We start from the raw sequence: 57,461 nt of genomic DNA, 5'->3' as shown, positions 1-57,461 counted from the left end.
AGTTGCTCGCCTGGGAATACAGCGCCACCGACATCGGCTGGCCCGCCGAGGGCGACGTGGCCGCAAGCGACCTTGACGTGTTCACGGCCGGCGGCCTCACCACCACCATCCTGGGCGGTGCGAACGCCTCGGGGGCCGCCAGCGACTTCACCCCCGACTCCGCCGTGGATCTCGGCACCGGCAATGGTCAGGGCCTGGTGATCGACGACGACATCGCCGACGCACTGCGCGCCGCAGCGATGGCGACCACGGATGACGCGTGGCGCAAGGCCATGGCGGAGGTCAGCTCGCAGCTGGCGGTGGTCTCCGCAGAGCGGCCCGGAACGGCCCGCACCCTCCTGGCCACCTTCGATCGTGGCTGGCCGCCGAACGCCAACCGACTCGACCAGACCATCGATGCTCTGTCCACCCTCCTCTGGTACGCGCCGTCCACCCTGCCGCAGGTGCGGGCATCCGCCCCCGCCGACGAGGTCACCTTCGACAGCCTGGCCGAACCCGCAAACCGTGTGGACCAGGCCACCCGACTCCTCGAGCGGGAGGCCGACGTTCTCGCCTTCTCCGCGGCGCTGTCCAACCCGGTGTTCGTCACCGGGGCCCAGCGCCTCGACCTGATGGCCCTCCTGTCCAACGCCTGGGCCGCGCACGACAAGACCTGGTCGGATGCCGTCGGCACCAGTCTCGCGGCGTCCTCGGAGCTCCTGGGCTCCATCACGGTGGCGACCAAGGGGCCGATCAACGTGGTGGGCAGCCAGGTGGACATCCCGGTGACCCTGGACAATGCCCTGAACCAGGCCGTGACCGTCATGGTGCAGGTCGTTCCGTCGAACGGACGACTACTGGTCGGCGACGCCGTCGAATCCACCATCGAAGCGCAGTCCGCGCGCACCGTGACCATCCCCGTGACGGCGGCCGTGGGCAACGGCGCCGTCACCCTGCGCGTGACTCTGCTGACGCCGACGGGATCAGTCATCCAGGACGCATCCCTGATTCCGATCAACGTTCGCGCGGATTGGGAGGGTCTCGGAGCCCTGCTGTTCGCGGCATTCGTGGTCTTGTTCTTCGGCTTCGGCGTGTGGCGCAACATTCTGCGACGACGCCGGGAACTCGCCAACCTCGAGCCCACCGACACTGCATCACCGACGGAGTCCCGTGCCTAAGACCGACAGCATCGGCCGGGCGAGCGCGTTCCTCGCCTCCGGAACGATCGTTTCCCGCATCCTCGGCTTTGTGAAACTGATCGTGCTGGCCGGGGTGATCGGCCAGGTCGGCCAGAGCACCAACGCCTTCGCCGTCGCGAACCAGCTCCCCAACACCATCTATGTCATCGTGGCCGGCGGGGTCCTGACGGCCGTCCTGGTGCCCCAGATCGTGCGTGCCAGCCTGCACGACGACGGCGGCACGGCCTATATCAACAAACTCCTCACGCTGGCCCTGGTCATCCTCGCCGCGACGACCATCGCAGCCACCGCCCTCGCTCCCGTGCTGACGCTGCTCTACGGGTCGAACATGAAGCCGGAATCGTTGGCTCTGGCAACGGCGTTCGCCTTCTGGTGCCTGCCGCAGATCTTCTTCTACGGCCTTTACACGGTCCTGGGTGAGGTGCTCAACGCTCGCAAGTCATTCGGCCCGTTCACCTGGGTTCCCGTGCTCAACAACGTCGTGGCCATCGCCGGTCTGGTCATCTTCTCCGCGCTCTACGGGGCCGACCCGAACGGTGCCCGACTGGCCACCGAGTTCACGCCCGCCATGATCGCGGTCCTGGCCGGGAGTGCCACACTCGGGGTCGTGCTCCAGGCGGTCGTGCTGTTCTACTTCTGGCACCGCATCGGCCTGCGCTTCCGGCTCGACTTCCGATTCCGCGGCGTCGGTCTCGGCGTGGCCGGCCGCATGGCGAGCTGGACCTTCGGGATGCTTCTTCTGACCACCCTGGCCGGGATCGTTGAGACCCGGGTGGTGACTCTCGCCGGCGACTCCGACGCTTCGGTCGCGGCGCTCAACACCGCCTGGCTCATCTTCATGCTCCCGCATTCGGTGATCACGGTCTCGGTCGCCACCGCCTACTTCACCCGCATGAGCGAGCACGCCTCGGTGGGCAAGGTGGACCTGGTGAGAACGGATGCCTCCTCCGCCATCCGGGGAACCACCCTGATCATCATGCTAGCCTCCGCCGTCATCGCCGTCTGCGCCTATCCGTTCGCACGGGTCTTCGTCTCCCCGTACGACCAGGTGCAGAGCATCGGAAACGTCATCATCGCCTATGTCCTCGGCCTGGTCGCGTTCTGCATCCTGTTCGTCGTGCAGCGCACCTTCTACGCTCTCGGCGATACCCGGACGCCGTTCTTCTTCACCCTGTTCCAGGTGACCCTGGTCATCATCGGCGTGCTCGCCTGTGCGCTCCTGCCCAGCGCCTGGATCGCCGCCGGCGTCGCCCTCACGGTCACCGTCTCCGGCGTGGCCCAGGCTGTGCTGGCCGCCTGGCTGCTCCGCGGGCGTCTGGGCGGCCTCGACGGGCGGCGCATCCTGCGCAGCCTCGTCAAGTACGCGGTGGCCGCCGTGCCCGCAATCCTGGCCGGTCTCCTGCTCCTGCTCCTGCTCGGCGGCACCGAGGAAGCCGGGTTCGCCCTGTCCGGGAAGCTCGCGGCCGTCGTGTCCATGATCGTGATCGGACTGGTCATGTCCGCCGTCTACTTCGGGCTGCTGCTGCTCATGCGCACCAGCGAGCTTCGGGGCTTCGTCGACCCGCTGGTCGACCGCATCCGTCGCCGCTGATCCGCTGCACGACCGATCGGTCGACGGCCGGCCGGGTGACCGGCGCTCAGGAGCCTCGGAATAGCATCCGATTAGGATGTGTTGTATCCGGCAGCGAGGCAATTGAGATCGCTTCCCCCTACAACTCGAAGGAGTCTACGCGTGCGTCAGATCATCATCATCGGCTCCGGACCGGCCGGTTTCACGGCCGCGATCTACGCCGCCCGCGCGAACCTGAAGCCGCTTCTGATCGCCAGTTCGGTCGAAGCCGGCGGCGAATTGATGAACACGACCGAGGTGGAGAACTACCCGGGCTTCGCCGAGGGTATCCAGGGCCCCGAGTTGATGGCCAAGATGCAGGAGCAGGCCGAGCGGTTCGGCACTGAGGTTCTCTACGACGACGTCACCGAGCTCGACCTCACCGGCGACACGAAGACCGTCACCCTCGGCAGCGGCGAGACGCACGAAGCCCTTGCCGTGATCTTCGCCACCGGTTCCGCCTACCGCAAGCTCGGCCTCGAGGACGAAGAGCGCCTGTCCGGCCGCGGCGTGTCCTGGTGTGCCACCTGCGACGGCTTCTTCTTCAAGGAGAAGACCATTGCCGTGATCGGTGGCGGCGACTCCGCCATGGAGGAGGCCACGTTCCTCACCCGCTTCGCGAGCAAGGTCTACATCGTGCACCGCAAGGACACCCTGCGGGCCTCCAAGATCATGCAGGAGCGCGCCTTCGCCAACCCGAAGATCGAATTCGTCTGGAACTCCGAGGTGGTCGGCATCACGGGCACGGATGCCGTGGACGGCCTGGTCCTGCGCCACACCGTCACCGGCGCCGAGACCTCGCTCCCCCTCGGCGGTATCTTCGTGGCGATCGGCAACGACCCACGCACGCACCTCGTGCACAACCAGCTCGACCTCACCCCCGAGGGCACCATCGCCGTCGCCGGTCGCAGTTCCAAGACCAGCCAGACCGGTGTGTTCGCGGCAGGCGACGTGATCGACCCGACGTACCGTCAGGCCGTGACCGCCGCGGCATCCGGAACCGTCGCCGCCCTCGACGCGGAGCACTACCTGGCCTCGCTGCCCGAGGAACTGCTGGCCAGCGCTGGCGAACCCGCACTCGCGTAAACCTCACCGAACTCGCCCATCACACAATCAAGGAGCAACCACATGTCTGCACGCGCTGTCACCGACGCCACCTTCGACCAGGAAGTCATCAACAACGAGAAGACTGTTCTGGTGGACTTCTGGGCGGAGTGGTGTGGCCCGTGCCGCGCCGTCAGCCCGATCCTCGATCAGATCGCCACCGAGAACGCTGACAAGCTCGACATCGTCAAGCTGAACGTCGATGACTTCCCGGCGTTGGCCGCCAAGTACCAGATCACCTCCATCCCCGCGATGAAGGTGTTCCAGAAGGGCGAGGTCGTCAAGACCGTCATCGGCGCCAAGCCCAAGGTTGCGCTCGAGAAGGATCTGGCCGCCTACCTGGCCTGACCACCTCTCTCCGCAGAGACCCTGACCCGCCCGGCACTCGCCGGGCGGGTCTTTTGGGATTCGGGCCGAGTGGTGGCAACCCCATACGATTGAAGCCTCACCAGATCGGAAGTGACGTGACCGCACAGCGCTCTCCCCAGACCGGCAACAACCTCGACCCCTGGTACCACCACTACGCCGAGCGAGCCGCGGGGTTGCGCGCCTCCGAGGTCAGGGCCCTCTTCGCGGTGGCTTCCCGCCCCGAAGTCGTTTCCCTGGCCGGCGGCATGCCGTTCGTCGCTGCTCTGCCGCCCGACCTGGTCATCAGCGCCATGGACCGTGTCATGCGCCAGCAGGGCCCCGTCGCCCTGCAGTACGGCTCCGGCCAGGGGGTCCCCGTCTTGAGAGAGCAGATTCTCGAGGTAATGGCGCTGGAGGGCATCCGTGCGCACGCCGATGACGTTGTCGTGACGACCGGGTCGCAGCATGCGCTGGAACTGGTCAGCAAGCTCTTTCTCGATCCCGGTGACGTGGTGCTCTCGGAGGGCCCCAGCTATGTGACCGCCATGGTCATCTTCAAGTCGTACCAGGCCGAGGTGGACCACGTGCCCATGGACGAGCACGGTCTGATCCCCGAGGCGCTTCGGCAGCACATCCAGCGCCTGAAAACCGCCGGCAAGACCATCAAGTTCCTCTACACGATCCCCAACTTCCACAACCCGGCGGGCGTGACGCTCAGCTGGGCCCGGCGCCTCGAAATCCTTGAGATCGCCCGGGCCAACGACATTCTGGTGCTGGAGGACAACCCGTACGGGCTGCTCTATTTCGACCAGCCGGCACCGGATGCGATGCGTTCGGTCGAAGAGGACGGCGTCGTCTACCTCGGCACGTTCTCCAAGACCCTCGCTCCCGGTTTCCGGGTGGGGTGGGCGTTGGCCCCGCACGCCATTCGGGAGAAGCTGGTGCTGGCCAACGAGGCCGCAGTGCTCTCCCCCAGCTCGTTCAGCCAACTGGTCATTTCGGAGTACCTCGCGACAGCCGACTGGAAGGGGCAGATCAACACGTTCCGCGGCGTGTACCACGAGCGCAAGACCGCACTGTTGGATGCCCTCGAGGAGTACCTGCCCGATCTCACCTGGACCAACCCCAACGGCGGGTTCTACGTCTGGGTGACCCTGCCCGATGGGCTCGACTCGAAGGCCATGCTGCCGCGGGCGGTCAAGGAGCTCGTGGCATACACGCCGGGCACGGCGTTCTTCGCCAACGGGGACGGGCGGCGCAACATGCGCCTCTCCTTCTGCTACCCGACGCCGGATCACATCCGTCTCGGCGTGCGCCGCCTTGCGACCGTTCTCCGCGATGAGCTTGACCTGCTTGAGACCTTCGCCGGCACCGGTTCCCTGAACCCGCCGTACGAAGACGGCCGCTTCACGTCACCTCCGCCGGACATCTCCTAGTTCACCTCCCCCGGTCCCATTTCAGCCTGAGCAAGGAAAACCCTGATCATGAGCAATTTTTTACCCCTTGATATCGTTGTTCTCGCCGGTGGGATCTCGCATGAGCGAGACGTGTCGCTTCGATCGGGACGACGGGTCGCGGATGCCTTGACGGGCCTCGGTCACACCGTCACCCTGCTCGATCCCCAGGCCGGTCTGCTCGCCGACCTGACCAGGCGCAAGCCTGACGTGGTCTGGCCGGTCGTGCACGGGGCGACCGGCGAGGACGGAGCCCTCCTGGCCCTCCTCGAGACCACGGGGATCCCCCACGTAGGTTCACGCGGCGGCCCCGCACGTCTGGCCTGGTCCAAGCCCATCGCCAAGGAGCTCGTGCGCCGGGCCGGGTATTCGACCCCGGACTCGATCGCCCTGTCCACCGAGACATTCCGCGATCTCGGTGCCGCGAGTGTTCTGGAGCACCTGCTCACCGCACTACCCACGCCGCTTGTGGTGAAGCCCGCCGAAGGCGGCTCGGCCCAGGGAGTCAGTATCATCGACACCGCCGCCGGGCTGCCCCGGGCCATGGTCGATGCCTATACCTACGCCACCGTCGCGCTCGTTGAAGAGAAGGTCGAGGGCACTGAGCTCGCTGTGACCGTGATTGACATCGGCGACGGCCCCGTCGCCCTCCCCGCCGTGGAAATCGTCCCCATCGACGGTGTGTACAGCTTCGAGGCTCGGTACAACGCAGGAGAGACCTTGTTCTACACTCCGGCTCGTATTCACGACCAGATCGCCGACCTGGTGGCGGAGACCGCGATCGCCATTCACACCCTGCTCGGGCTCCGGCACATCTCCCGCATCGACCTGATCGTGGACGCGGACGGAGTGCCGTGGTTCCTGGAGGCGAATGTCCTCCCCGGTTTGACTGAGACATCCCTGGTCCCCCAGTGCATCGAAGCCTCCGGGCAGTCCCTCGGCGCCGTCTACGACGCGCTCGCCCGCGCGGCCATCGCCGACGCTTAAAACTCCCCCAATCCGCCGTGTTTCACGTGAAACACGCACCCCGTTGCCCCGGTGGTCGAGCCTGTCGAGACCCGTCCCCCAGTCGCCCCCACGGTGGTCTCGCACCCACGGTGGTCTCGCACCCACGGTGGTCTCGCACCCACGGTGGTCTCGTACCCACGGTGGTCGAGCTTGTCGAGACCCCCTCCCTCTGACGCCGGCCACGCCACCCCCACGCCGGTCGAGTACCCACGCAGGTCGTGCACCCACGGTGGTCGAGCTTGTCGAGACCCACCCACCAGACCGCACGCCACGGTGGTCGAGCTTGTCGAGACCCCTCCCCGCTCGCCCCAGTCGCGCTTGTCGAAGCCTCACCTCACACAACCGCTCACCTCTGAGTCGGCTCCACGGGTGGGACCATTGGGACCATCACGCTTCGACAGCTGCTCCACATCTCCTCCCCCACGCCAACACTCCGCCATGTTGCCCCACACCCGCAGCCCGCCCGAATCTTCCCCACCGTCGCAGCCAAGATGGTCCCCATGCCATATATGTACATCCTCGAGTGCTCAGACGGCTCCTACTACGTCGGTAGCACGTGGAACATCGAACGTCGATTATCACAGCACAACGCTGGCGAGGGCGCGGAATACACCCGTACGCGCTGCCCGGTGGAGCTCCGATATCTTGAGGAGTACTACATGATCAAGGATGCGTTCGCGCGCGAGAAGCAGGTTCAGGGATGGAGCCGTCGAAAGCGCAGGGCCCTCATCGAAGGTCGCGCTGATGAACTCCCCACACTGAGCCGCACGGCACGGCTGGGCAGCAGCGGCGTTGAGGCTGTCGACTGAACTCCTGACCGGTATTAACGCATCCCACACGACCCTTGAGCCGGATCAATCGATAATTCACGTGAACAGGCGCAGCTACTCCCCCGACGCAGTGTCCGTCAAGCCGACCTACAACCGCACACTCGACCGTTTCACGTGAAACACTCGGCGCACCGCACTCCGCACCGTTCCACCCACTGTGGTCATGTTGCTCGGTATCGCGTCACAGCCATTGTGTTGACACTCACCACCTGACTCACCCTCGAGATCATGATCCGCGTGGGCATTCACCTGCCTATCGCCACCATGACGGATGGCCGTTGGGCTCCAGCAGGGCTCCCCGATCGCGGACGGCATCGGAGACCAGACGTCCGTAGAGATCTACGGATCCGCCGGCCTACCACCCGACACCGTTTGACCGCAGGAACTACGCACGATCTGCGCACTGTGAGCAGTAGAGAACGGGCTTCAGGTCTGAAATCGACCGACCTGACCTGCTCCCGCCCGCCCGCCACGCATCCAGGATCCACCCCGGTTGACATTCAACACACTGCGCGTCACAAGGAGACAGGGCAGAATTAGCGACGTCCGGAAGCATTGCAATCATCGGTTTGAAACGAAACGAGCACTCAGTGGGTCCGCTTTGGAAGACAATTCCGACTCCTCGGCCCCTTGAACTCTCATGTTTCACGTGAAACACACCCACGTCGCCCCAGGTCGCCAGTCGTCCCCGTCGATTCCAGTCATTGCCCGCTAGCGAGCAGAACTACCTGTCCACTTGAGACAGCTACTAGATCGCGGCCGGATCCTCACTTCCGGAGAGTCCGGGTACCTACCTCACGCGACGCGTGCACTACCTCTCTCCACGAGCGCGGGCATAAGGGCCACGAACGACAACCCACCCTTATGAGACTCGACCGAATGCACCCGGGGGCTGGTCCAAGTCGTCTTCGCTCGGTGAGCGGACGGGAATCCTTCTCCCGCGATGAGCAGCACTGGGTGAGTGGATGCTCTTGAAGCAGCATGCACCGACGCGACAAGGTTTCACGTGAAACATGCACTGAACTCGTGCGTCTCGGTTGCGCAGGGACAGTGGCCAATTGCGGGTCGGAGGCCACGTCGCGGTCTGACACCGCAACTGGTGCGACAGCTTCGGTCTCGACAGGCTCGACCACCGCGGGATCACCGCACGACGTGCCTTGCACGGTCTCGACAGGCTCGACCACCGCCGGGATCACCGCACGACGTACCTTGCACGGTCTCGACAGGCTCGACCACCGGTTTTTTGGAAGTCATTGCGTTTCGGGGGTCGAGCTTGTCGAGACCTCGTCACCGACAAATCTGCCTCCAAGCCACACCACACTGAACAATCGATGTGGACAGTCGTGCCCTCGTGAACCCGAAATGGATTAAATTTGAGCCTCGCAGAGGTGATTTCCGAAAATTCGAAGTGCTTCAAAGATGCTTAGGATGCTTCCTGGTGACGCGAAATGTTCCGTTTTGCATGCATTTCTGGCGTCACATTGAAAGGCTGCTGAATCGACGCCGCTGTGAATACTCGAAGAATCACACCGGGAGACCCTGGCGGTTCACTCCGCGGGTCTCGACAGGCTCGACCACCGAGCGGTGCGACCGATCTCGCGAGGACACAGAATTGATGTTTCACGTGAAACAAGCGAACGAGTCTTGACCGGCTCGACCTCCGACGGGGTAGACCACACACGGGACAGAGGGTCTCGACAGGCTCGACCACCGAGGGACAGAGGGTCTCGACAAGCTCGACCACCGAGGGACTCAGGGTCTCGACAGGCTCGACCACCGAGGGACTCAGGGTCTCGACAGGCTCGACCACCGACAGGGTCGAGCACCGACGGGCCTCCCCCGGTCCGAGGACACGGGTGTGGCGGAGTCGGGCTAGCTGGCTCCGAAGCCGGGCTCGCCGATCACGCCGAGAATCCGATTGAGGTCGCCAATGGTGGCGAAATCAACCGTGATCTGGCCTTTTCGTGCACCCAGGTGAATCTTGACGCGAGTGTCGAGGCGATCCCCGAGGTGCTCGGCGATCTCATCGAGGTGACCCTGTCGGCGCCCGCCGATCGGTTTGACCGGCGCAATCCGCGGTGTGGTCGCCGCAGCGGCCTCCGCTGCCCGCACGGACAGGTCTTCGTTGACGATCTTGTCCGCGAGCTTCAACATGCCGACCGGGTCGACGACCGACAGGATGGCGCGCGCGTGACCTGCCGAGAGAACGCCGGCGGCGACACGAAGCTGAACGGACTCCGGAAGCTTGAGCAGACGAATGGTATTCGTGATCTGCGGACGCGAGCGGCCGATTTTGAGCGCCAACTCCTCCTGGGTGATACCGAAGTCCGCGAGAAGCTGCTGATATGCCGAGGCCTCTTCCAAAGGGTTCAACTGTGCTCGGTGCAGGTTCTCCAGCAGCGCATCCCGCAACATGTCGACATCCGCCGTCTCGCGGATGATGGCGGGAATGGTGGCGAGACCCGCCTCCTTGGTGGCGCGCAGGCGCCGCTCCCCCATGACGAGTTCGTACTTGCCCGGTTGCTCAACGATGGACCGCACCACGATCGGCTGCAGGACGCCGACTTCCCTGATGCTGCGCACCAGCTCGGCCAGATCTGTTTCGTCGAAGACATTTCGCGGTTGCACGTGGTTCGGAACGATATCGTTCGGATTCAGATGCGCCAGGCGGGCCCCGGGAACGGGCAGCAGGCCGACGTTCTCATTCGGCTTGACCGCGTCGGAATAGGGGAAGAAGACGTCGACCGGGCGCGCCTGTGTCGGGTCATCCTGGATGGGGATCAGTGCGCCGATCCCACGGCCGAGCCCAGTCCGTTTTGCCATTAGAGTACGACTCCTGTCTGAGGGGCGCCCCGACGGGCGATTTCTGCCGCTGCTTCGAGGTAGGAGAGCGATCCTGCGGAGTTGAGGTCGTAGCTGATCACGCTCTGACCATAGCTCGGCGCCTCAGAAACGCGCACAGACCGGGGAATCAAGGTATTCAGGACCTGCTTCGGGAAGTGCTCGCGCACATCCTGAGCCACATGATTGGCGAGGTTGGTGCGGCTGTCGTACATCGTGAGCAGGATCGTGGAAACGGCGAGTTCCGGGTTCAGGTGCTTCTCGATCAACTCGATATTCTTGAGCAGTTGACTCAAACCCTCGAGGGCGTAGTACTCACACTGGATCGGAATCAGCACCTCGCGCGCCGCGACGAACGCGTTGATCGTGAGAAGGCCGAGAGACGGTGGGCAGTCGATGAATACGTAGTCGTACGGATCGTCCATCGTCTTCAGGTGCAATTCGAGGGCGCGATTCAGCCTCTGTTCGCGCGCCACGAGCGACACCAGCTCGATCTCAGCACCCGCGAGGTGAATGGTCGCCGGCACGCAGAACAGCGACCCGAATTCGGGGCTGTTCTGTACAACCGTGGCCATCTCAAGATCGTTGACGATCACGTCGTAGACGCTCGGCGTCTCCGCACGATGCTCGACACCCAACGCCGTGGAGGCGTTGCCTTGCGGGTCGAGGTCGATCACCAGGACGCGGGCGCCCTGGCGGGCCAGCGCCGCGGCGAGGTTGACCGCCGTGGTGGTCTTACCGACACCACCCTTCTGGTTCGAGATGGTGATGACACGCGTCTTCTCCGGCTTCGGCAGCTGATCCGCCGCGATCCGCTGCCGGCGCCGGGTCAGGTCCGAAATCTCCCGGGCGAGCGGAGTCGTATCGTCAAACCCCGTTGCCGTCTTGCTCAATTGCTGGTCTTCGCCAGGTTGTTTCACGTGAAACCTTCGCGTTCGACGATTGATGAGCCATCCCGCAGGGGCTCCGGTTGTGTCTCACCACTGACAGAAAGCCGACACCGGGGACTAATCCACTGTAGCCCTTATGACCCGGGTCACGTCCTGCAGCACACCGTCACCGAGCGTGATCACCTCGACATTGCTCAGACGGAACTTACGGATGGCCTTCGCGGCGGCTTCAATCTCTGCCGGTGCCCCCGCGCCCTTCATCAACACCAGTTGGCCCCCGGGTTTCACAAGGGGGGCGGTCAGTGGGATCAGGGTGCGGAAGGCGCTCACGGCCCGTGCAGTGACCTGGTCGAGGCGCTGCGGCAGACGCACGTCTTCCGCGCGGGCCCGCAGCACGGTGGCATTGGTCAGACCCAGTGCGGTGACCTGACTCGTGAGCCAGGCAACCCGGCGTTCCATCGGCTCGATCAGCACAAAAGTCACATCTGGGCGGGCGATCGCAAGGACCAGGCCCGGCAGACCGGCCCCGGAACCCACGTCTCCGACCAGGCCGGGACGCAGGAGTGGAGCGACGATCGCACAATTGAGGATATGTCGACTCCATAGCCGGGGTAACTCAAGTGGCCCGATCAGACCGAGTTCCTCACCCTGTGCGGCCAGATTGCGCACGAATGCGCGCGCCACCTCGATTCGGTCTCCGAAAAGAGCCACAGCCGCGGCAGGTTCAACCTCAAGAATGTCAGTCACGGCGCGAGAGCTACACCGGGGAGATAACCGTGTGGCGGTCTCGGCCCTCACCCTTGGATTCCGATACGAAACCGGCTTCGGAGACCAGGTCGTGCACAAGCTTGCGCTCGTAGGACGACATGGCCGGCAGGGAAGCCTCGGCGGCGCCGGCCTGGATACGCTCAACGGCCCGTGCAACCAGAGAGGCCAGCTCAGACTGCCGGGCGTCTCGGGATCCGCCGATATCGAGGATCAGCCGGGAGAAGGATCCGGTCTTGTTCTGCACGGCCAGGCGAGTCAGCTCCTGCAGGGCGTTGACCGTCTCTGGCTTGGAAAGCAACCGGAGGTTCGCGACGTCCGAGGAGTTGACCGACAGGTACGCCCGACCGTTGCGGGCATCAATGTCGATGTCCCCATCGAGATCGCAGATGTCGAGGAACTCCTCGATGTAGTCTGCGGCGATATCCCCCTCCTGCTCGAGCTGGTCGAGAGTGGGAGATTCGTCCGCCGGTCCAGGCGCGGCGATCACATCAGTGTTCTCAGTCACGTTGGGTCTCTTCTTATTTTTTGGGGCCGGTTTGCTTCTTGGCACGATTCTTGGCGATCGGCTGCTGACGCTGGGGTTTCTTGGGCTCTTCAACCACAATCACGTCACCATCCGTGGCGATGAGCTTACCCTTGCGGGCCAACCGCTCTTCGCGGGCCTTGGCGGCCTCACTGCCGGGCGTGGGCATGTTCCGGATGACCAGGAACTGCTGGATCATCGTCCAGATGTTGGAGGTCAGCCAGTAGAACATGACGCCGAGGGGGAAGGCCACGCCGGAGAAGGCGAAAACGAGAGGCAGCAGGTACAACATGATGCGCTGCTGCTTGAACATGGGGCTGGCCTTGGTCTCCGGCGACATGTTCTTGGAGACGATCTGCAGCTGGGTGATGAACTGCGAGGCGGTCATCAAAACCACCATGATGGCTGCGATCCACATGACCACGGCATTGAAGTCCTGACCAGCGAGCATTTTAGTCCACTGGGAGGCAAACGAGTCGTGCAGTGGCGCGTCGCCGAAGAGGGTGGCGTTGCCGAAGCTCTTGGCGAGATCGTCGTTGAGTGGGCCGACTCCAGCCTGGCTGCGCTGCGCATCGTTCAAGACGGAGAACAACGCGAAGAAGATCGGCATCTGCAGCAGCAGGGGCAGGCAGGAGCTCAGTGGGTTGGTGCCCGTGCGCTTGTAGAGATCCATCGTCTCGCGGGACATGGCCTCACGCGAGAATTGGTCTTTCTTGCCCTTGTACTTGTCCTGGATCTTCTTCAGCTGCGGGGCGACCTCGAGCATCTTGCGCTGGCTTTTGATCTGCCGAACGAAGATGGGGATCAGGGCGGCCCGCACCACGATCACGAGGCCGACGATCGAGAGCACCCAGGTCAGACCGCCGTTGTAGTCCATCCCCAGGGCGGAGAAGAGTGAGTGGAATGCTACGAGCAGAAGCTCGACGACCCATTTCAGCGGCCAGAGAATCGTACCTAGGAGGTCCATCTTTGCGTCAGCCCTTTCCGTGGCTCGCTGCGATAACAAAACCAAACGACGTCACGGTGTAGCGACGCTTCCGCTTGAGGGGAACGTCATCAATCCCGCCTGCGGCCCACGGATGGCATCGGCCCAGCCGGAGCGCGGCTCGGGCTGATCCCACGATGAGTCCGTATTCCTGAACAGCGCCGAGTGCATACGCCGAACAGGAGGGGTAGTACCGGCAAACATCGCCGTAGAGCGGGGAAATTACGGCTCTGTACGCACGCAGGACGAGAACCCCCGCGTTCCGCGGGAGGAGTATGAGCGTGGTCAGAAACCAGTTCATCAGTCAGCGAGCCGATCGGATCGATGACTGGGTCTTGCCGGCCGGGGAGGAACCCGAGGTGCGCTGGAATTTCTCCAGCGCCTCGGCCAGTTCCGTATGCAGGGTCGACCAGGGTGCATTCGTTGCCGAGGGCAAAGCCCGGATGACGACATCCGTGCCGGGCCGGGTTGAGGCCAGCAAATCGAAGCTTGCCGCCTTCAACCGGCGCCGAACACGGTTGCGCCGCACGGCGTCGCCCACGTTTTTCGCAACGATGAAGCCGAACCGCACCGAAACTCCATCGGAATTCCGGCGCAGATAGGTCACCAGATGCGGGCCCACAACTCGCACACCCCGGCGGACGACCAGCTTGTAGTCGTCACCGGTGGTGATGCGATGGGCCCCCGCGAGCACGAGAGTGCTTAGGCGGAGAGTTCGATGCGACCCTTGCGACGGCGAGCACCGAGAATCGCGCGGCCGGCACGGGTCTTCATGCGAAGGCGGAAGCCGTGCACCTTGGCGCGACGGCGATTGTTCGGCTGAAAAGTTCTCTTGCTCATTGTTTTGTCTCCACGTGTTAAATCTCCGTAGGCCAAACTGAGCGGCCGGGAAAGAGTGAGGTAGCCCTCGGGCTGGGGTCAACTGATTAAAACTACGGCTTTGGCCGGTGATGGTCAAACTCGACCTCCCAGAATCCTCGTTCTACACACAGTTTGGTTCAGTTGGATCATCGACACGCGCACGAAATGCGAACGAATTTGGCCTGACTGGCGGTGATTGACTACCGTGAGGACAAGTTATCCACAGGTTTTCAACATTCCCTGTGAATTGGGGCTTATTTGCCCACAGGCGGTGGATAACCTTGTGGATGCTTTGGCTGGATCACGCGTTCAGAGTCGAGCCGCGCCTCGATCTCCGTCGTTGTAGAAGGCAACACTGAGAGAAAAGCGGAGAAAAACCATGGCCACCGACGAACAGCCCATCGCGGATACCTGGCGGTCTGTCCTGACCAGTCTGGAATCCGACGACAGCATCACCCCCATGCTGTATGGCTTTCTCAATCTAGTCGAGCCCAAGGGAATCGCCGCGGGAACCTTCTACCTGGAGGTCCCGAACGAGTTCACGGCCAGCATGCTCAACCAGCGGATGCGGGTGCCTTTGCTGACCGCGATGGGCCAGCTCGATGAGGCCTCCGCGGTGTCCACGTTCTATGTGGTCGTCAATCCGGAGCTGGAGAAGGAGTCGATCAGGCCCGTACACGAGTCCACCTCTCCCCCTGATGTGGAAACGCCGGCAGCGCCGCAGTCGGTTTTTGAGAGCAGCTCTCCCGAACGCCCGCACGACACCCGACTCAACTCGAAATACAGTTTCGACAACTTCGTGATCGGGCAGTCCAACCGCTTCGCTCATGCTGCCGCGGTCGCTGTGGCGGAGGCACCGGCGAAGGCCTACAACCCACTCTTCGTCTACGGTTCGTCTGGCCTCGGCAAAACACACCTGCTGCACGCCATCGGCCATTACGCAATGAGCCTCTACCCCGGCATCCGTGTGCGTTATGTCAGCTCGGAGGAATTCACCAACGACTTCATCAACTCCATCGCGAACAACCGCGGCTCCGCATTCCAGTCCCGGTACCGCAACATCGACATCCTGATGATCGACGACATTCAGTTCCTGCAGGGCAAGGCGGAAACCCAGGAAGCCTTCTTCCATACCTTCAACACTCTGCACGACCACAACAAGCAGGTGGTCATCACCAGTGACCTCCCGCCCAAACACCTCACCGGTTTCGAAGACCGGATGCGCTCACGCTTCGAGTGGGGTCTGATCACGGATGTCCAGGCTCCCGACCTCGAAACCCGCATCGCCATCCTGCGCAAAAAGGCTCAGAGCGAAAAGCTCCAGGTTCCGCACGACATCCTCGAATTCATGGCGTCCAAGGTCTCCTCCAACATCCGTGAATTGGAGGGCACGCTGATTCGAGTGACGGCCTTCGCCAGCCTCAACCGCACACCGGTGGACATGGACCTGGTGCAGACCGTGCTCAAGGACCTGATCACTCTCGATGAGGACAACGTGATCGCGCCGGTGGACATCATCACCAACACCGCCGACTACTTCAAGCTGTCCGTCGATGACCTCTACGGGTCGTCTCGTTCTCAGGCGATCGCCACGGCTCGCCAGATCGCGATGTACCTCTGCCGTGAGCTGACAAACCTCTCGTTGCCCAAGATCGGCCAGTTGTTCGGCAACCGCGACCACACCACGGTCATGTACGCCAACAAGAAAATCAGCGAATTGATGAAAGAGCGCCGGTCGATCTACAACCAGGTGACGGAGCTCACAAACCGCATCAAGCAGAACCACCGCTACAAATAAGACCCATTTTGCGGCGGTTTTCACACCTGTGGATAACCCTGTGGAAATTGTTTACACAACTGGGCACAACCTGTTGAAACTCCTGCGGTTGTTGTGCAAACTCCCTCCGGCCGAATCACGGCCCGGCACCGATGGGTGATTAACACTCACAGGCTGCCAACAAGTTACAAGTTTGTAGTTCCCAGTCGTTAAGCGGGATCCAAATAGTTATCCACAGTTTCCACACCGGTTAAGAAGATTAACAATTAACTTCTATCTCTCTCCATCCGACAACCTTTAGTGCCGGCCGGTTACAAAAAAGTGCCCGGCCAAACACGACTACCATTGAGGCCGTATCCAGGTCTCAAACCGAACAGGAGTGACTTCGTGAGATTTCAGGCCAACCGGGACGTCTTCAGTGAAGCCGTCTCTTTCGCTGTCAAGCTCCTCCCCCAGCGCACGACGCTGCCCATTTTGAGCGGTGTGCTGATCGAGGCGACGGCAACCGGCCTGATCCTCTCCTCGTTCGACTATGAGGTTTCGGCACAAACCGAAATCGCCGCAGACGTGGAAGAAACCGGCAAAGTTCTCGTCTCCGGCCGGCTTTTGGCCGACATCGCGAGCCGGATGCCGAACGCACCCGTTCGGTTCTCGACCAACGAGTCCCGCATCACGGTCAGCTGCGGCAGCGCCAGTTTCACCCTGCTGTCTATGCCCGTTGAGGAATACCCGAGTATCCCGCAGGTCAGCGCGCAGTCCGGTCTCGTACCGGCCGAAGAATTCTCGGCTGCAGTCGCGCAGGTCGCCGTGGCCGCCTCCCGCGACGACGTCACTCCCGTGATCACCGGGGTTCAGCTGCAGATCACCGAGAACAGCCTCAGCCTGGTAGCCACCGACCGCTACCGCGTGGCCGTTCGCGAGATCGACTGGGACAAGGGCAGCACAACCTCGACCGACACTGTGACGGCCTTGGTTCCAGCCCGCACCCTGCAGGAAGTCGGAAAGACCTTCGGCCACAGTGGAACGATTTCGATCGCGATCACCAACACGGACGACCGCGAGCTGATCGCGTTCACGGCCGATAAGAAAACCGTTACTTCACTGCTGATCAAGGGAAACTACCCGCCCGTTCGGCGGCTTTTCCCCGACAATGTGGACAACTACGCGGTCATGAACACCGCTGACCTGATCGAGGCCACCCGCCGCGTGCAACTGGTTCTCGAGCGGGAAGCGGCCCTGCGTTTCACGTTCACCGCGGACGGCCTCACCCTCGAGGCGGTCGGGTCCGAGCAGGCCCAGGCCTCCGAGACCATTGATGCGATCCTGTCCGGCACGGACACGGTCGTTTCGCTCAAACCGCAGTTCTTACTCGACGGCCTGGGCGCGGTGCATTCCGAATTCGTGCGGATCTCGTTCACCAAGACCGAGAACCCCAACAAGCCCGGTCCCGTGCTCATCACCAGCCAGACCTCGCGGGAGCAGGCAGGCGCCGATAGCTACAAGTACCTGCTCCAGCCCAACCTGCTGTTGCGCTAGAGAAGTCTCGGAAGGACTGCAATGCACATCGGCATCATCGGCCTGGGCAAAATGGGCGCCAATATGCGCGCTCGGCTTCAGGCGAACGGGATCGAGGTCACCGGTTTCGACCAGAACCCTGACGTCTCGGATGTTGCCGGGGTGAACGAACTGATCGAAACCCTTCCGACCCCACGCCTGGTATGGATCATGGTTCCGGCCGGGGCCGTGACAGATGCCGTGATCGCTGAGCTGGCCACGGTGCTGAGCTCCGGCGACCTCGTGATCGACGGTGGCAATTCGCGCTTCACGGATGATTTCGCCCACTCGGCCTTGCTGGCCACCGTGGGGGTGCACTACATCGACGCCGGCGTTTCCGGCGGCGTGTGGGGGCTGACCAACGGTTTCGGCCTGATGGTCGGCGGGTCGGCCGACCAGGTGGAGCGAGCCATGCCCGTATTCGACGCATTGCGCCCGGCGGGCCCGCGGGATGAGAGCTTCGTGCATGCCGGGGCGGTCGGTGCCGGGCACTACGCGAAGATGGTCCACAACGGGATCGAATATGCGCTCATGCAGTCATACGCCGAGGGCTATGAACTGCTGGAGAAGCGCGACGACCTGATCGCCGATGTTCCCGGGGTCTTCAAAGCCTGGCAACGCGGAACCGTCGTACGCTCCTGGTTGCTCGAATTGCTGGTCCGTGCTCTGGAAGAAGACCCCGAGTTGGCGAACATCGAGGGTTTCGTCGAAGACTCCGGAGAGGGACGGTGGACCATCGAAGAGGCCATCAGCAATGCAGTCCCCGTTCCGACGATCAGCGCGGCGATCTTCGCCCGTTTCGTCTCCCGTCAGGATGACTCCCCCGCGATGAAAGCCGTCGCAGCCCTGCGCAATCAGTTCGGTGGCCACGCCGTCAAAACGGCTGACTGACCCGAGTGCGGGTCACACACCTGTCGCTGACCGACTTCCGCAACTATGCGCAAGTCGAGGTTCCGTTCGCGCCGGGACCCAACCTGCTCGTGGGCCGCAACGGCCAGGGCAAGACCAATCTCGTCGAGGCACTGGGATTCCTCAGCACCCTCAGTTCACATCGGGTGTCGAACACCTCGGCCATGATCCGGGCCGGCCAGGATGCCGGGATCATCCGGGCACGGCTCGAATACAACGGGCGTGAGATCCTGGCCGAGGTGCAGATCAACCGCACGGGACTGAATCGGGCTCAGGTCAACCGTTCGGTGATCAAGACCCGAGAATTGACGCGCTATTTCTCCAGCGTGCTGTTCGCACCCGAGGATCTGGCCCTGGTGCGCGGTGATCCGTCCGGCCGTCGACGTTTTCTCGACCAGCTCCTGGTCCTGCGCACCCCACGTCTGGCCGGCGTGCTCGCCGACTACGACCGCGTCCTGCGACAGCGGAACACCCTGTTGAAATCGGCGCGCGCTTCGGGGCTGCGCACCACCCAACTCGGCACCCTCGAAATCTGGGACGACCGGCTCGTGGCTCTCGGCTCCGAGATCATCGATGAGCGTGCCGAGTTGGTTCGTCTACTCGCCGAGCCGCTGGGTGCGGCCTACCAGGCCGTCGCAGGCGAAAACCACGGGCCGGCGCTGCTGCCTCTGCTCAGCATCCTCGGCGCCGACGAGGATGCCGCGATCGAGGCGGGTGGTTCCGGCGAGGCCGTTCCGTCAGGCTCGGTTTCGACGGGTTCGGTTTCGACGGGCTCGGTTTCGACGGGCTCAACCACCGGGGAGTCGTTTCGGACGGCGCTGGCGGAGCTCCGCCGCAAGGAACTCGACCGAGGCATGACCCTGGTCGGTCCCCATCGCGACGACGTGATCTTCATGCTCAACTCCCTGCCGGCCAAGGGTTATGCCAGTCACGGGGAGTCCTGGTCCTTCGCGCTCGCTTTGAAACTCGCTTCCGCTGAGCTGTTGCGTCGCGACTCCGCGACCGGTGACCCGGTCCTCATCCTGGACGATGTGTTCGCCGAACTGGATCTGTCCCGTCGTCGCCGTCTGGCCGCCGCCGTCACCGGATTCGAGCAGGTCCTGATCACCGCCGCGGTTCTGGAAGACGTGCCGGAGGAACTCACGGCCCACACCATCCATATCAATGCCGGCTCGGTCGTCGATGGCTGAATCGAGCGAGGCCGCCCGCGTCTATCTGCGCTTCAAGGATGTCTTCGGCGACCCGAACGCGAAACGCATCCGGGCCCGCCGGCGTCCGGGGGCAGAAATCGGGTCGAGTGTCCCCTTCGGCGCCGGACGTGATCCGCGCGGATTGGGCGACACGATCGATTCCCTGACCCTGCAGCTCGGCTGGAATTCGCCGCTGGCCCAATCCGAATTGCTGGCATCGTGGATCGAACTCGCCGGTGAGGAGACGTCGAAGCACTCCACGCCGGCCGGGATCGACGAGGGTGTGCTCACCGTGCAGTGCGAGTCGACGGCCTGGGCCACGCAGCTGCGCATGATGCGGGTCGAAATCATGACGCACATCGCCGTGAAGTATCCGGATGCCGGCATCGAGTCGATCCGTTTTCAAGGGCCCAACGCGCCCTCCTGGAAAAAGGGTCCCAGATCAATTCCAGGGCGCGGTCCACGCGATACCTACGGGTAACTAGCCAAAACAGGTCAACCCTGTGAAATAAACGCCTCAGATGCCCGATTTGGCCCTGACCCCTTGACCCGTTTGATAAGCTCAAGGGTCGCCCGCGCGACGGTCAGGAGCCCAATTTCAGATGTCAGTTGACCCACAGATCGAGCCGGAGCACGGCTACGGCGCAGATGATATCCAAGTCCTCGAAGGACTCGAGGCCGTTCGCAAGCGTCCCGGAATGTACATCGGATCCACCGGACCTCGCGGTCTGCACCACCTTGTCTACGAGATCGTGGACAATTCCGTCGACGAGGCCCTCGCCGGTCATTGCGACACCATCGACATTAGGATTCTGGCAGATGGCGCGGTTCGCGTCGCCGACAACGGCCGTGGGATCCCGGTCGACATTCACAAGGCGGAGGGCCGCTCGACCGTCGAGGTCGTGCTAACAGTGCTGCACGCCGGAGGCAAGTTCGGTGGCGGCGGCTATTCGGTGTCCGGCGGGCTGCACGGTGTGGGCAGCTCGGTCGTCAACGCGTTGTCGAGCCGCCTCGAGGTCGAGGTGCGCCGTCAGGGCCACGTCTGGCGCCAGAGTTTCCATGATGGCGTGCCCAACGCTCCCCTCACCATGGATGAGGTTTCCGACGAGACCGGCACCACCATCACCTTCTGGCCGAGCGCGGAGACGTTCGAAACGACCGTCTTCGACTTCGAGACACTGCGGGCCCGTTTCCAGCAGATGGGCTTCCTGAACAAGGGGCTCAGCCTGACTCTCACGGATGAGCGACCGGAGAACCTCGACGACGAGGGCAAGCCGGTCACCAAGAACTTCCTCTACGAGAACGGCCTCGTCGACTACGTCGAATACCTGAACAAGGCCAAGAAGGCCGACCTGGTCAATGACGACATCATCTCGTTCGAGTGGGAAGACCACGAACGCAAGATGGCGCTCGAAGTGGCGATGCAGTGGACCACCGCGTACACCGAAAGCGTGCACACCTACGCGAACACCATCAACACCCATGAGGGCGGAACCCACGAAGAGGGCTTCCGCGCCGCCCTGACAACCCTGGTCAACAAGTACGCCCGGGAAAAGGGCATCCTGAAGGAAAAGGATGACAATCTCACCGGCGACGACGTGCGCGAGGGTCTGACCGCCGTGGTGTCGATCAAGCTGGCGGAACCGCAGTTCGAGGGCCAGACGAAGACCAAGCTGGGCAACACGGAGGCCAAGTCGTTCGTGCAGAAGGTCGCCAATGATCAGCTGTCCGACTGGTTCAACCGCAATCCCAACCCGGCGCGGGAGATCATCCGCAAGGCGCTTCAGGCGTCGAATGCCCGGATGGCCGCACGCAAGGCGCGCGAGACCGCGCGGCGCAAGGGTCTCCTCGAGGGTGGGGGCATGCCCGGCAAGCTCAAGGACTGCCAGAGCAAGGACCCGTCCCTCTCCGAGATCTTCATCGTGGAGGGTGACTCGGCCGGCGGTTCCGCGGTGCAGGGCCGCAACCCGGAGTTCCAGGCGATTCTTCCCCTGCGCGGCAAGATCCTGAACGTGGAGAAGGCCCGGCTCGACAGGGCCCTCGGCAACGCCGAGGTTCAGGCCATGATCACGGCTTTCGGCGCCGGTATGGGCGAAGAGTTCAACCCGGACAAGGTGCGGTACCACAAGATCGTTTTGATGGCCGACGCCGACGTCGACGGCCAGCACATCACGACCCTGCTGCTCACATTGCTGTTCCGGTATATGCGTCCTCTGATCGACCTGGGGTACGTCTACCTGGCCCAGCCGCCGCTGTACCGCCTCAAATGGGCCAACTCAGCGCACGAATATGTGTACTCCGACCGGGAGCGCGATGCTCTCCTGGCCGACGGCGCCGCAGCCGGCAAGCGCATCCCCAAGGACAACGGGATCCAGCGCTACAAGGGTCTCGGCGAGATGGACTACAAGGAGCTGTGGGAAACCACCATGGCCCCCGAGACCCGCACTCTGCTGCAGGTCACTCTCGACGATGCTGCCGCCGCCGATGAAATTTTCTCCACCCTGATGGGCGAGGACGTCGAGTCCCGCCGTAACTTCATCCAGAAAAACGCGAAGGACGTGCGTTTCCTTGACATCTGACGACACCACCACCGGGGGCACCTTCGGCGAAGGCTCCGAACCGACCGAGGCTGACACCGCATCCGTTGCGGCCGACACCGCGGCGAAGGCCGCGCATCACGCCCAGCACGGCCGGATCGACCAGGTTGACCTGCAGCTCGAGATGCAGCGGTCCTACCTCGACTACGCGATGAGCGTCATCGTCGGGCGCGCCCTGCCCGATGTCCGCGACGGGATGAAGCCCGTGCACCGCCGTGTGATCTACGCCATGTTCGACGGCGGTTACCGTCCCGACAAGGCATTCTCCAAGTGCGCTCGCGTGGTCGGCGACGTGATGGGGCAGTTCCACCCCCACGGTGACTCGTCGATCTACGACGCTCTCGTGCGCCTGGTCCAGCCGTGGAGCCTGCGGTACCCGCTCGCCCTCGGCCAGGGCAACTTCGGCTCCCCCGGCAATGACGGCGCCGCCGCACCGCGGTACACCGAGACGAAGATGGCCCCCCTCGCGCTCGAGATGGTGCGGGACATCGACGAGGACACCGTCGACTTCCAGGACAACTACGACGGTCGCACCCTCGAACCCACCGTGCTGCCCTCGCGCTTCCCGAACCTGCTGGTCAACGGCTCCGTCGGCATCGCCGTGGGCATGGCCACCAACATCCCGCCGCACAACCTGCGCGAGGTGGCCGCCGGCGCCCTGTGGTATCTGCAGAACCCCGAAGCGTCCCGCGAGGAACTGCTCGAAGCGCTGATCCAGCGCATCAAGGGTCCCGACTTCCCGACCGGCGCGCAGATCCTCGGCATCAAGGGCATCCAGGATGCCTATCGCACCGGCCGCGGTTCGATCACCATGCGCGCCGTCGTCAGCATCGAGGAACTCCAGGGCCGCACCTGCCTGGTGATCACCGAGCTGCCGTACCAGGTCAACCCCGACAACCTCGCGATCAAGATCGCCGACCTCGTCAAGGACGGGAAGATCGGCGGCATCGCCGACATCCGTGACGAGACCAGCGGGCGAACGGGCCAGCGCCTTGTGATCGTGCTCAAGCGCGACGCGGTGGCGAAGGTGGTGCTGAACAACCTCTACAAGCACACCCCGCTGCAGGAGAACTTCGGCGCGAACATGCTGGCCATCGTCGACGGGGTTCCGCGCACCCTGTCGCTCGACGGCTTCATCTCCGCCTGGGTCGCCCACCAGATCGAAGTCATCGTGCGGCGCACCCAGTTCCGGCTGAAGAAGGCCGAAGCGGATGCGCACATTCTGCGTGGCTATCTCAAGGCCCTCGACGCCCTCGACGAGGTGATCGCACTCATCCGTCGCTCCCCCACCGTCGACGACGCCCGCACCGGCCTGATGGACCTGCTCGACGTGGACAAGCTCCAGGCCGACGCGATCCTCACCATGCAGCTGCGTCGACTGGCCGCCCTGGAACGACAGAAGATCATCGACCAGGCTGCCGAGCTGGAACTGCTGATCGTGGAGTTCCAGTCGATCCTGGCCAGCCCGGAACGCCAGCGCACCATCATCAGCGACGAGCTCACCGAGATCACCGACAAGTTCGGCGATGACCGGCGCACGGAGATCATGTTCGGTTTCGACGGCGACATGTCGATCGAGGACCTCATCCCCGAAGAGGAGATGGTCGTCACCGTCACCCGTGGCGGCTATATCAAGCGCACCCGCAGCGACAACTACCGCAACCAGCACCGCGGCGGCAAGGGCGTCAAGGGCGCCCAGCTGCGTGCGGATGACGTGGTCGAGCACTTCTTCGTCACGACCACGCACCACTGGCTGTTGTTCTTCACGAACACGGGCCGGGTGTACCGGGCCAAGGCCTATGAGGCGCAGGAATCCGGCCGCGACGCCAAGGGCCAGCATGTGGCCAACCTGCTCGCGCTGCAGCCGGGAGAAGAGATCGCGCAGATCCTGGACATCCGGGACTACGGCGTGGCGCAATACCTGACGCTCGCCACTCGCGAAGGCCTGATCAAGAAGACCGCGCTCAGCGAGTACGACACGAACCGCACGGGCGGCATCATCGCGATCAAGCTCCGCGAGGGCGACGAGCTCGTTTCGGCCCTGCTCGTCGAGAACGACTCCGATTTGCTGCTCGTCTCCAAAAAGGGAATGTCGATCCGGTTCACGGCATCGGATGAGGCGTTGCGCCCGATGGGACGCAGCACGTCCGGCGTGATCGGCATGCATTTCCGCGGCGAGGACAGCCTGCTGGACGCCTCCGTGGTCTCCGACGACGGTTACGTGTTCGTCGTGACCGAGGGCGGTTATGCCAAGCGCACCGCCGCCGACCAGTACCGCCTGCAGAACCGCGGCGGTCTGGGCATCAAGGTCGCCAAGCTCAGTGACGATCGCGGAGACCTCGTCGGGTCGTTGATCGTCGATGAGGAGGACGAAGTGCTCGTGGTCCTCGCCAGCGGCAAGGTGGTACGCTCTGACGTCTCCGAGGTCCCCGCCAAGGGACGAGACACAATGGGTGTCGTTTTCGCTAAGTTTGCGGATGAAGACAGAATCATCGCTATCGCGAAGAACACCGAGCGCAACCTGGTGGCCGAGATCATTGCGGCCGAACCGGAAAGCGCCTTGGGAGAGGAAGAGCCTGTAAATGAGTAGTGTCGCTGAAAAGCTCGCCAAGAAATCCAGCCGTAAGCCGGCCGCGACCAAGCAGGTCCGGCTCAAGCTCGTGTACGTGGACTTCTGGTCGGCCGTGAAACTGTCCTTCCTGATCGCGCTGTGCCTGGGCATCGTCACGATCGTGGCGACGTTCCTGATCTTCACGATCCTGAACGGAACCGGGATCTTCGGCAAGATCGACGACCTGTACACCGACATCGCGGGTGCGTCCTCGGATCTGGCCAGCATCCTGTCGATCGGCAATGTCATGGGCTTCGCCTTCGTCGTGGCGATTCTGAACACGGTCGTCATCACCGCATTGGGAGCCGTCTACGCGGTTCTGTACAACCTGAGCGTGAAGATCACCGGCGGTTTGCTCGTCGGTTTCACGAACAACTAGTCGTCGGATCCTCCCAATCGAGTCGTTGTGCGGCTCGATTGGGAGATTCCCGCCGCATCGGGTAGTCTCAAACCTGCCCAAAGAGGGGGATATAGCTCAGTTGGTTAGAGCGCTTCGCTGATAACGAAGAGGTCCCAGGTTCAAATCCCGGTATCCCCACGCAAGAGTCACCACCACAGCACACACTCCCCGTGAACATGCGGGGCCATAGCTCAATTGGTAGAGCGCCTGCTTTGCAAGCAGGAGGTCCGGGGTTCGATTCCCCGTGGCTCCACAAATGAGTAACGCCCGGCCCCGCACTTTGGGGCCGGGCGTTACTCATTTAATAGAACACTGCGAATCGAACCCGCAGTGAGCGACGAAGGAGCGAACGAAGGGGCTCCCCGTGGCAGATCCCTGGCTCGGAGGCGCGAAGCCCCTCCACAGCGCTCAGGCCGCCCCCTGAGCGCTCTCAAGGCCCATCAGGCCTGCGGGGACCGCTACGAGGCGCCGTGCCCGCAGTGCCCTGACGCAGCCCCCTCACGCACACAAAAGGGGAGGGCCCGCATCCACTGGATGCGGGCCCTCCCCTGAGTAGCTGAACTCGTGCTGAGGACTAGTCCTCGACCGACGTGGCGGCGGCGGGCTCGTCTTCGGCGACCCACAGCTCGTCATCGGCGCGGAAGGTCTGCCAGACGGCGTACGCGACGCCGGCGGCGGCCGCCAGGGCGACACCGAGCGCGATGTAGGTGCCGGCGCCCGGGCCCTTCTTCTCGATCACAACGGGCTTCTGGAACCGCACGCGGTTCAGCGCAGCGCGAACTCGTGCGTCGCGTGCGATGTCCCCGACGCTCATCACGGAGCCGATGGCCGTGCCGATTCCACTGCCGATGCCGGGGAGCACCCGGTCGACGACCTGGTGGCGCACGCCTTCTGCCATGTCCTGAGTGGCCTGCACTCCGGGGCGAAGGAGGTGATCGTAGCTATCACGCACGCGGGGTACTACTTCTTCGCGGGTGAGGATGCCGGCCTGGCGGCTGGCCTCCCGTGCGATGGCGTTGGCACGCTCAAGCACTTCCTGCTGGTTGTTCCATAATTCGTCTGCGCTCTTACGCAGCCGAGTAAGTTCCTTGCGGCGCTTGCGTGACAGGCTCATCTGGACCCTCCATCGATGTCATGTGGCTAACACTGTCCATCTTGCCACGCAATCGTCTGGGAGGGCTCTGGGTGCGCGGGTGTCCATCGGATTGCCCGAATTCGGCTGTGCAAGAATTGGTGCCATGTCTAAGCACACCGCTGTCGCCACTCTCAACACCACCCTCGGACCGATCAAGGTCAACCTCTTCGGCAATCACGCGCCGAAGACCGTCAAAAACTTCGTCGGTCTCGCGACCGGTGAGATCGAGTGGAAGCACCCTGCCACCGGTCAGACCTCCAACGCGCCGCTCTACGACGGCACGGTCTTCCACCGCATCATCAAGGACTTCATGATCCAGGCCGGCGACCCGCTCGGCCAGGGCACCGGTGGACCGGGCTACCAGTTCGACGATGAAATCAACCCTGACCTCGACTTCACCCAGCCCTACGTGCTCGCCATGGCGAACGCGGGTATCCAGGGCGGCCGCGGAACCAACGGCTCGCAGTTCTTCATCACCGTCGTGCCGACCACCTGGCTGCAGGGCAAGCACACCATCTTCGGCGCCGTCGAAGACGAGGACTCCCGTGCGATCGTCGCGAAGCTCGCGACGGTTCCCACCGACGGCCGCGACCGTCCGTTGACGGAAGTTGTCATCGAGAGCGTCACCGTCGAGCAGGTCTAGGCTCCCTTCGATGACAGACCTGCCCGGAACCGCCGCGAACTTCTGCTACCGGCATCCGGGCAGGCAGAGCTTCATCCTCTGCCAGCGTTGCGGCCGCACGATCTGCCCCGACTGCCAGACGCAGGCCGCCGTCGGCGTGATCTGCCCCGAGTGCATGGCGGAGCAGCGCAAGAACGCCCCGCGCACCAAGCCGGCCGTGCTGACCCGGCTCACCCGGTCCTCGCACCCGGTGACGACCACGATCGTCGTCATCACGATGGCGGTGTATCTGCTGCAGTTCGTTCTGGGTGACGATCTCACCAGGATCCTCTGGTACGCGGGCGTCTACTCGTATCCCGGGAATTTCGAGCCGTGGCGGATGCTGACCAGCGTCCTGGTGCACGGCTCCATCTTCCACGTGCTGCTGAACATGTACACACTGTGGATCTTCGGGCAGATCCTCGAGGGAATGCTCGGCCGGGGGCGGTTCCTCGCCCTCTACCTGCTGAGTGGTCTTGCCGGATCACTGGGTGTCCTGTTCCTGTCCGATCCGCGCATTCCGGTGGTCGGCGCATCCGGGGCCATTTTCGGTCTGATGGGTGCGTTCCTGGTCATCCAGAGACGCCTGGGCGGCAACGCGACCCAGCTGTTGATCCTGGTCGGGATCAACCTCGTGATCGGCTTCCTGCCGGGGCTGAACGTGGCCTGGCAGGCGCACGTCGGTGGTCTGGTGGCCGGAGCCGTGATCGGGTTGATCTTCGTTCAGACCCGCCGCATCAAGCAGCAGAGGTTGCAGACGGTGCTGATCACTGCTTTCGGGGCGGTGCTGGGCCTGCTCAGCCTGTCGATGTTCCTGGTCTAGGGGAGCGCTTCGGCGGCCTGGTCACGCAGATAGCCGGCGAAGCCCGCCGGGGCGCGTCCGGTGAGCCGTCCGGAGGTGAGCACCGGAATCAGCTCGGTGCGGATCTCGCTCACCCGGAGGCTGCGCAGGTCGGAGACCAGCCGAACGTCTTCGTGCCCGTCGACGCGGGCGAATTCCCCGGCCTGAAGGTACCGGTCGGCGCGCACGCCGAGGTTCGCGCCATGAACATGGCCGTGCCCCTCGACCAGGCGGTGCTGGGCGTCCCACCGTTCCCGGACGCCGTCGGCCAACCCCTCATCGGGAATCACGGTTCCCAGCACGAGATCGACCGAGTTGCGGGCGAACGCGAGCTGCGCGGACAGCCAGTTCGGCGGCACGGCGGAGTCGGCGTCCGTCGACGCGATCCAGGTTGCCGAGGTGAAATGGTCCGACGTAGGCAACAGATGCCGGACACCGGTGCGGCGGGCGGCCCCGACGGCCCCACTGTTCGTGCTGATGCTCTCGATCTTCGGCCAGGCCGCGGCGATGGCGGCCGTGCCATCGCTGCACCGATCGAGCACGACCACGACGTCGATGACGGGAGGTGCCTGGCCGGCCACGTCGCCGACCTCCGCGATGGCCTCGTCAAGCGCCGAAAGGCAGCGCGGCAGGAGCTCCTCCTCGTTGCGGGCCGGTACGACGACGACGACCCGGTCGATCGAATCCTGCCGGCTCACGGCACCAGGCCTTCACGTTGGGCGACGGAGCGCGCCGGCGCCGCTTCGAACACCTCGAGCAGGAAATCGCGCTCCCGATGCTGCACCGTGCGCTCGATCCCGGCCAGCCGGCCGAGTTCGGCGTGCACCTGGTCCCCGGTCAGTGGATACTCCGGCACCGGATGCCTCCAGTGGCAGGCCACGATCGCCCCACCGTCCGAGATGCTGTCGCGGCAGCGCGCGAGCAGCTCGGTCAGTTCTTCCGCGGAAAAATAGTAGCCGACCTCAGAGAGCACGATCAGGTCGAACGAGCCGTCCGGCCAGTCGGCAGGCAGGGTTCGCCGTGCGAAGGTGACGCCTGGGCGGTCGGCCAGCCGGGCGCGAGCCACCCGGAGCGGCTGCTCCGCAATGTCCACTGCGACGACGCTGTCGCACCTGTCGGCCAGACCGGCCGTGAGCACGCCGATCGAGCAGCCCAGTTCCAGCGCCGCCTGGAATCGTGGGCGGGGCAGCGCCGCCAGAGTGACGAAGCGTTTTCGCTCCTCATACCAGCGGGTCTCGAAGCCCCACGGATCGCGCTTTCCGGCGTAGAAGTCCTCAAAGAAGGCTCCGGACAGGCTCGGCCTGGCCTCGGCCTCCGGCCGGGTCTCCGGTTCACTCTCGCTCTGGATGAATGTCTCGTAGCCGCGCTCGAAGTGCGCACTGAAACTCGCCTGGATGATCGGTTCGTCGCCGGGTAGGTCGGAGAGCGGTTGCACCTGGCTGCGATGCAGGGTCATCGCCCGGGACTTGCGCCTGCTGTCTTCGGGTGCAAGGTCCAGAGTCCGCACCGAGACGTGCGACCAGACCGGGTCGACCGGGGTAGACCAGTGCCAGGCCCAGATCGGGTATTCGAGGAGCCGGATACTTCGGTCTCCAGCCGCGTGGCGGCCTGCCTCGGCCGCCGCCGCGTGGTCCGGGTGGCCGTCGAGACGCCAGGGGGTCACCAGCCAGGTTCCCGGGCCGTCGTCTCCGATGGCGTCGGAGATCGCGCGCGCCGCGTCCTGCAGATGCCCGGCGAGGGATCCGTCGGGAAGTCCGACGAGGCGAACCAGCGCCGTGGGCGCCAGGGCGGCGACGGCGGCGGTCACCTCGAGTCGGCGCAGTGCCACGAGACGAGCGGGGTCGTGCGTGCTGGAGCCGGGGTGGGACGCCTCGCCGTTGGTGAGCACCACCACGGTCACCGGAAGGCCGGCCCGGGCGGCCCGGGCGATCAGCCCGCCGGCGCCGAGGGTCTCATCGTCGGGGTGCGCCGCGACCACGACGAGTTGGCGCAGTTCATCGACGTGCAGTTCCTCCGGTGGGCGTTGTGGCGAGCGGTGCGCAACCGCCCAGACGTTCTCGGACGTGCCGACCTCCGTGTGCTGGAACGTCACCATGGGGACACCCCCGACTCCCGCAGGCGTCGCCCGAGGGCCGCATCGTCACGTTCGGCGTGGTGCTGGCGAACATAGAGCTGCAGGTCGGCGACGCGGGCGGCATGCCGGGCGTCGAAGGCGAGCGGGGCGGGGCCGAGTGCATGGCCCGCGCGGGTGATCACCGCGTCGACAGTGTGTGCGACCTGGCCCCGCACTCGCGCCGCGAGGAGGGCGCCCTGCTCGCCGCCGGCCTCTCCGGCGTCGATCGCCGCCGCGGCGGCGGCCAGGGAGGTCCTCGCGGCAGTCAGGGCGAGGTCGAGGGCGCCCAGGTGGGCGAGCGCGATCTGATCGGGTTCCCGCTCGAGCACGGACTCCCAGACGCGTCGGGCCAGGCCGACGGCTCCACCCCACCAGCAGGCCGCGACGCCGATCCCGCCCCAGGCGAAGCCCGGCCGGCGGAGGTACCAGCCGTCGGCTCCGACCGGCCGCGCGGCAATGTCCTGGAATTCCACCGGCCCGCTCGGCACGCCGGGGAGCCCTCGGCCCACCCACATATCGGTGCGGGCGGTGATTCCAGGGTCGGCGAGGGCAACCACGAACAGGCGCCGGGTGGTGGGGGAGGTGTGCGCGGTGATCAGGGCATGGCTGAGTGAGCCGGCGAGCGAGCACCAGGGTTTCGTTCCGTCGAGTCGCCACTGTTGGGCGCCGGTCGGTCGCGCGACGAGGCGAGCCCCCGCGCCTTCGGCGGCGAAGACGCCCCAGGTCGGTTCCGTGCCTCCGTCCGCGACCAGCACGGCCGGATCCAGGGCGGCCTGATCGAGGATGGAGAGCGCATCAAGGTGAGCCTCGGCCACTCTGGCCGCCGTGAGGTCCATGGCGGCCAGAGTGGCCAGGGTTTCGAAGAGCCGGAGCGTCTGCCCTGACCCCGGGCGGGGAACGGAGGCGCCGAGGGTGCGGGACAGCTCCAGGGCTCGCGCAGCGTCTCCGTTCACGGCGAAGGCCGCCGCGGCGGTGCCCCGCAGGCCGGATTCCGCTGTTCTCTTACCCGGTGCCGTCAGCCAGACCGGCTCCCGGCTCAAGCCTTGCCGGCCGGCTTGGTCGAGGACTTGGACGTGGGCTTTCGCGGGGTGCGGTTCTCGGCGCTGACCATCCAGGAATACTGCTCCAGCTTCTCGATGAAGGCGTGCAGGATGTCGGCGCTCGTCGGGTCCTCCTCGTCGACCGCGTCGTGCACGGCCCGGATGTTGTCGACGGTCGCATCGAGACGGTCGGTGACGAGGCCGACGGTCTCCGTGGTGTCCACCTCACCGGCCGGGAACTTGGGCAGGTGGGTGGTTGCGGTGACAGTTTCGCTCCGGCCGTCCGGCAGGGCGTCGAGGGCGCGCATCCGCTCGGCGAGCTGGTCGGAGAACAGCCGGGCATCGTCGATGATCTCGTCGAGCTGCAGGTGCAGATCCCGGAAGTTCTTGCCCACGACGCTCCAGTGCGCCTGCTTGCCCTGAACGTGCAACTCAATCAGGTCGACGAGAACGGACTGCAGGTTGGAGCCCAGTTGTGCTGATGCCTTCATAGCGTTGCGCCTCTCTCACACGACGGAAACACAGTTCGGCCGCTTTTCGACCGGTGCCCCCCGTTTGGTTTACACAGCAGCTTAGCCACGGATGCGCGCGAACACCGGGCACCCGAGGGGCGTTGCCGCGGCCGGGAAGTTATCCACAGGTTATCCACATGGGGATAATTACACCGTTGTCATTCTCGGTGTGAGAGGGGCGAATTCAGGGGGAGCGCTAGCGCCAACGCGTGGTCATCAGGAAGCCGACGAAGGCGATCCCGAAGCCGACCATGATGTTCCACGACCCGAAACTGGCCACCGGCAGGGTGCCCTGGCTCACATAGAACACGATGATCCAGGCCAGGCCGATGAGCATGAAGCCGAACATCACCGGTTTGAACCACACGGGGTTCGGACCGGCCTCACCGGAGCGGACGACCTCGGTGCGGGCGGGCTTCGTTCGGGGATTCGCACGTGACATGCCTGCGATTCTAGCGCCTTTGGCTGAAACCCGACGCAGGCATCCGCCGGGTGGCGCGCACCTCCACGATTAGAATCGAGACCATGTCCGAGCGAGAAGAAATGCCTCCCGCTGAGCCGACCCGCCGAGCCCTGCGCCACCGCGGCCGCCGGGCGCGGGTCAGCGTCGTGGGCGTGCTCGGTGAGTTGCTCATCACCGCCGGTGTGCTCGTTCTCGCCTTCCTCGGCTGGCAACTCTGGTGGAATGACATGGTTATGGCGGGCCAGCAATCGACTGCCGCCGCCGAAATCAGTCAAACCTGGATCGACGCCGACGTCTCCAACCGGGATCCTGCCGCCGCCCCGGAAGTGGATGCTGCCGAAGCGGTGGATTTCGGCGAACCGGTCGTCGCTGAGACAGCGGGGGAGTCCGAATCCTTCGCCGTGCTCTACGTGCCGCGTTTCGGGGCGGACTACAACCGGTCCATCGCCGAGGGGATCGGCAACGACGTGCTCAACAGCTCCCGTTCGGGGATCGGCCACTACCCGGGCACCCAGATGCCGGGTGAGGTCGGCAATTTCGCCCTGGCGGCGCACCGCAGCGCCAACGGCGGCGGGATGCACCGGATCAATGAGCTCCGGCTGGGAGACGCGATCTACGTGCAGACCGCGGACGGCTATTACACCTACCGGTTCCGCGATCTCGAATATGTGGCTCCGACCGCGGTGGATGTCATCGCACCGGTGCCGCACAACGCGGTGGCCGCTCCGGTGGACCGGTTCATCACCCTCACGAGCTGCAACCCACTGCTGTCCACGGCCGAGCGCATCATCGCGTACGGTGTTCTCGAGTCCTGGCAGCCGACATCCGCCGGCCCGCCGGCCGAGGTCGCGGCCGTTATCGACGCCCAGGCCCAGGGCTAGGAGGCCACTATGTACGCTGCGCTCTGGCGGCTTCTACCCGGACCGTTGTGGCTTCGGATCGTGCTCGTGTTCGTTCTGCTGGCCATCGTTCTGTTCACCCTGTCCACCTGGGTCTTCCCATGGGTGGATTCCATTGTCAACAACCAGGAAGTCACGGTGGGACGCCCATGACCCGCATCCTCGTCATCGATAACTACGACAGTTTCGTCTACACGCTCAACGGGTACCTGATGGAACTCGGGGCCGAAACCGTCGTGCTGCGCAACGACGCCTTCGAGCCCGCGGACGCCGCGGCCCGGATTGCGGAGTTCGACGGCGTTCTCCTCTCGCCCGGGCCCGGCAAACCGTCTGACGCCGGGGTCTCCATCGCCATCGTGCGAGCCGCCGTCGATTCAGGACTGCCCCTGTTCGGCGTCTGCCTGGGTCATCAGGCGATCGCGGAGGCCTTCGGGGCCACGGTCACCAACGCCGAAGAACTCATGCACGGCAAGACCAGTCAGATCACGCACGACGGCAGCGACTTCTACGACGGTGTGCCGCAGCCCTTCACGGCCACGCGCTACCACTCCCTCGCCGTGGTCGACGGGACGGTGCCGAGTGAGCTGATCGTCACCTCGCGCACCCAGGGCGGCGTGATCATGGGCCTGCGGCATGTGAGCGCACCGATCCTGGGAGTCCAGTTCCATCCCGAGTCCGTCCTGACCGAGGGCGGCTACACAATGGTCGCCAACTGGCTCGCCCTGGCCGGCCTACCCGAGGCGCGGGAGACGGCGAAGGGTCTCACGCCCATGCTGAAGCTCAGCTGACCGTCGGCCGGGAGCGTGATCAGCCGGCGCAGTAGAACAGCGTGACCTCGGACTTCTGGGGCACATCACCCGGGGCAAGGGACTGTTTGGTCACCGGGGAGCCGGCCTCCAGCGGGCATGTGTCGTCGGGTGTGGGAATGCTGATCAGCTGCAGGTCGGCGCTGTTGAGCAGATCGGTCGCGGCGCTCAGAGCCTGACCCTCCAGATCGGGGAGGGCGACGAGCCCACTCGAAACGATGAAGTTGACCGTCACGCCGGTCTTCTCCATCGAAGCGGCAGCCGGGTCGGTGCGGAGCACCAGTCCAGCCGCGACGTCCGGGGAATTCTCCCGGGTCACCGACCCGGGGGTGAGGCCCAGGTCCGTGATCGCGGTCTGAGCGTCTGCCAGTGGCTGGTTCGTGACATCCGGAACATCGACCGGCTGAGCCCCCGTCGAGATGTACACCCGGATCAGGTCGGTCGGTTGGGCGATCGTTCCGGCGGGCGGGTCGGTGCGGATGACCTGGTCCTTGGCCACGGTGGCGCTGGGCTCCTCGGCACGGATGGCGGCGAGGTCCTGATCCAGCAGGGAGGTCTGCGCCTGGTCGTAGCTGAGCCCGGTGAGAGACGGCACCCGGCGGGAGTTGTCGGGCAGATCACTGCTCGGGGTGAGGCTGAAGGCCCAGATCATCACGGACAGCACGATGACGACGACACTCAGGATGCCCGCCCAGATCCAGATCACGGGCGGCCGGCGCTGCGTGCGCACCATGGACTCGTCCTCGGAGAGCTGCTTGAGGGCGAGCTCGGAGGCGGACGCGGACAGCGGGGCAGCCGCGAACAGGCCGCCACCGGAGTCGTCGGCGCTGTGGAAGACCGGGATCTGGCCGCCGGCGGCCAGATCGACGTCGGCACGGAAATCGACGGCGCTCTGATAACGATCGAAACGATCCTTGGCCAGTGCGTGCAGTACGACGGCGTCGAGGGCGGGGGACACCTTCGGGTTGATCGAGCTCGGCTTGACCGGAGTCTCGCTCACATGCTGGTAGGCCACGGCCACGGGGGACTCGCCGCGGAACGGCGCTCGTCCGGCGAGCATTTCAAACAGGACGACACCGGTGGAGTACAGGTCGGTGCGGGCATCCACCGACTCGCCCTTGGCCTGCTCGGGAGAGAAGTAGGAGGCCGTGCCGAGGATCGCCGTGGTCTGCGCCACCGTCGTCGAGGAGTCCGAGATGGCACGGGCGATACCGAAGTCCATCACCTTTACCTGGCCGGTCCTGGTGATCATGATGTTGCCCGGTTTGATGTCGCGGTGCACGACACCGGCCCGGTGTGAGTACTCGAGGGCGGTCAGAACGCCGTCGATGATGCGCACGGCCTCGTCGGCCTGGAGCGGACCCTCCCGGATGATGTCCTTGAGCAGGCGGCCGTCGACGTATTCCATCACGATGAACGGGATCTGCGACTCGTGCCCGCTGCTTTCGACGATCGTCTCCTCGCCCGCGTCGAAGACCCGCACGATGGTGGGGTGAGCCATGCGAGCGGCTGCCTGTGCCTCCTGGCGGAAGCGGGTGCGGAACGCCGGGTCGGCGGCGAGGGACGACTTGAGCAGCTTGATCGCGACCGTGCGGCCGAGCCGGGAATCGGTGCCGATGTGCACGTCGGACATCCCACCGCGCCCGATGTGTGCCCCCACACGGTACCGGCCAGCGAGAAGTCGGCCTTCATCAGTCACAGCATTACTCCCAGGTCGCAGACACAGATCTTCGTACTTTAGCGGTAACTCCTCACGCGGCGGCTATCCTGCCGGCGCTGCCGTGACCGTGACCGCAGTCGATGATGCTGAGTAGTCGGATGAGACCTGGCCGCAGATATAGCGGAACTTGACCGTGAAGGTTCCGGCGTCGGGACCCGTGGTGATCGTGGTCGAGGTGGCGTCCGGGCCAAGCGCGCCGGGGGACTCGGCCGCGCCGTCGGCGACGACCTCATAGCCCGACAGGGTCTGGCCGCTGGGGCAGGACTGGGCCGCCCAGCTGACCGTCACCGGGGTGCCGGCGACGGCCGTCGCCGGGGCAACCGTGGGTGCCGCCGTCGGGGCGTCGGGGGTCTCGGCGGCGCCGTAGACCTTGACCGTGATGGTGGAGCCCTTCGTGACCGGGCCGGTCGGGTTCACCTCATAGACGGTGTCGGCGATCTGGTCCTCGGTTGCTGCGGCGTTGCCGGTCTGGACATCCGCGACCAGCCCGAGACCGGAGAGCTTGTCGCGGGCCTCCCCACTGGTCAGGCCCTGGAAATCAGCCAGGCTGACCTCGACGGTGGTGACCGCCGGCGCCTGTGTCGGGGTCGGTTTCGGTGTCGCCGTGGGCGTCTTGGTCGGCGTCGGCGTGGCGGATGCCGTGGGCTTATCCACCGGAGTGCTCGGATCGTCCTGTGTGAACAGGGCGATCAGGGTGCCGGTGAGAACGAGGGCGAGCAGCGCGATCAAGGCGATCAGAGGCCAGGTCCACGGGCTGCGCTTCTTCTTCTCCTCGTCGGTTTCCGTCGCGATCGTGGACGAACGCGTCGCGGGCCCACCGGTGTTCAGCACCGTGGTGGCTGCCATACCGGCTGCGCCGGGCATCAGCATGGTCGCTGAGGTCGGCGTGACACCGTTCATGATCGCGGGCACGGATGCCGCAGCCGCCGCGATGTCACCGCGGCGAAGGGCTGCGGCGGCGCGGGACAGGTGCGCGGCCGAGGCCGGCCGGTCGGCCGGGTTCTTGGCCAGGCAGGAGATCACCAGGTTGCGCACCGGCTCCGACACCGTTTCGGGCAGGTCGGGAGCGGTCTCGTTGATCTGGGCCATGGCGATCGCGACCTGCGACTCGCCCGTGAAGGGGCGGCGGCCGGCGAGGCTCTCGTAGGCGACGATCCCCAGAGAATAGATATCCGTGGTCGGCGAGGCGGAGCGACCGCTGGCCTGCTCGGGAGAGAGGTACTGCACCGTGCCCATGACCTGGCCGGTTGCCGTCAGCGGCACCTGGTCGGCGATCCGGGCGATGCCGAAGTCGGTGATCTTGACGCGGCCTTCGGGCGTGATCAGGAGGTTGCCCGGCTTGATGTCACGGTGCACGAGGCCCGCGGCGTGGGCAGCGTGCAGTGCGGCAGCCGTCTGCGACACGATGTCGAGGACCTTGTCGGCGGGAAGCACGTGGTCACGTTCGAGGATCGTGGACAGTGCCTCGCCGGGGACGAGTTCCATCACCAGGAAGGCGCTGCCGTCTTCTTCGCCGTAGTCGAACACGTTGGCGATGCCTTCGTGGTTGACCAGGGCGGCGTGCCGGGCCTCGGCGCGGAAGCGCTCGAGGAACCCGGGGTCACCGAGGTACTCGTCCTTGAGGATCTTGATGGCGACCGTGCGGCCGATTACGAGGTCGACGGACTTCCAAACCTCGCCCATCCCGCCAATGGCGATCCGGGACTGCAGTTCGTATCGTCCCCCGAAGGTGAGCCCTGATGTAGGTCTCATTTGTTCAGCACCGCCTCTAGTACCTGCTTTGCAATTGGTGCGGCAAGCAGATTGCCGTACCCCGTCTGGCCCATTCCCCCGCCGTCTTCAACGAGAACGGTGATCGCGTATTTCGGATCCGCCGCAGGGGCGAAACCGGTGAACCACAGTGTGTAGGGCTCGTCTTCGGCGTTCTCCGCCGTCCCCGTTTTTCCTGCCACATCGACCCCGTCTATTCTTGCATTGCTGGCGGCGCCATCCTGGACTCCATTGACCATCATTTGGGTTAAGGTTGCGGCCGTTTCAGCGCTCATCACCCGTTCCCTGGTCTGTGGCTCGAAGACCTGAATCGGACTCAGGTCGGGGGCCGTCACCTTGTCCACCAGGTTGGGGGCCATCAGCACACCGCCGTTGGCGATCGCGGCCGAGACCATCGCCATCTGCATCGCTGTTGCCCGCACATCCGTCTGGCCGAAGGCCGACAGGGCGGTCTGCGCGTCGTCGAGAACGGTGGGGTACACGCTCTGGGACACGTCGAGGGGAATCGAGTAGTCGCTGTTGAAGCCGAATTTCTCGGCCGTTGCGCGGATGGCGTCGTCTCCCAGTTGCAGCCCGAGTTCCGCCAGCGGAATGTTGCAGGACTGCTTGAGGGCGGTCGCGATGGTGACCGTGTCGCCGCCGCCGCACGTTCCGCCGCCGGAGTTGATGACGATCGACGACGACCCCGGCAACTGGTAGGTGGCCGGGTTGGGGAACGTGCTCTCCGGGGTGAACTTGCCCGATTCGAGCGCGGCGGTCACCACCACCAGTTTGAACACCGAGCCAGGGGGGTTGAGAGCATTGATGGACCGGTCGATCAGCGGGTCGGACTCGTCGTTGAGCAGGGCCTGGTAGCTGTCGGTGACCTGCTGGTCGTCGTGCACGGTGAGCAGGTTCGGGTCATAGCTGGGCTTGGACACCATGGCGAGGACGCGGCCGGTCGCCGGCTCGGTGACTACGACCGACCCGGTGAGGTCGCCGAGGGCATCCCAGGCGGCCTGCTGCGCGACGGGGTCGATGGTGGCCTCGACGGATGCCCCCTTGGGGCTCTGGCCCGTGATCAGGGCGTTCATCTTGTCGAAGAACTGGGCGTCCGAGGTTCCGCTGAGTTCGCTGTTGAGGGCGTGCTCGAGGCCGGTCGGCGCTCCGTTGAGGGGGATGAACCCGGTGACCGGGGCGTAGAGCGGGCCGTTGCTGTAGGTGCGCTGGAACTTGTATTCGTCGTCGGCGGGCATCGACTGGGCGATCGGCTCACCCGCGACGAGGATGGGACCGCGCTCGATGGAATAGCTGTCGTACAGCGTGCGGGTGTTGCGGGCATCCGCGGACAGGCTGTCAGCCTGGAACACCTGCACGATCGTCGTCGAGGCGAGGAGAGCGACGAACATGAGCAGCACGACCATGCTCACTCGCTTGAGTTCACGATTCATCAGACCACCAGCCTGGGTTGGTTGCGCACTGTGTCTGACAGGCGCAGGAGCAGGGCCACAATGATCCAGTTCGCCACGAGGGAGGACCCGCCCGCGGCCAGGAACGGGGTCGTCAGCCCGGTGAGCGGAATCACCCGGGTGACGCCGCCGATCACGATGAAGCACTGCAGTGCGATGACGAAGGAGAGACCGACGCCCAGCAGCTTGCCGAAATCGTCGTTGCCGGCGAAACCGATGCGGAAGCCGCGCGCGACGAGGAGCAGGTAGAGGGCCAGGATCGCGAAGATGCCGGCCAGGCCGAGTTCCTCGCCGAGGCTGGCGATGATGTAGTCACTCTGCGGGACCGGAGTGATTTCCGGACGCCCCTGGCCGAGGCCCGTGCCGACGAGGCCGCCCTTGGCGAGGCCGAAGAGGCCCTGCACCAGCTGGTAGCTGCCGCCGTCGGCCGTGTAGACATCCGGGTTGAGGGCGTCGAGCCAGTTCTGGAACCGGCCGTTGACGTAGTCCAGGGTCTGGCTGGCGACGAGGGCGCCGCCCAGGAAGAGGGACATGCCGAGCAGAACCCAGCTGAGCCGGCCCGTGGCGAGGTAGAGCATGACCAGGAACAGTCCGAAGTAGAGCAGGGCGGTGCCGAGGTCGCGCTGGAAGATGATGACGGACATGGACAACGCCCAGACCACGAGGATCGGGCCGAGGTCGCGCAGGCGCGGGAACCGCATCCAGAGGAACTTCTTGCCCACCATGGAGAGGCTGTCGCGGTTGCGCACGAGGTAGCCGGCGAAGAAGACCGCCAGGGCGATCTTCGCGATCTCACCCGGCTGGAAGGTCGCGAAGGAGCCGATTCCGATCCAGACGCGCGCTCCGCTGACCTCGCGGCCGAGGCCGGGCACGAGGGGGAGCAGCAGAAGGGCCACACCGACGAAACCGGCGATGTAGGTGTACCGGAACAGCACTCGGTGATTGCGGATGATCAGCAGGACCGCGATGGCGCAGCCGATCGCCAGGGCGCTCCAGATGGTCTGGCGCACGGAGGCGCTGGACAGGCCCGTCTCCTGGTTGGCCAGGTCGATGCGGTAGATCATGGCGATCCCGAGGCCGTTGAGCAGGGTGGCGATGGGCAGGATGAAGGGGTCGGCCTCGCGGGCCACGAAGCGCAGCACCACGTGCATGCCCAGCACCATCACCGAGAGGCCGGCGCCGAGCAGGACGAGGGTGGTGTCGATGCGGCCGAGCGCGCCGAGCTGCACGAGCACAACGCTGGCGGCGTTGATGCCGCAGGCGATGAGCAGCAGGAACAACTCGAGGTTGCGCAGCTTCTGTGGCAGATGCAGGCGACGCACGCGGGGCGGGCGCGCCGGCGCATCCGTCGTCGTTGACCGGTTACTGGACGCTGGCATCTTGAAGCCGTTCGACGATGAGCATGGCGTCCGCGAGGGACGTTGCGCTGATGGTTTGTTCGACCTGCTGCCGGTCGTAGACCCGCAACTCGGACAGTTCCAGGTCGGTGTCCTCGTAGACGGAGGAGAGGGAGAGCGGGCCGAGGTCCTGCTGCACGCCCTGGAAGATCGCGACCGTGCTGCCCTCCACCCCCACGTAGTAGCGGCTCTGGGTCCACTGGTAACCGAAGAACCCGGCGCCGACGATGGTCAGGACCAGCAGGGTGATGCCGACCAGCCAGGTGACCTTGCGCCGGCGTGCACGGCGGTTGTCCTCTTCGATCAGCTCGGAGAGATAGTCCTGGGAGTCGGGCTCGAAGTGTGTCTCCCGCACGGGGTGCAGGCGCAGGCTGGACATGCGCAGCGCCCGACCGCGGGTGGGCTCTTCGCCGAAGGCCAGAGGGGCGGATGCCGACCCGACCATGACGGGGGAGTCGACCCGGTCGACGGGCGAGCCGATGTCGACGACGACGATGGTGACATTGTCGGGCGCCCCGCCGTCGAGGCTTTCCTTGACCAGGCGGTCGGTGACGCCCTGCGCGTCGAGAGGGCTGAGCAGAGCCGCGGCGATGCCCGTGTTGGAGACCACGCCGCTGAGGCCGTCGGAGCAGATCAGCCAGCGGTCGCCGGCGAACGTGGCGAGGATCGAGGTGTCGATCTCCGGGGACGACTCGACGTCGCCGAGCACCCGCATCAGCACGGAGCGGCGCGGATGCACCATGGCTTCCGCCTCGGTGATGCGGCCGCTGTCGACGAGGCGCTGAACGAAGGTGTGGTCGATCGTGATCTGCGACAGCTCACCCTCACGGAGCAGGTAGATGCGCGAGTCGCCGATGTGGGCGATGGCGACCTCGTCTTGCAACACGATGATGGCGCTGACAGTGGTGCCCATGCCGGTGAGTTCGGGGTGCTCGAACACCGTCTCGGCCAGCTGCGAGTTGGCGGCGATCAGTGCGGCCTGCAGGGCGAACTCGGCGTCTTGCGGCGACTGGTAGTCCCGGTCGGCTTCCGTGATGCGCTTGGTGGCGATCGCCGAGGCGACGTCGCCGCCGGCGTGGCCGCCCATCCCGTCGGCCACCAGGAAGAGATGGCGCCCGGAATAACCGGAGTCCTGGTTGTTGGACCGAATCTTTCCAACGTGGGACGCGGCCGCGCTGTGACTGACTGTCGCCATGCAGCTACCGCCGGAGCTCGAAGCTGGTTGCGCCGATCTTGACCGTGGTGTTCAGCGGGACCGGCGTGGGGACCGCCAGGCGGTTGCCGTCGAGGAAGGTGCCGTTGGTCGAATCGAGGTCCTGGATCATCCATTTGTCATGCCAGAGCATCAGGCGTGCGTGGTGGGTGGACGTGTAGTCGTCACGGATGACGAGGCTGGAGTCGCCGGACCGGCCGATGGTGATCGAGTCGCCGGTGAGGGGGAACTCGGTGCCCGCCTTCGGGCCGGAGGTGATCACGAGGCGGGTCGCGTTCTGGCTGGTGGCCTTGTCGTCCACGTCAGTGAACGCCGGGCTGGGCCTGGCTGCGAACTGCTCGGTGGGCGCGGATGCCGCGGCCGCGGGGGGCAGGGTGACAGGGCTCGGGAACGCGGCGGGCGCACCGACCGGTGCACCGGCATCCGGCTGCATCTTGCGTGCGCGGTGGCCGAACAGGTCGCTGCGAAGCGCGTAGACGATACCGAAGATGAACAGCCACAGCACCAGAAGGAAGCCGAGGCGCAGCACCAGCAGGGTGAGTTCGCTGACGCTCATGCGTTGGGCCCCCAGAATCCGTCCATGTCATGCCGTTCGCGGCCGCCGTCGCGCCGACGCTCGCTGACGGGCTCGGACGACGACGAGGCCTGCGCGATGACGCGGAAGACGATGCGGGTGCGACCGATGGTGACGACGGAATCGGGTTCCAGGATCGCCTGCTTGACCGGCGAACCGTTGAGCTGGGAGCCGTTGGTCGAGCCCAGGTCGCGCACCTGGGCTCGGGAGCCGTCCCAGAGGATCTCGACGTGACGGCGGGAGGTGCCGGAGTCGTCGATGGTGATGTCGGCGTCACTGCCACGGCCGATGACGGTGTGCGACTGGGTCAGGGGGTAACGCTTGCCGTTGACTTCGACCACGGGGATCCAGGCGACGCTGCCCTTGATGGTGCTGGAGTCGATCTGGACCATTCCCTCACTGAGGCCGCGGTCGGCGGAGAGGCTGATGGAGACGCCGCCGGCGAACTGGTAGCGCTGATCCCGGCCATGCTCTTGCACGAGTGAGGTGAGTTCGTCGAGGAGGGTCTGACCGAGGGCGGACATGCGCTGGAAGTCGGTGTTGCTCATCCGAACCGTGAAGCGATTGGGCGCGAGAATGCGATCGCGGGACACAACCGCCGCTTTCGTGTCGAGTTCGCGACGCAACGCTGAGGTGATTTCCACCGGCTGCAGCCCCGACTTGAAGGTCTTGGCGAACGCACCGTTGACGGCACGCTCGAGACCCTTTTCAAAACTATCCAGAATGCCCACAGGTCTCCCGATCCGATCCTTTCGGCTATGAGCATGTTACTTGTCTCAAGTGTTAACTCACCCGCCGGGCAATACCCGGCAAGGGTTGTCATCCTACGGGAGCGCGTCCGTGTCGCCACTTCGGGGGCATTTTCCTGTGCGGTCGGGGATGCCCGCCACGCCGTGCAGCCCTGTGTTTCGCGGGGCCCGTCTGCCTCGAATGGCGGAGTGCCCTCGGAAAGTGCTAATCTTCCTAAGTTCGCGCGAGTGGCGGAATTGGCAGACGCGCTGGCTTCAGGTGCCAGTGTTCGAAAGGACGTGGGGGTTCAAGTCCCCCCTCGCGCACAGTGAACAAGACGGGTTGATTGCCAACAACCCAATCGGACAGAAAGGCCCCCGAGAAATCGGGGGCCTTTTGTCGTTCTCACGGTGAATCGGGTGCTGGTGGCGTTCGGAACACGGTCGTGTCAGACCAGCACGATCTCGAGCGGCGTGCGCAGACACGGCACCCGCTCGGTGTCCCGGTATGCGTCACCGCGGAGGGACTCCCCGGTGGCCAGGCGGTGGTTCGTCGACACCACGACGCGGCCGGCGGTGTTGACGATGGTGATGTCGGCACCCAGTAGCGCGAGGCGGGGCGTGAGGTCGCGCTCGACGGTGTCGATGAGCAGGTCGAGTCCGGTGACGCCGACGAAGACATCATCGATCCGCACCGGTGCGGCCACGGTGATCGTGTACTCGTCACTGCACAGGTAGTCGACATAGGGCCCCGCGATGTGGGCCTCACCGGTGAGCAGGGGAACCCGGTACCACTCGAGTTCGCTGTAGTCGATGTTGCCCTTGTTGATCGCCTGATTGGCGAGGGTCAGCCGGGCCCGCTGCGGCCCCTGCCACCAGGCGAGGTGGCTGGGGGCGTCGGCGAGGGAGTCGTAGGCGGCGATGAAGCCCGCACCGTAGACGGAAATTCCGGGCGTGTCGAGGGTTTGCCGCGCGTACGGCGCCACCAGTGCGTCGAGTCGCGACGTGGTGACCGGCCCGGAGCGCCGCGCCGCGGCGATGTCGCCCGCGATGTCGAGCCGCCAGGCCTCCAGGGCGTCGAGGGCGTCAGCGAAGTACCCATCGACGGCTGCGACCGCGCGGGACGCGACCGTGGTGACTCCTGTAGTCATGGCAACCTCCTTGTTGCGAGTCGCGCCAGGGCGCTGATCCTCGGTGACTGGGATACACAGTACCGGGGGAGAGCGCCTGCAGTCACGACCGGGCCAACTCCGCCCGGTGGTCGATCAGCCGGTCCACGGCATCCATGATGGATTCGCGCACCCGGCCGGTCGCGGCAGCCGAGTCCGCGGCGGCGACGGCGTCGAGAACGGCGAGGAGCTGGCTGCGGCTGCGATCCCGATCGGCCTCGGACGCGTCGACGAGCGCGAGGAACGGCGAGAATTCCGCCTGCAGGCGCATCTGCTCACGGGTGAGCCTGGCCGATTGGCTGAGCGCTGAGATCTCGAGGTGCGCGTCGTCGGCCAGCCGTCGCCACGTCAGTGGATCGTTGCCGGTGTAGCGATCGAGCCGGCCGCGGATGCGCAGGATCTCGCTCGGGTCGGCCCGCTGGGCGGCCAGGGCGACGCAGGCGCCAGTGACGGCCAGGTAGTGCGCGGCGAGGTCGCGGAGGGCGACCCGTGACATGGCGCACAGGGCCCGCGTGGCGAATTCTGCGGCATTGGCCGTTTCCGCGACGAAACTTCCGCCGCTGCGCCCGCGGCGGGTGACGACCAGGCGACGCTCGCGCAGGGAGTGGAGTGCCTCCCGAGCGGTTGCCGGAGCGACGCCGAACAGCCTGGCCAACTCGGACTCCGCCGGCAGCTTCGTGCCGGGAGCGAGGACTCCACCGGTGATCGCCTCGGCGATGCGCCGCTCCACCAGGGCCGCCCGTCCCGCGTCGCCGATGGGTTGGAACACGGCGCTCTGCAGTCGCGAGGGCTCGCCCCGTCGAGAGGGCGTCGTCGTTGATGCGGGCACGGCCTCATTCTCCCTCACACCGCCGGGGCTGCCGCGATGAATGAACCACGAGATTAAATTGCTTGCAACAAAACCTATGGAACTATAGGTTTAGTCCAACCTCTTAGACCACCGTCGTTCCAAGGAGTCATCGACCAATGCCACAGTCTGGCCGCGCACTACTGGAAGCAGCATCAGCCGCTTCGCCCACGCCCAAGGGCGTCAGCCTGCACTCCGTCACCAAAGTGTTCGGGGATGTCGTCGCCGTCGCAGAACTCAACCTGGAAGTTCACGCGGGGGAGTTCTTCTCCATGCTCGGGCCCTCCGGGTCAGGCAAGACCACGGTGCTGCGCATGATCGCCGGCTTCGAGGACGCCACGAGCGGATCGATCGAACTCGACGGCGTCGACGTCACCCGGATGGCCCCGTTCGACCGCAACGTGAACACGGTCTTCCAGGACTACGCGCTGTTCCCCCACCTGACCATCGCCGAGAACGTCGGCTACGGTCTGCGGGTGCGGAGGATGGGGAAGTCCGAAACGGCGGAGCGAGTCGAGCGGGCCCTCCAGCAGGTGCGCCTCGCCCACACCGCCGACCGCCTGCCCCACCAGCTCTCCGGGGGGCAACGGCAGCGCATCGCGCTGGCCCGTGCGCTCATCCTGCAGCCCAGCGTTCTGCTGCTCGACGAGCCGCTCGGCGCTCTCGACAAGCAGCTTCGCGAAGAGATGCAGGTTGAGCTCAAGCAGATCCAGCGCGAGGTCGGCATCACCTTTATCTTCGTCACCCACGACCAGGAGGAGGCCCTCACCCTGAGCGACCGCATCGCCGTGTTCAACAACGGCTGCATCGAACAGGTCGGAACACCCAACGAGGTCTACGAGTTTCCCCAGACCGCGTTCGTGGCCGGATTCCTGGGGATCTCGAACCTCATCGCCCCTGCCCACGCCAGCGTCATCACCGGAATAGACAAGCTCATCAGCGTGCGCCCGGAGCGGGTGCGACTCGCCGATGCTGCTTCCGCCGTCGCCGCAGACGAGACCTCCGTGCTCGGCACCGTCTACGAAACCGTCTACACCGGCCCGGCCACGCGGTACATCATCGAGACCGCCGCCGGCCTCCGCCTCACCGCCGAACGCCACAACGACCACCACCCCACAGCGGCGGCCGCCTTCGGCCGCGGAGACGCCGTGCGCGCCATCTGGAAGACCGACCACGTGTCGATCGTCCCCTGAGCCGAACGACCCTCACGACACCAACCCTGCACCACGAATCACTAGGAGAGTTCCATGAAGAAGAAGTACATGCTGCTTCCCGCGATGATGGCAGCGGCAACGCTGGTGCTCGTCGGCTGCAGCGGCACCGGTGACACGGCGAACAGCGACACGTCTGCCGGCGGCCTGAACATCGACGTTCCCGACGTGCCCATGATGGACAAGCTGGGCAAGGCCGAGGGTGAGGTGAACATCGTCGCCTGGAGCGGATTCGTCGAGCCGGCATGGTCCGACCAGTTCACCGAAGAAACCGGATGCGCCGTCAACCGTCGCGTCGCAGGCACGAGCGACGAGATGGTGACGCTCATGCGCACCGGAGACTACGACCTCGTCTCGGCCTCCGGCGACGCGAGCCTGCGCCTGATCGCCGGCGGCGACGTCGCACCGATCAACATCGACCTGATCCCCAACTTCGGCGACGACACCGTCAAGGGCATGCAGGGGCAGATCTACGACACGATCAACGGCAAGAGCTACGGCGTTCCGATCGGCCGCGGTGCGAACATCCTGCAGTACAACAGCGAGGTCGTCACCGAGGCACCCACCAGCTGGGACGTCGTGTGGGAGGAAGACAGCCCCTATGCCGGCGAGATCATCGCCTATGACGCCCCGATCTACATCGCCGACGCCGCCGTCTACCTGATGACGCACGAACCCGATCTGGGCATCACCAACCCGTACGCGCTCGACCAGGAGCAGCTTGACGCCGCCATCGAGCTGCTCAAGACGCAAAACGGGATCGTCAGCGAGTACTGGGCCGACCCGGTCGCCCAGATCACCTCGTACGCCGGTGGAACGTCCGTCGTGGGCACCTCGTGGGAGATCCTGCGCAAGCTCACCGAGGACGAGAAGTTCAAGAGCGTGCTGCCCGAAGAGGGCTCGACCGGCTGGTCGGACGCCTGGATGATTTCGGCCGAGGCGAAGAACCCCAACTGCGGCTACCTGTGGATGGATTACACCAGCTCCGCCGAGGTCAACGGCGCGATCGCGATGGGCTTCGGCATGGCCCCGGCCAACGGCGCCTTCTGCGAGACCAGCGCTGAGGCCGCAGCGCACTGCGATTACTTCCACGCCACCGACGAGGAGTACTTCGAGAACGTCTGGTTCTGGACGACTCCGCTCGAGCAGTGCATCGACGGACGTACCGACGTCACCTGCACCAACTTCCAGCAGTGGACGGATGCCTGGCTCACCGTCAAGAGCTAGTCACTTTCCGGTGGGGCCCCGACCGGGGCCCCACCGGCCCCCACCCGCATCCGCAAGCACCGAAGGAATCACCGTGACCAGCACAGTGCCCCGCGTCACGCCAGCCGAGCCGGGCGGCGTCACGACACCCGGCCCGGGCCGGGTCCAGCCCGCCGGCAGCAAGCCGCTCTCGACCCGGCTGCACCGCAGTCCACGGCTTCGCCTGCTCGGGCTGCTGGCTCTGCCCCTGACCTGGCTCGTCGGCGTCTACATCTTCTCCCTCGTGATGCTCCTGATCACCGCGTTCTGGCGCACCGACCCGTTCACCTCCAAGGTCATCCCGGGTTTCACCCTCGACAACTTCGTGCGGCTGGTCGAAAACCCTGCCTACCTCTCGACCTCGCTGCGAACACTGTCGATCGCCCTGCTGGTGACGATCCTCAGCGTCGTGTTCTCCATCCCGCTGGGTATCTTCATGGCCAAGGTGGCGTCGCCCTGGCTGCGTGCTTTCCTGGCCGTCGCCATCACCCTGCCCCTCTGGGCGGGCTACCTGGTGAAGATCCTCGCCATGCGCATCACGTTCACCGAGAACGGCTTCTTCAACTCGGCCCTCGAACCCCTCGGCCTCAGCGGTCCCGGATTCAGCTACACGACCGTGGTCCTCACTCTCACCTATCTCTGGTTCCCGTACATGGCGCTGCCCGTCTACACCGCGGTGCGCCAGATCCCGGCCAACCTCTTCGACGCGTCGGCCGACCTGGGGGCGCGCAGCTGGACCACCATCCGCACCGTCGTCGTGCCCCTTCTCAAGCCCGCCCTCATCGCCGGTTCGATCTTCACCTTCTCGCTCAGCCTCGGCGACTACCTTGCCGCCAAATTCGTGGGGGGCTCCACCCAGATGATCGGCAGCGTGATCGCCTCGAACATCAACCTCAACCCGCCCATCGCGGCCGCCTTCTCGGTCGTTCCCATTGTTTTCGTGCTGGTTTACCTGTTCGCCGTTCGTAAGACCGGCGCACTGGACCGGATGTAGGAGCCCGCCATGCTGAGACTCACCCGAAGCGCCAAGATCGGCCTCGGCGCCATCGTCGGCGTCGTGCTCGTGTTCATGTACATCCCCCTGTCCCTCGTCGTGCTCAACTCGTTCAACGCCGCCCGGATCGCCACGTGGCCGGTGACGGACTTCTCGCTCAACTGGTGGGTGGTCGCCTTCACCAGCGAGCCCATCCGGGCAGCCCTGCTCAATTCGATCGTCGTCGGCCTCGGTGCCACCGCGCTGGCGCTGGTGCTCGGCACGCTCACCGCGTTCGCGCTGCAGCGGTACAGCTTCTTCGGCAAGCAGACCGTCAACCTGCTCGTCGTGCTCCCGATCGCATTGCCGGGAATCGTGACGGGTGTCGCCCTGAGCAACACGTACAACAACATCCTCGAACCGATCGGCATTCAGATCGGGTACTTCGGCATGATCGTGGCCCACGCCACCTTCTGCATGGTCATGGTCTTCAACAACGTGCTCGCCCGGCTGCGGCGCATGAGCCCGAACCTGCAGGAGGCCTCGATGGACCTCGGGGCCGGGCTCTGGCAGACCTTCAAGCTGATCACCTTCCCCCAATTCCGCACCGCGTTCGTGGCCGGCGGCCTGCTGGCCTTCGCCCTCAGCTTCGACGAGGTGGTGGTGACCATCTTCACGGCACCGCCGGGAGTGGACACGCTGCCGCTGTGGATCATGAATCAGATGGCCCGCCCCAACGAGGCCAGCGTCGTCAACGTGGTCGCCACCGTCATCATCCTTGCCTCGTTCATCCCCGTCTATGTGTCGCAGCGGCTCTCGCGGGCTGAAGAGGAAGACTGACCGGTCCTGGCGACGCGTCCCGGCTCACGAACCGGGCACGAGCAGGCCCGACTCGTAGGCGATGATCACCAGCTGGGCGCGATCGTGCGCGCCCAGCTTGGTCATCATGCGGTTCACGTGGGTCTTGGCGGTGTGCGGGGAGATCACGAGCTCGTCGGCGATCCTGGTGTTGGCGAGGCCGCGGCCCACGAGCAGCAGGATCTCCCGCTCCCGGTCGGTGAGGAGCGCCAGCTCGGCCGGCGCCACGAGGGAGGGGCGCTCGGCCGGGGCCGTGTAACGGTCGATGAGCGCCCTGGTGGCCCGTGGCGACAGCAGCGCGTCACCGCTGTGCACGGTGCGGATGGCGTTCATCAGGTCGCGGGCCTCCGTGCCCTTCCCGACGAAACCGCTCGCTCCGGCTCGCAGCGCCTGCAGCACGTACTCGTCCTCTTCAAAGGTGGTCAGCACGATGATCCGGGTTCCGGCCAGCGCAGGGTCGGCGCAGATGGCCTCGGTCGCCTGGATGCCGTCCATCACCGGCATCCGGATGTCCATCAGCACGATATCGGGGCGCAGCTCCCGCACCAGGGCAACGGCATCGCGCCCGTTGCCGGCCTGCCCGGCCACCGTGAAGCCCTCCTCGTGCGACACCAGCTCCGCCACGGCCGTGCGAATCAGGGACTGGTCGTCGGCGAGGACCACGGAGATCATGAGGCACCATTCGTTCGGGGCGCGGCAACGGCCGCGGCTGGGTCTGTGGCGGAGGTCGGATCGGCGGTTGGGTCTCCGCCGGTCGGTAACCAGGCGGTGAACCGGAAGACCGGGCCAGGCCCCCGGGCCGCGGTCAGGCGGCCGGCGACCGATCCCACGCGTTCACGTGCGCCGAGCAGACCGTGGCCGGAACCGTCCGCCGTGCGGCTCGACGCGCCGGCCGATCCGGCGCGTCCGGTCGTGTCCACCGTGTTGGTCACCACGATCTCCACCCCCGCCGCCTGGTAGTCCAGGTGCAGCAGTGCGGAGCGGTCGGCGCCGTGCTTGTGGGCGTTGGTCAGGGCCTCCTGCACCACGCGGAAGGCCACCATGTCGACGGCGCCGGGCAGCGTCCGTGGCGTGCCGACGACCCGGTGCTCCACGCTCAGACCGCTGCGCTCGAAGTCGGTGAGCAGCGCTTCGAGGTCGGCGAGCCCGGCGACGGGCGCGGTGCCGGTGCCGGGACCACCCGCATCCGGTGCTCGCAGTACGTTGAGCAGGCTGCCGATCTCGCCCAGCACGCCGCGGGCAGCCTCCCGGATGGTCGCCAACGACTTCTCGGCGTCGTCCGGTCGGTCGGGGAGTGCCTGCGAAGCGACGCTGGAGTGCAGATTGATCACCGCGATCTGATGGGCGAGAAGGTCGTGCAGGTCGCGGGCGATGCGCAGGCGCTCCTCCGCCACGCGGCCGAGCGCCTCGGACTCCTTGGTTTCCTCGGCACGGCGGGCCCGGTCGGTGATCGACCGGATGTACGCGGCGTGCGAGCGATTCGCGTCGCCGGCTGCGGTGGCGAAACCCACGAAAGCGGCCAGCTGCAAGAGCGTGCGGATGTCATTCCAGGGGGAGTCCAGGAAGGCTACCGTGGCTACCGACAGCAGGATCACCGTCGCGCCGGAGAAGATCAGCGAGGTGCGCCTCCCCACCCAGCGGGCCACACCGAAAACCCCGATCAGGACGGCTAAAAGTTGGGTCACAATGGACCCGTCGATGGCGAGGCCGAGCACGCAGGCGACAACCGCGACGGATGCCCCCACGAGCGGCGCGCGCCGGCGCAGCAGGACTGAGCCGGCCGAGACGAGCACCAGCAGTGCGGCCCCGACGCTCGACGTCGCGGCGCCACCGAGGTCGTGGGTGGCGAAGCTCGGACCCAGCACGAACACCACCAGGATGGTGTCGCGCAGCCAAACGGGCAGCCGGGACAGCGGAGTGAAGTTGCGGTCGCCCTCCGGGACGTGGTCGCTCTGGATCGGCATGTTGTCCTCCCGCCCGAGGATCGGACTCGACACCATTCTGTCAACCGAGCCGCACGCTGTCCTCCCGCGGGCGCGGGTGCCCGGCGTACTGCGGTGGTGGTAGGCCGGCCTCCACAGCCGGTCGAACCGGGCCCGGCGCGGTACGGCCAGGTTGCCACGTAGGGGCGACGACCTGCGCCGCGTGCCCGTCGACACTGGAGGTGTGCCGCTGGACCGGTTCGACGTGAGCCGGTCCGGCCGGCACGCCAACCACCCACTCAGCCACCATCACGCAGTAACCAGGAGAACTCACCCATGTCCCTCCCCGTTCTCGCCGCTCGCGACATCCACAAGTCGTACGGCCGCGGTGCCACCCGGTTCGACGCCCTCAAGGGCGTCTCCCTCGACATTCAGCAGGGCGAATCGATCGCCATCGTCGGCAAGAGCGGGTCGGGCAAGTCCACCCTCATGCACCTGCTGGCGCTGCTCGACAACCCCAGCACCGGGTCCGTCGAGCTCAGCGGCCGCGACGCCAGCGGGCTCTCCGGCCGGGTCGTCAACCAGACCCGCAACGAGACCTTCGGTTTCGTCTTCCAGCAATTCTTCCTGACCCCCAACACGAGCGTGCTCGACAACGTGACGCTGCCGCTGCAGATCGCCGGCGTCGGGGGCGCCGAACGCAAACGCCGCGGGATGGCCGTGCTCGAGCAGCTCGACCTGGCCGACAAGGCACGCAACAAGGCCACCGACCTGTCCGGAGGCCAGAAGCAGCGTGTGGTCATCGCGCGGGCGCTGGTGAACAACCCCAGCGTCATCTTCGCCGACGAACCCACCGGAAACCTCGACTCCGCCACCGGCACGGTCGTGGAGGACATCCTGTTCTCGCTGCAGAGGGAGAAGGGCATCACCCTGATCATCGTGACGCACGACGAAGACCTCGCTGCCCGCTGCGACCGGCGGGTGTACATCCGTGACGGCCTGATCACCGACAGCCTGCACGCGGTGCCGGCCACCCCGGCCGCCGCATCGACAGTTTCGGAGGTGCGCGCATGAACGCCGTCGACCTGATCCGCTCGGCCGTCAAGAACAGCCTGCGCAGCAAGACCCGCACCATCCTCACCGTGCTCTCGATCTTCATCGGCGCCTTCACGCTGACGCTCACCAGCGGGGTCGGCACCGGCATCAACCAGTACATCGACACGACCGTGGCCTCGATCGGCGCCGACGACGTCCTGACGGTCACCAAGGCGGCCGAAGACAGCTCGGAGGGTCCGGTCGAGTACGATCCCGCAGCGGTGGCGGTCGATTCCCCGAACTCGCCGCCCGGTGCTCCCCGGTTCAGCCTCATCGCCCTGACCACGGACGACCTCGACGCGATCGGCGCCGTTGACGGCGTTCTCTCCGTGCAACCGCAGCTGAGCGTGAGCCCGGACTACGTGCAGGTCGCCGCCGGCACCGCCTATGAGGCCAATGTGGGAAGCTTCATCCCCGGCATGGCGCTGGACCTCGCGGCGGGCGCCGAGCCCGACTCGGACAGCAGCGACTACGAGGTCGCCGTGCCGGTCTCGTTCGTCACGCCCCTGGGCTTCACGGATGACGCCGACGCCCTGGGTGCCACGCTCACCCTCGCCATCACCGACGTCACGGGCACCCAATCCGAGCTGGCGGCCACCATCGTCGGCGTCTCCGAGGAAGGCCTGGCCGGATCGACGGCGTTCACGGCCAACGAGGTACTCACCGAGGCCCTCTACGACGCCCAAAGCGTCGGCCTGTCGGAGAGCAGCAAGGACAGTTATGCCCAGGCCGTGGTCCGGTTCGATCCGACCGGCGCCGAGGAGGACCTGACCACCCTGAAGGCCGGCCTGTCCGACCTGGGCTACACCGGCACCACCGTAGAGGACCAGATCGGCTCGTTCAAGGCCGTCATCGACGGCATCGTGCTGGTACTGAACGCCTTCGCCGTGATCGCTCTTCTGGCGGCCGGTTTCGGCATCGTCAACACGCTGCTGATGAGCGTGCAGGAACGCACCCGGGAGATCGGCCTGATGAAGGCGATGGGCCTGGGTGGCGGCAAGATCTTCGGCCTGTTCAGCCTGGAGGCCGTGTTCATCGGCCTGATGGGAAGCGCAATCGGTGTCGGCATCGGCATGCTGGCGGGGATGGGCGCCAATGCGGTGCTGGCCGACACGCTGCTGGCCGACCTGCCCGGGCTCACCCTGGTGGCCTTCGATCCCGCCTCGCTGGCCACGATCATCCTCGTGGTGATGGGGCTGGCGTTTCTGGCCGGTACGATCCCGGCCCTGCGCGCGGCACGGCAGGACCCGATCGAGTCGCTCCGCTACGAGTAGCCGCCGGCTCGCGGACCCGGGCCCGGGCCCGTATCCGCTGACGCGGGTGCGGGCCCCTCGCCGTTGGGAGCGAGAACGGGCCCGGGGATCGTGACGATTCGTGACGACGGCTCTGGGCATCCGTTCGCCCGACCGACAGGCTGAGGTATGGCCCTCGTGAACACCCCTCACCTCGACAGCATCCGCTCCAATCGCAGCAGCATCAAATGGACCCGGTTCCCGGCCGACGTGCTGCCCCTGTTCGTGGCCGAGATGGACTACGCCCTGGCGACCCCCATCGTGGAGGCGCTGGTGGCCCGCATCCAGGCCTCCGACGTCGGCTACCTCGACGGCCCCGGGCCGCTCGCCGCCGCCTTCGGCGAGTTCGCGGCCAGCCGGTGGGGGTGGCAGGTCGACCCCCGCCGCGTGCACATTGCAACGGATGTCAGCGTCGGCATCGTCGAGACGCTGCGCCTGGCCCTCCCTAACGGCGGTCGCGTCGTGGTGACCCCGCCGGTCTATCCGCCGTTCTTCGAGCTGGTCGAGGAGGCCGGGGCCGACGTTGTCGAGGTGCCCCTGCGCGAGGTCGACGGTGACTGGGCGCTCGATCTGGTGGGGCTGGAGGCAGCCTTCGCCGCCGGAGCCGATGTGTTCCTGCTCTGCAACCCGCACAACCCGGTCGGCATCGCTTTCGGGGCCGACACCCTCGCCGCCGTGGCCCGGATCGCCGCCCTGCACGGTGTGCTCGTCGTGAGCGACGAGGTGCACGCTCCGCTGACCCACCCCGGGGTCACGTTCACGCCCTTCGCGCCGCTCGCGGAGCGGGCCGGAGCGCGTTCGGTCTGCGTGACCTCGGCCAGCAAAGGCTGGAACCTGGCGGGAGCCAAGTGCGCGCTGATCGTCGCAGGCGATGACGTCACGGCGGCGCTGCTCGATCGACTTCCCGAGGAGGTGGCCTGTCGCACGAGCATCCTCGGCCTGCACGCCAACGTCGCCGCCTACTCGTGTACGGGCTGGCTCGACGACGCCGTCGCCCACATCGTCGCGAATGACCGACTGCTCGACGAGTTGCTCCGGGAGTCCCTGACCGGAGTCACCTATCACCGCCCCCTCGCCGGGTACCTGGCCTGGCTCGATCTGCGCGGCCTCGGTCTGGGTGAACAGCCGGCCGCGCGCATCCTGAACGAAGCCCGGGTCGCCCTGAACGACGGGCAGACCTATGGCCGACAAGGCATCGGGTTCGCCCGCCTCAACCTGGCCTGCTCGCCCGACACACTCCGCGAAGCCGTGCGGCGCATCACCGAGCTCGTGGCTCGCGCCGCCCGTGATTCGCTCGCGAACGTGGCCTGACCTCGGCCGCAGTCAGATTGCGGGGGATTGCGCCCTCAGGCGTGACCCGGGGCATCCGTGCCGCGGTGTACCGCGCCCAGGGCCTGTTCCAGATCAGCAATGATGTCGCGGGCGCTTTCCAGGCCGATCGACAGTCGGATGAGTCCCGGTGTGATGCCGGCGGCCAGGCGCTCGGGCTCGGTCAGTCGGCCGTGGATGGTGCTGCCGGTGTGGAGGGCCAGGGTGCGCACGTCGCCGATGTGCGTCATGTTGCTGATCAGCCGCAGGGCATCGATGAAGAGTCTCGCAGCGGGGCGCCCGGCGGCGAGGTCGAAGGAGACGACGGATCCGGAGCCCTTCGGCAGGTACTTCTTCGCCCGCTCATGGAAGGCGTTCGACGGCAACCCGGGGTAGTCGACCCCGGCGACCAGCGGATGCCGTTCGAGCCACTCCGCCACCTGCTGGGCATTGGTGACGTGGCGCTCCATGCGCAGCGACAGGGTTTCGATCCCATGCAGTAAGAGGAATGTACTCGTGGGTGGCACGGTCGGACCGTATTCGAGCACCGTGACGGTGCGGAGGTAGGCGAGGAAGGCGGCGGTGCCGAACCGGTCGACGAAGGAGGAGACTCCGGCACGCGGCGACGTGGTCAGCTGGGGGAAACGGTCGGAGTGAGCAGCCCAGTCGAAGCGCCCGCCGTCGATCACGGCCCCGCCGATCACCGCGCCGTGGCCGGCAAGCCACTTCGACGTGGAGTGGATCACGATGTCCGCACCCCATTCAATGGGCCGACAGAGGTAGGGGGTGGCCACGGTGCTGTCGACGACGAGGGGGACACTGGCCCGGTGGGCGATGGCGGCCAGGCGTTCGAGGTCGACGACCTGATTCTTGGGATTCGGGATTGTTTCCGTGAAGAGGGCGCGGGTGCGCGGGGTGACGCGCTCGGCCCAGTCCGCGTCGCTGGCGGACTCGGGGACGAACTCGACCCGCAGACCCTGGCGGGTGAGGCTGCCCAGGAACAGCTGTTTCGTGCCCTCGTAGAGGTTCTCGGTGGCGAGGATGTGGTCTCCGCTGGAGGCCAGGGCGAACAGGGTGGCGGCGATGGCGGCCTGTCCGCTGCCCACGACGATGCCGGCGACACCGCCTTCGAGGTCGGCCAGTCGGCGGCCGGCAGCCGCGTTCGTTGGGTTCTCGCTGCGGGAGTAGACGCTCGCCGCGGTGGCACCTGAGAATCGGGCCTCGGCATCGTCGAACGACGAGAAGAGGTAGCCGGCTGTCTGATAGATCGGACCGACCCGCGCACCGAAACCGGGATCGATCATCTCGCCCGCGTGGATCTGGCGGGTTTCGAAATCAAGGCACAGTTCAGGCGAGGTGGGCATGGGGGCAGGCTAGCTGAGTCGCTGACCTCCCTCTCGGATGCCCGCAACATAGCGAAACGCAGCAGTCCCGCGCCGCTGGGCACGAGCATGTCGGAAAAAGAAAGAGCGAAGAGAGAAGAGCGAAGAGCCAAGCGCCAAGAGCCAAGCGCCAAGAGCCAAGAGCAGCAAAGACATCAAGGACTGCGCGTGGAGAACGTTCAAGATTGGCTTCCGGTATGCCGGGTGGCCTGGGATCGGCTTCCGGTTTGCCGGGTTGGCCCGAGGTCGGCTTCCGACGGTTTACAGGGTGGCCCTCTTGCTCGGCAGTGCGATCAGGGTTTGTTCCGGGTCGACGTCGACGGGTGGTTTGAGCCAGTAGTCGTTTCCGGTGCGGATGATCGTCCAGTGCTGGTTGTGCAGGAGCAGGTGGTGCGGGTGGCAGAGGAGTATTCCGTCGGCAAGGTCGGTGTACCCGTTGTCCGCGAGCCATTCGTTGATGTGGTGTGCCTCTGACCACGCGGGTGATCGGTCGCAGTCGACCCAACGGCAGCCGCCATCCCGCACTCCCATCGCAGCGCGTTGCGCCTCGGTGAAGAGGCGTTGGTCACGGCCGACGTTGATGATCTGGCCGGTGTCGTCAACCTGGATGCCGCGGGTTCCGGTGTCGCAGAGCAACCGGTCGATGGTCTCCTGCGAGATCGGCACGGGGTTGCCCTCGATCTGACCGTGGGCGGCGGCTTCGCGGGTTTCGGTTGCTTCGGCGGTCTCCGGGGCGGCCGGCTGTCCCGGCTTCAGGGCCTTCTCGGTCACGATGACCCGCACCGAGGGGCGGCGGCCGCCGAAGACGCGGCCCTGGTCGGCCTCACCGGCGATCTTCAGCAGCTGGACGAGGGCGTCGGCGGCGATCTGCTCGGTGCTGCGGGGGTCATCCTGGACGCGCTTGGCCCAGGCTGCCTTCTCCTTGTCGACGAACCGCACCCCGCCGCGGCGAGGGCTGGTGATGGAGTCAAAAGTCGAGAGCACGAACTCGCCGTCTTCCGGAGCGAAGAGGCCGTGCAGGCGCACCTTGCCGTTGCCGAGCCGGTACACGCGCAGGAACCGGTCGTCGTGAGCCTGCTTCTCCCGGGCGGCGATGCCGGCCTCGTCGAGCTGGTCGCGCAGGCGCCGGGCGAGCTTGAAGACCTGGTCGACATTCAGCGACGCGGCCTCAACGAGGAGCGCCTCGAGGGCGGTGCCCAGCTTCTCGGCAGTGACCGCGGCATCGATCTGGCCGAGGCCGGAACGGATCGACTCGGCCGCATCGACCGAGAGGCTGCCGTCGGTGACGGCTCGGGCGATCGGCGCCTGCCACGGCACCTTCGCCACGAACTCCGCGACCGCGGCGGGATCCGCATCGGGCGACTCCACAGCCGCCTCGACGAGTTTCTCCGCCGCTTCGGCG

The 57,461-nt window shown here is 65.7% G+C and carries 54 protein-coding genes and 3 tRNA genes (1 of these 57 running past the window's edge); 30 read left to right on the top strand and 27 right to left on the bottom strand.

The genetic code is table 11. From position 1 onward, the window contains the following. The 7 genes from E3T49_RS09155 to E3T49_RS09125 all read left to right on the top strand — a co-directional run. On the top strand, positions 1-1,157 hold the 3' portion of the coding sequence (locus tag E3T49_RS09155; protein ID WP_134424625.1) for a DUF6049 family protein. It extends 1,072 nt beyond the left edge of the window; only the last 1,157 of its 2,229 coding nucleotides appear in the window; its start codon lies beyond the left edge, outside the window; it ends in the stop codon at positions 1,155-1,157. Beyond that, positions 1,150-2,769 carry a murein biosynthesis integral membrane protein MurJ gene (gene murJ / locus E3T49_RS09150; RefSeq protein ID WP_134424624.1) on the top strand — a complete coding sequence of 540 codons (1,620 nt, stop codon included), beginning with the start codon at positions 1,150-1,152 and terminating at the stop codon, positions 2,767-2,769. Before E3T49_RS09155 ends, murJ begins: the two co-directional genes overlap by 8 nt. A gap of 141 nt (positions 2,770-2,910) precedes the next feature. After that, positions 2,911-3,873, top strand: a complete 963-nt coding sequence (trxB, locus tag E3T49_RS09145; RefSeq protein ID WP_134424623.1) for a thioredoxin-disulfide reductase — start codon at positions 2,911-2,913, stop codon at positions 3,871-3,873. Between the two features lie 42 nt (positions 3,874-3,915). Then, the gene (trxA, locus tag E3T49_RS09140) at positions 3,916-4,239 is read left to right on the top strand and encodes a thioredoxin (RefSeq protein ID WP_134364764.1); all 324 of its coding nucleotides are present in this window, start codon (positions 3,916-3,918) and stop codon (positions 4,237-4,239) included. A 116-nt stretch (positions 4,240-4,355) separates the two neighbouring features. Further along, complete coding sequence (locus tag E3T49_RS09135; RefSeq protein WP_134424622.1) at positions 4,356-5,675, top strand: aminotransferase-like domain-containing protein; 1,320 nt, start codon at positions 4,356-4,358, stop codon at positions 5,673-5,675. 48 nt (positions 5,676-5,723) lie between these two features. Next, positions 5,724-6,680 (top strand): D-alanine--D-alanine ligase family protein, encoded by a 957-nt coding sequence (locus tag E3T49_RS09130; RefSeq protein ID WP_134424621.1) that lies wholly within the window; start codon positions 5,724-5,726, stop codon positions 6,678-6,680. Between the two features lie 530 nt (positions 6,681-7,210). Further along, positions 7,211-7,510 carry a GIY-YIG nuclease family protein gene (locus E3T49_RS09125; RefSeq protein ID WP_241972731.1) on the top strand — a complete coding sequence of 100 codons (300 nt, stop codon included), beginning with the start codon at positions 7,211-7,213 and terminating at the stop codon, positions 7,508-7,510. 1,893 nt (positions 7,511-9,403) lie between these two features. Here the strand turns inward: E3T49_RS09125 and E3T49_RS09120 are convergent. The 8 genes from E3T49_RS09120 to rpmH all read right to left on the bottom strand — a co-directional run bounded on the left by E3T49_RS09120 (position 9,404) and on the right by rpmH (position 14,378). Continuing rightward, on the bottom strand, positions 9,404-10,354 hold the full coding sequence (locus E3T49_RS09120) for a ParB/RepB/Spo0J family partition protein (RefSeq protein WP_134424619.1): 951 nt from the start codon (positions 10,352-10,354) through the stop codon (positions 9,404-9,406). Then, the gene (locus E3T49_RS09115) at positions 10,354-11,292 is read right to left on the bottom strand and encodes a ParA family protein (protein ID WP_134424618.1); all 939 of its coding nucleotides are present in this window, start codon (positions 11,290-11,292) and stop codon (positions 10,354-10,356) included. The genes E3T49_RS09120 and E3T49_RS09115 overlap by 1 nt, the downstream gene beginning before the upstream one ends. Before the next feature lie 87 nt (positions 11,293-11,379). Further along, positions 11,380-12,009 (bottom strand): 16S rRNA (guanine(527)-N(7))-methyltransferase RsmG, encoded by a 630-nt coding sequence (gene rsmG, locus E3T49_RS09110; RefSeq protein WP_134424617.1) that lies wholly within the window; start codon positions 12,007-12,009, stop codon positions 11,380-11,382. 10 nt (positions 12,010-12,019) lie between these two features. Continuing rightward, entirely contained in the window at positions 12,020-12,517 is a 498-nt protein-coding gene (locus tag E3T49_RS09105) for a Jag family protein (protein ID WP_241972744.1), read from the bottom strand. A gap of 31 nt (positions 12,518-12,548) precedes the next feature. Further along, positions 12,549-13,520: a membrane protein insertase YidC gene (gene yidC, locus E3T49_RS09100; protein WP_134424615.1), complete on the bottom strand. Its 972-nt coding sequence runs from the start codon at positions 13,518-13,520 to the stop codon at positions 12,549-12,551. A gap of 7 nt (positions 13,521-13,527) precedes the next feature. After that, complete coding sequence (gene yidD / locus E3T49_RS09095; RefSeq protein ID WP_134424614.1) at positions 13,528-13,839, bottom strand: membrane protein insertion efficiency factor YidD; 312 nt, start codon at positions 13,837-13,839, stop codon at positions 13,528-13,530. Positions 13,840-13,842: 3 nt separating this feature from the next. After that, positions 13,843-14,232: a ribonuclease P protein component gene (gene rnpA, locus E3T49_RS09090; RefSeq protein ID WP_134424613.1), complete on the bottom strand. Its 390-nt coding sequence runs from the start codon at positions 14,230-14,232 to the stop codon at positions 13,843-13,845. Between the two features lie 8 nt (positions 14,233-14,240). Next, positions 14,241-14,378, bottom strand: coding sequence for a 50S ribosomal protein L34 (gene rpmH, locus E3T49_RS09085; protein WP_104100646.1), 138 nt, complete (start codon positions 14,376-14,378; stop codon positions 14,241-14,243). 400 nt (positions 14,379-14,778) lie between these two features. Between rpmH and dnaA the strand changes: the two genes are divergently transcribed. The 10 genes from dnaA (at position 14,779) to E3T49_RS09035 (ending at position 25,690) form a co-directional block, all read left to right on the top strand. Beyond that, positions 14,779-16,197 carry a chromosomal replication initiator protein DnaA gene (dnaA, locus tag E3T49_RS09080; RefSeq protein ID WP_134424612.1) on the top strand — a complete coding sequence of 473 codons (1,419 nt, stop codon included), beginning with the start codon at positions 14,779-14,781 and terminating at the stop codon, positions 16,195-16,197. A 366-nt stretch (positions 16,198-16,563) separates the two neighbouring features. Further along, entirely contained in the window at positions 16,564-17,712 is a 1,149-nt protein-coding gene (gene dnaN, locus E3T49_RS09075; protein ID WP_134424611.1) for a DNA polymerase III subunit beta, read from the top strand. 21 nt (positions 17,713-17,733) lie between these two features. Then, positions 17,734-18,621 (top strand): phosphogluconate dehydrogenase (NAD(+)-dependent, decarboxylating), encoded by an 888-nt coding sequence (gnd, locus tag E3T49_RS09070; protein WP_134424610.1) that lies wholly within the window; start codon positions 17,734-17,736, stop codon positions 18,619-18,621. A 5-nt stretch (positions 18,622-18,626) separates the two neighbouring features. Beyond that, positions 18,627-19,829 carry a DNA replication/repair protein RecF gene (recF, locus tag E3T49_RS09065; RefSeq protein ID WP_134424609.1) on the top strand — a complete coding sequence of 401 codons (1,203 nt, stop codon included), beginning with the start codon at positions 18,627-18,629 and terminating at the stop codon, positions 19,827-19,829. Further along, on the top strand, positions 19,822-20,310 hold the full coding sequence (locus E3T49_RS09060) for a DciA family protein (protein WP_241972730.1): 489 nt from the start codon (positions 19,822-19,824) through the stop codon (positions 20,308-20,310). The genes recF and E3T49_RS09060 overlap by 8 nt, the downstream gene beginning before the upstream one ends. 121 nt (positions 20,311-20,431) lie before the next feature. After that, entirely contained in the window at positions 20,432-22,408 is a 1,977-nt protein-coding gene (gene gyrB, locus E3T49_RS09055) for a DNA topoisomerase (ATP-hydrolyzing) subunit B (protein WP_134424607.1), read from the top strand. A 115-nt stretch (positions 22,409-22,523) separates the two neighbouring features. Next, positions 22,524-25,016: a DNA gyrase subunit A gene (gyrA, locus tag E3T49_RS09050; protein WP_241972743.1), complete on the top strand. Its 2,493-nt coding sequence runs from the start codon at positions 22,524-22,526 to the stop codon at positions 25,014-25,016. Next, positions 25,009-25,416: a DUF3566 domain-containing protein gene (locus E3T49_RS09045; RefSeq protein ID WP_134364748.1), complete on the top strand. Its 408-nt coding sequence runs from the start codon at positions 25,009-25,011 to the stop codon at positions 25,414-25,416. Before gyrA ends, E3T49_RS09045 begins: the two co-directional genes overlap by 8 nt. A gap of 85 nt (positions 25,417-25,501) precedes the next feature. Further along, positions 25,502-25,575: transfer RNA gene (locus tag E3T49_RS09040), tRNA-Ile, on the top strand. A 42-nt stretch (positions 25,576-25,617) separates the two neighbouring features. After that, positions 25,618-25,690: transfer RNA gene (locus tag E3T49_RS09035), tRNA-Ala, on the top strand. Between the two features lie 321 nt (positions 25,691-26,011). Here the strand turns inward: E3T49_RS09035 and E3T49_RS09030 are convergent. Further along, the gene (locus E3T49_RS09030; RefSeq protein ID WP_134424606.1) at positions 26,012-26,551 is read right to left on the bottom strand and encodes a magnesium transporter CorA family protein; all 540 of its coding nucleotides are present in this window, start codon (positions 26,549-26,551) and stop codon (positions 26,012-26,014) included. A 124-nt stretch (positions 26,552-26,675) separates the two neighbouring features. Here E3T49_RS09030 and E3T49_RS09025 point away from each other — a divergent pair, with 124 nt between their 5' ends. Then, positions 26,676-27,215 carry a peptidylprolyl isomerase gene (locus tag E3T49_RS09025; protein WP_134370585.1) on the top strand — a complete coding sequence of 180 codons (540 nt, stop codon included), beginning with the start codon at positions 26,676-26,678 and terminating at the stop codon, positions 27,213-27,215. 10 nt (positions 27,216-27,225) lie between these two features. Further along, entirely contained in the window at positions 27,226-28,056 is an 831-nt protein-coding gene (locus E3T49_RS09020; RefSeq protein ID WP_134424605.1) for a rhomboid family intramembrane serine protease, read from the top strand. Here E3T49_RS09020 and E3T49_RS09015 read toward each other — a convergent pair. From E3T49_RS09015 to E3T49_RS08995, 5 genes are all read right to left on the bottom strand, one after another. After that, on the bottom strand, positions 28,053-28,772 hold the full coding sequence (locus tag E3T49_RS09015) for a glycosyltransferase family 2 protein (protein WP_134424604.1): 720 nt from the start codon (positions 28,770-28,772) through the stop codon (positions 28,053-28,055). The two genes, E3T49_RS09020 and E3T49_RS09015, sit on opposite strands and share 4 nt — an antisense overlap. Next, the gene (locus E3T49_RS09010) at positions 28,769-30,169 is read right to left on the bottom strand and encodes a PIG-L family deacetylase (protein WP_134424603.1); all 1,401 of its coding nucleotides are present in this window, start codon (positions 30,167-30,169) and stop codon (positions 28,769-28,771) included. Before E3T49_RS09010 ends, E3T49_RS09015 begins: the two co-directional genes overlap by 4 nt. Next, complete coding sequence (locus E3T49_RS09005) at positions 30,163-31,227, bottom strand: acyl-CoA dehydrogenase middle domain-containing protein (RefSeq protein ID WP_134424602.1); 1,065 nt, start codon at positions 31,225-31,227, stop codon at positions 30,163-30,165. The genes E3T49_RS09010 and E3T49_RS09005 overlap by 7 nt, the downstream gene beginning before the upstream one ends. Beyond that, positions 31,224-31,718: a Dps family protein gene (locus E3T49_RS09000; protein ID WP_134424601.1), complete on the bottom strand. Its 495-nt coding sequence runs from the start codon at positions 31,716-31,718 to the stop codon at positions 31,224-31,226. The genes E3T49_RS09005 and E3T49_RS09000 overlap by 4 nt, the downstream gene beginning before the upstream one ends. A gap of 217 nt (positions 31,719-31,935) precedes the next feature. Next, positions 31,936-32,181, bottom strand: coding sequence for a cell division protein CrgA (locus tag E3T49_RS08995; protein ID WP_134424600.1), 246 nt, complete (start codon positions 32,179-32,181; stop codon positions 31,936-31,938). 83 nt (positions 32,182-32,264) lie between these two features. On the opposite strand from E3T49_RS08995, the gene E3T49_RS08990 reads away from it, so the two are divergent. From E3T49_RS08990 to E3T49_RS08985, 3 genes are read left to right on the top strand one after another with little or no spacing between them, the layout of a single operon-like run. After that, positions 32,265-33,083, top strand: a complete 819-nt coding sequence (locus tag E3T49_RS08990; RefSeq protein WP_134424599.1) for a class E sortase — start codon at positions 32,265-32,267, stop codon at positions 33,081-33,083. 9 nt (positions 33,084-33,092) lie between these two features. Beyond that, complete coding sequence (locus E3T49_RS16170) at positions 33,093-33,254, top strand: DUF4175 domain-containing protein (protein ID WP_166785507.1); 162 nt, start codon at positions 33,093-33,095, stop codon at positions 33,252-33,254. Continuing rightward, positions 33,251-33,889 (top strand): anthranilate synthase component II, encoded by a 639-nt coding sequence (locus E3T49_RS08985; RefSeq protein ID WP_134424598.1) that lies wholly within the window; start codon positions 33,251-33,253, stop codon positions 33,887-33,889. The genes E3T49_RS16170 and E3T49_RS08985 overlap by 4 nt, the downstream gene beginning before the upstream one ends. Positions 33,890-33,908: 19 nt before the next feature. On the opposite strand, the gene pknB is transcribed toward E3T49_RS08985, so the two are convergent. The 7 genes from pknB to E3T49_RS08950 form a co-directional block, all read right to left on the bottom strand. Then, on the bottom strand, positions 33,909-35,606 hold the full coding sequence (gene pknB, locus E3T49_RS08980) for a Stk1 family PASTA domain-containing Ser/Thr kinase (protein WP_134424597.1): 1,698 nt from the start codon (positions 35,604-35,606) through the stop codon (positions 33,909-33,911). A gap of 63 nt (positions 35,607-35,669) precedes the next feature. Further along, a complete protein-coding gene (locus E3T49_RS08975; RefSeq protein WP_134424596.1) occupies positions 35,670-37,379 on the bottom strand; it encodes a serine/threonine-protein kinase in 1,710 nt (569 codons plus the stop codon). Next, the gene (locus tag E3T49_RS08970) at positions 37,376-38,827 is read right to left on the bottom strand and encodes a peptidoglycan D,D-transpeptidase FtsI family protein (protein ID WP_134424595.1); all 1,452 of its coding nucleotides are present in this window, start codon (positions 38,825-38,827) and stop codon (positions 37,376-37,378) included. The genes E3T49_RS08975 and E3T49_RS08970 overlap by 4 nt, the downstream gene beginning before the upstream one ends. Next, on the bottom strand, positions 38,827-40,224 hold the full coding sequence (locus tag E3T49_RS08965) for an FtsW/RodA/SpoVE family cell cycle protein (RefSeq protein ID WP_134424594.1): 1,398 nt from the start codon (positions 40,222-40,224) through the stop codon (positions 38,827-38,829). Before E3T49_RS08965 ends, E3T49_RS08970 begins: the two co-directional genes overlap by 1 nt. Further along, on the bottom strand, positions 40,208-41,437 hold the full coding sequence (locus tag E3T49_RS08960; protein ID WP_134424593.1) for a PP2C family protein-serine/threonine phosphatase: 1,230 nt from the start codon (positions 41,435-41,437) through the stop codon (positions 40,208-40,210). Before E3T49_RS08960 ends, E3T49_RS08965 begins: the two co-directional genes overlap by 17 nt. Positions 41,438-41,441: 4 nt before the next feature. Then, positions 41,442-42,011, bottom strand: coding sequence for an FHA domain-containing protein FhaB/FipA (locus tag E3T49_RS08955; RefSeq protein WP_134424592.1), 570 nt, complete (start codon positions 42,009-42,011; stop codon positions 41,442-41,444). Further along, on the bottom strand, positions 42,008-42,760 hold the full coding sequence (locus E3T49_RS08950; protein WP_134424591.1) for an FhaA domain-containing protein: 753 nt from the start codon (positions 42,758-42,760) through the stop codon (positions 42,008-42,010). The genes E3T49_RS08955 and E3T49_RS08950 overlap by 4 nt, the downstream gene beginning before the upstream one ends. Before the next feature lie 240 nt (positions 42,761-43,000). On the opposite strand from E3T49_RS08950, the gene E3T49_RS08945 reads away from it, so the two are divergent. After that, positions 43,001-43,084, top strand: a tRNA-Leu gene (locus E3T49_RS08945). Positions 43,085-43,206: 122 nt separating this feature from the next. Here the strand turns inward: E3T49_RS08945 and E3T49_RS08940 are convergent. After that, positions 43,207-43,908, bottom strand: a complete 702-nt coding sequence (locus E3T49_RS08940) for a cache domain-containing protein (protein WP_134424590.1) — start codon at positions 43,906-43,908, stop codon at positions 43,207-43,209. Positions 43,909-43,990: 82 nt separating this feature from the next. After that, positions 43,991-44,755: a FadR/GntR family transcriptional regulator gene (locus tag E3T49_RS08935; RefSeq protein ID WP_241972729.1), complete on the bottom strand. Its 765-nt coding sequence runs from the start codon at positions 44,753-44,755 to the stop codon at positions 43,991-43,993. Between the two features lie 137 nt (positions 44,756-44,892). Between E3T49_RS08935 and E3T49_RS08930 the strand changes: the two genes are divergently transcribed. The 4 genes from E3T49_RS08930 to E3T49_RS08915 all read left to right on the top strand — a co-directional run bounded on the left by E3T49_RS08930 (position 44,893) and on the right by E3T49_RS08915 (position 49,042). Beyond that, positions 44,893-45,966, top strand: a complete 1,074-nt coding sequence (locus E3T49_RS08930; RefSeq protein WP_134424588.1) for an ABC transporter ATP-binding protein — start codon at positions 44,893-44,895, stop codon at positions 45,964-45,966. 54 nt (positions 45,967-46,020) lie between these two features. Then, the gene (locus E3T49_RS08925) at positions 46,021-47,211 is read left to right on the top strand and encodes an extracellular solute-binding protein (protein WP_134424587.1); all 1,191 of its coding nucleotides are present in this window, start codon (positions 46,021-46,023) and stop codon (positions 47,209-47,211) included. A 73-nt stretch (positions 47,212-47,284) separates the two neighbouring features. Beyond that, on the top strand, positions 47,285-48,223 hold the full coding sequence (locus tag E3T49_RS08920; RefSeq protein WP_241972728.1) for an ABC transporter permease: 939 nt from the start codon (positions 47,285-47,287) through the stop codon (positions 48,221-48,223). A 9-nt stretch (positions 48,224-48,232) separates the two neighbouring features. Further along, positions 48,233-49,042, top strand: a complete 810-nt coding sequence (locus E3T49_RS08915) for an ABC transporter permease (protein WP_134424585.1) — start codon at positions 48,233-48,235, stop codon at positions 49,040-49,042. A gap of 24 nt (positions 49,043-49,066) precedes the next feature. Here E3T49_RS08915 and E3T49_RS08910 read toward each other — a convergent pair whose 3' ends face one another. Beyond that, positions 49,067-49,732 (bottom strand): response regulator transcription factor, encoded by a 666-nt coding sequence (locus E3T49_RS08910; RefSeq protein WP_134424584.1) that lies wholly within the window; start codon positions 49,730-49,732, stop codon positions 49,067-49,069. Further along, the gene (locus tag E3T49_RS08905; protein WP_134424583.1) at positions 49,729-51,024 is read right to left on the bottom strand and encodes a sensor histidine kinase; all 1,296 of its coding nucleotides are present in this window, start codon (positions 51,022-51,024) and stop codon (positions 49,729-49,731) included. The genes E3T49_RS08910 and E3T49_RS08905 overlap by 4 nt, the downstream gene beginning before the upstream one ends. Positions 51,025-51,318: 294 nt before the next feature. Here E3T49_RS08905 and E3T49_RS08900 point away from each other — a divergent pair, with 294 nt between their 5' ends. The 3 genes from E3T49_RS08900 (at position 51,319) to E3T49_RS08890 (ending at position 54,680) form a co-directional block, all read left to right on the top strand. Continuing rightward, the gene (locus tag E3T49_RS08900; protein WP_134424582.1) at positions 51,319-52,056 is read left to right on the top strand and encodes an ABC transporter ATP-binding protein; all 738 of its coding nucleotides are present in this window, start codon (positions 51,319-51,321) and stop codon (positions 52,054-52,056) included. Further along, positions 52,053-53,351, top strand: a complete 1,299-nt coding sequence (locus E3T49_RS08895) for an ABC transporter permease (protein ID WP_134424581.1) — start codon at positions 52,053-52,055, stop codon at positions 53,349-53,351. Before E3T49_RS08900 ends, E3T49_RS08895 begins: the two co-directional genes overlap by 4 nt. 147 nt (positions 53,352-53,498) lie before the next feature. Beyond that, positions 53,499-54,680 carry a MalY/PatB family protein gene (locus E3T49_RS08890; protein WP_134424580.1) on the top strand — a complete coding sequence of 394 codons (1,182 nt, stop codon included), beginning with the start codon at positions 53,499-53,501 and terminating at the stop codon, positions 54,678-54,680. A 35-nt stretch (positions 54,681-54,715) separates the two neighbouring features. On the opposite strand, the gene E3T49_RS08885 is transcribed toward E3T49_RS08890, so the two are convergent. Further along, positions 54,716-56,041, bottom strand: coding sequence for an O-acetylhomoserine aminocarboxypropyltransferase/cysteine synthase family protein (locus tag E3T49_RS08885; protein ID WP_134424579.1), 1,326 nt, complete (start codon positions 56,039-56,041; stop codon positions 54,716-54,718). A gap of 279 nt (positions 56,042-56,320) precedes the next feature. Next, on the bottom strand, positions 56,321-57,461 hold a 1,141-nt coding region (locus E3T49_RS08880; RefSeq protein ID WP_134424578.1), incomplete at its 5' end, for a DUF222 domain-containing protein.

This window comes from Cryobacterium cryoconiti (genome assembly GCF_004403065.1).
GTDB classification, from domain to species: domain Bacteria; phylum Actinomycetota; class Actinomycetes; order Actinomycetales; family Microbacteriaceae; genus Cryobacterium; species Cryobacterium cryoconiti.
The sequence above is the reverse complement of the archived record's forward strand: the minus strand, read 5'-3'. Positions and strand labels throughout refer to the sequence as shown.

Coding starts and splice junctions, on each gene's coding strand:
- trxA (WP_134364764.1), top strand. CDS start 3,916: ATGTCTGCACGCGCTGTCACCGACGCCACCTTCGACCAGGAAGTCATC.
- E3T49_RS09130 (WP_134424621.1), top strand. CDS start 5,724: ATGAGCAATTTTTTACCCCTTGATATCGTTGTTCTCGCCGGTGGGATC.
- E3T49_RS09125 (WP_241972731.1), top strand. CDS start 7,211: ATGTACATCCTCGAGTGCTCAGACGGCTCCTACTACGTCGGTAGCACG.
- E3T49_RS09120 (WP_134424619.1), bottom strand. CDS start 10,354: ATGGCAAAACGGACTGGGCTCGGCCGTGGGATCGGCGCACTGATCCCC.
- yidC (WP_134424615.1), bottom strand. CDS start 13,520: ATGGACCTCCTAGGTACGATTCTCTGGCCGCTGAAATGGGTCGTCGAG.
- yidD (WP_134424614.1), bottom strand. CDS start 13,839: ATGAACTGGTTTCTGACCACGCTCATACTCCTCCCGCGGAACGCGGGG.
- rpmH (WP_104100646.1), bottom strand. CDS start 14,378: ATGAGCAAGAGAACTTTTCAGCCGAACAATCGCCGTCGCGCCAAGGTG.
- dnaA (WP_134424612.1), top strand. CDS start 14,779: ATGGCCACCGACGAACAGCCCATCGCGGATACCTGGCGGTCTGTCCTG.
- gnd (WP_134424610.1), top strand. CDS start 17,734: ATGCACATCGGCATCATCGGCCTGGGCAAAATGGGCGCCAATATGCGC.
- E3T49_RS09060 (WP_241972730.1), top strand. CDS start 19,822: ATGGCTGAATCGAGCGAGGCCGCCCGCGTCTATCTGCGCTTCAAGGAT.
- gyrB (WP_134424607.1), top strand. CDS start 20,432: ATGTCAGTTGACCCACAGATCGAGCCGGAGCACGGCTACGGCGCAGAT.
- E3T49_RS09045 (WP_134364748.1), top strand. CDS start 25,009: ATGAGTAGTGTCGCTGAAAAGCTCGCCAAGAAATCCAGCCGTAAGCCG.
- E3T49_RS09030 (WP_134424606.1), bottom strand. CDS start 26,551: ATGAGCCTGTCACGCAAGCGCCGCAAGGAACTTACTCGGCTGCGTAAG.
- E3T49_RS09025 (WP_134370585.1), top strand. CDS start 26,676: ATGTCTAAGCACACCGCTGTCGCCACTCTCAACACCACCCTCGGACCG.
- E3T49_RS09020 (WP_134424605.1), top strand. CDS start 27,226: ATGACAGACCTGCCCGGAACCGCCGCGAACTTCTGCTACCGGCATCCG.
- E3T49_RS09010 (WP_134424603.1), bottom strand. CDS start 30,169: ATGGTGACGTTCCAGCACACGGAGGTCGGCACGTCCGAGAACGTCTGG.
- E3T49_RS09000 (WP_134424601.1), bottom strand. CDS start 31,718: ATGAAGGCATCAGCACAACTGGGCTCCAACCTGCAGTCCGTTCTCGTC.
- E3T49_RS08995 (WP_134424600.1), bottom strand. CDS start 32,181: ATGTCACGTGCGAATCCCCGAACGAAGCCCGCCCGCACCGAGGTCGTC.
- E3T49_RS08990 (WP_134424599.1), top strand. CDS start 32,265: ATGTCCGAGCGAGAAGAAATGCCTCCCGCTGAGCCGACCCGCCGAGCC.
- E3T49_RS16170 (WP_166785507.1), top strand. CDS start 33,093: ATGTACGCTGCGCTCTGGCGGCTTCTACCCGGACCGTTGTGGCTTCGG.
- E3T49_RS08985 (WP_134424598.1), top strand. CDS start 33,251: ATGACCCGCATCCTCGTCATCGATAACTACGACAGTTTCGTCTACACG.
- E3T49_RS08975 (WP_134424596.1), bottom strand. CDS start 37,379: ATGAGACCTACATCAGGGCTCACCTTCGGGGGACGATACGAACTGCAG.
- E3T49_RS08970 (WP_134424595.1), bottom strand. CDS start 38,827: ATGAATCGTGAACTCAAGCGAGTGAGCATGGTCGTGCTGCTCATGTTC.
- E3T49_RS08965 (WP_134424594.1), bottom strand. CDS start 40,224: ATGCCAGCGTCCAGTAACCGGTCAACGACGACGGATGCGCCGGCGCGC.
- E3T49_RS08960 (WP_134424593.1), bottom strand. CDS start 41,437: ATGGCGACAGTCAGTCACAGCGCGGCCGCGTCCCACGTTGGAAAGATT.
- E3T49_RS08955 (WP_134424592.1), bottom strand. CDS start 42,011: ATGAGCGTCAGCGAACTCACCCTGCTGGTGCTGCGCCTCGGCTTCCTT.
- E3T49_RS08940 (WP_134424590.1), bottom strand. CDS start 43,908: ATGACTACAGGAGTCACCACGGTCGCGTCCCGCGCGGTCGCAGCCGTC.
- E3T49_RS08930 (WP_134424588.1), top strand. CDS start 44,893: ATGCCACAGTCTGGCCGCGCACTACTGGAAGCAGCATCAGCCGCTTCG.
- E3T49_RS08925 (WP_134424587.1), top strand. CDS start 46,021: ATGAAGAAGAAGTACATGCTGCTTCCCGCGATGATGGCAGCGGCAACG.
- E3T49_RS08915 (WP_134424585.1), top strand. CDS start 48,233: ATGCTGAGACTCACCCGAAGCGCCAAGATCGGCCTCGGCGCCATCGTC.
- E3T49_RS08910 (WP_134424584.1), bottom strand. CDS start 49,732: ATGATCTCCGTGGTCCTCGCCGACGACCAGTCCCTGATTCGCACGGCC.
- E3T49_RS08905 (WP_134424583.1), bottom strand. CDS start 51,024: ATGCCGATCCAGAGCGACCACGTCCCGGAGGGCGACCGCAACTTCACT.
- E3T49_RS08900 (WP_134424582.1), top strand. CDS start 51,319: ATGTCCCTCCCCGTTCTCGCCGCTCGCGACATCCACAAGTCGTACGGC.
- E3T49_RS08895 (WP_134424581.1), top strand. CDS start 52,053: ATGAACGCCGTCGACCTGATCCGCTCGGCCGTCAAGAACAGCCTGCGC.
- E3T49_RS08890 (WP_134424580.1), top strand. CDS start 53,499: ATGGCCCTCGTGAACACCCCTCACCTCGACAGCATCCGCTCCAATCGC.
- E3T49_RS08885 (WP_134424579.1), bottom strand. CDS start 56,041: ATGCCCACCTCGCCTGAACTGTGCCTTGATTTCGAAACCCGCCAGATC.